The sequence below is a fragment of the Pseudomonas sp. G11-1 genome (assembly GCF_024031555.1).
Lineage (GTDB): Bacteria > Pseudomonadota > Gammaproteobacteria > Pseudomonadales > Pseudomonadaceae > Halopseudomonas > Halopseudomonas bauzanensis.
Window position 1 is genome coordinate 688,183 of the sequence record NZ_QEYQ01000002.1, and the last position, 57,671, is coordinate 745,853.

A 57,671-nucleotide genomic window follows, 5' to 3' on the forward strand; every position below is an offset into this window, starting at 1 on the left:
GCTGCTGGAAACCGGACAGGGCTGGTTGCCGGGGCGTTATCAGGAAGTCTGGCTACCCACACCCTACGCCGATACCCTGCCGCCGGACGGCAACCGCTGGTACAGCCTCAGCCCGCACCAGGGTGCAGCCCGGGCCGTGCTGTGCCGCGAGCTGAATCTACTGGAACGCCCCCATGCCTATGTCCATCTCCCCACCAATTCACTGCAACTGGTCTATCACATGCACCTCAGCGTGCCCCGCTGCCCGGACCTGAGCGCGTTGCACGCCGACGAGTCGCTGGATGCCCAGAGCGGCCAGCTGCAGGCACAGCTGGATCGACAGCGCCCCGATCTCTATCTCGCCGAACTGGTCGACAATCAGTTCAACGGACGCCTGTTTACCTTGGTCAAGGGTGAGCTGATCGAGCAACAGCATCCGCATCTGCTGCTCAGCGAAGCCTTCGCACCCCAGACCGGCTGGGTGGTGGCGGACGCCCACTGCCCCTGGGCATATGGCAGCGCACCGCCATGAGGTGTACCATGCGCGCCGAGGCGTGGCCTGCCGGTCATCCTCGATTCCGCCATTGGTTCCTCCTAGCAGGTCGTTGAAAGACGCACTCACGAGCAGTTTTTCCACGGATTGTTAAAGTGGCCCTTGGGCCTTCTTAGACCATGGTCGGATCGTCACGCCAATCAGCTCTTCCCTAGACTGCTGGCTGTTCGTAATCACCCACTGGTAACAAATCCATGTATGAAAGTCGTATTCGCATGCCTGCGTTGCATGACAAAGTCATGAGCGCAGCAGATGCTGCATTGCTGATTGAAGATGGTATGACCGTAGGCATGAGCGGCTTCACCCGTGCCGGGGAAGCCAAGGCAGTCCCGCTGGCGCTGGTCGAGCGCGCCCGGGAGCAACCGCTGAAGATCAGCCTGCTGACCGGTGCCAGTCTGGGCAACGATCTCGACAAACACCTGACCGAAGCCGGTGTACTGGCCCGTCGCATGCCCTTTCAGGTGGACGCCACCCTGCGCAAGGCGATCAACCAGGGCGAGGTCATGTTCATCGACCAGCATCTGTCCGACACCGTTGAACAGATGCGCAATCATCAGTTGAAGCTGCCCGATATCGCCGTCATCGAAGCGGTCGCCATCACTGAGGAAGGCCACATCGTACCGACCACCTCGGTGGGCAACTCCGCCAGCTTCGCGATCTTCGCCAAACAGGTCGTGGTTGAAATCAACCTGGCGCATAACCCCAACCTGGAAGGTTTGCACGATATCTACATCCCGACCTACCGGCCGACCCGCACGCCGATCCCCCTGGTCTCCCCCGGCCAGCGCATGGGCAGCACCGCGATTCCGATTGACCCGGCGAAGATCGCCGCCATCGTCATTACCAACCAGCCCGACTCCTACTCCACGGTTACTCCGCCGGATGCGGAAACCCAGGGCATCGCCGACCATCTGATCGCCTTCTTCGAGAAGGAAGTGGAAGCTGGCCGCCTGCCGAAGAACCTCGGCCCACTGCAGGCCGGCATCGGCAGCATTGCCAATGCGGTGATGTGCGGCTTTATCAATTCGTCCTTTGAAGACCTGGTGATGTATTCCGAAGTGCTGCAGGACTGCACCTTCGAGCTGATCGACGCAGGCAAGATGACACTTGCCTCCGGCTGCTCCATCACCCTGTCGGGCCGTTGCAACGAGCGCGTGTTCGGCAATCTGGAGAAGTACAAGGACAAGCTGGTGATGCGCACCCAGGAAATGTCCAACCACCCGGAAATCGTCCGGCGCCTGGGCATCATCGGCATCAATACCGCATTGGAGTTCGACATCTACGGCAACGTCAACTCGACCCACGTGGGCGGTACCAAAATGATGAATGGGATCGGCGGTTCCGGCGACTTCGCCCGCAACGCCAATCTGGCAATTTTCGTCACCAAGTCAATTGCCAAGGGCGGAGCCATCTCCAGCGTGGTGCCCATGGTCAGCCATGTAGACCATACCGAGCATGACGTGGATATCCTGGTCACCGAACAGGGCCTGGCGGACCTGCGCGGCCTGGCACCCCGCGAGCGCGCCCGTGTGGTCATCGACAACTGCGTGCACCCGGATTATCGCGATGCGCTGAATGACTACTTCGAGCGAGCCTGCGCCAAGGGTGGCCACACGCCGCACCTGCTGCGCGAAGCGGTCGAATGGCACCTGAACCTGGAAGAGTTCGGCCATATGCGCGCCGCTGGCTGATCTATCTGCAGTCCCTGCCCCACAGTTGCCGCAACGGCTGTGGGGCAGCATTTATCTGCCCGGCGTCACAAATCTCCCTTTCGTATTCCCCCTCCGCTCGATAATGTGAAGCACGGCACTTTGCCCGCCGGCCAACCTTGTTATCCTCCGCGCTGAATTCACTACCTCGCCAGGGCTCACCATGGATGCCAGCCAAACCCGAACCGGATTCAGCCGGGGCTTGCCAACGCTGCTCGTCAGTATTGCGCTTTCGATAGCGACCAGCTTGCCCGCCCAGGCCAGCGAACCCGGCACCGAACGGCAAACCAGTTTCAGCGACCGCAACTACGTTCCCGGCCGCCACATCAACACCATTAGCCCGGTAACCATCAAGGAAAGGAACAACGCACCTGCCAAGGCCCGCCGGATTGAAGAAGAAACAGAGAAAGTGATCTGGACCGATGCCCGGGGCACGGAAACCGAATACCGCATGTATTACGCACATGACGGCACGCTGCTGGATTTCGCCAGCGTATGCAGCAATTACCGCACCGGCTCAATTGATTATCGCAACTGTCGCAAGGCCGCCAGACAATGGTTCGGCAGCAAATGCAACGGCGGCAGCGCGGCGGGGAAGATGTATTGCCATGCACGCAATGCGTTCAGGCCTTGAGCGCCCCTGCAGCCCTGTGCAAGGCCGTCTAGCCACTAACTACTGTGGGAGCGGCCTTGGCCGCGAAGCTTTTCTTGCAAACCCGTTCGCGGGCAAGCCCGCTCCCACAAAAAACCAGCTCCAGCTGAGCTGATCTTACTCAAGCACGACATAACTCAAGAAACAGCGGTTCCCTCATTCTGCTCCCGAATCTTCTCGACAATTGCCGTGGTCGAGCAGCTATCGACGAACTTGAGCACCTTTACCTCACCGCCATAGGCCTGCACGATAGGCGCGCCCACTACCTGGTCGATGCCATAGTCGCCGCCCTTGACCAGCACATCCGGGCGCAACTGCTTCAGCAGCTCTTCCGGCGTATCCTCGGAGAAACTGACCACCCAGTCCACTGCGCCCAATCCGGCCAGCACGGTCATACGCCGCTCTACCGCATTGATCGGCCGTCCCGGCCCCTTCAGGCGGGTCACCGAGGCATCATCATTGATCGCCACGATCAGCCGGTCACCCTGGCTGCGGGCCTCTTCCAGATAGCCAACATGACCGGCGTGGATGATATCGAAGCAGCCGTTGGTGAAGACGATCCGCTCGCCATGGGCACGGGCATCCTCCACCGCCACCAGCAACTGGTCGGCCGACAATACACCCAGCCCTGCCCCCTGTTCATGCTGGAGCGCCCGGCGCAGTTCCGGGGCGCTGATGGCAGCGGTACCCACCTTACCGATAACGATGCCGGCAGCCAGATTGGCCAAGCCCACGGCGTTGGGTAGCGATTCTCCTGCGGCCAGCGCGGTTGCTACCGTTGAGATCACGGTGTCGCCGGCGCCGGTCACATCGAATACTTCCCGCGCCCGCGCTGGCAAATGGAGGGCCGCTTCGCCCTGGCGCAGCAGCGTCATCCCCTGCTCACTGCGGGTGACCAACAATGCCCCCAGGTTCAGCTCTTCGATCAGCGCCAGGCCCTTGTCGACCAGCTCCTGTTCGCTGGAGCAGATACCCACCACTGCCTCGAATTCGGACAGGTTGGGCGTGATCAAGGTGGCGCCGCGGTAGATGCTGAAATCTTTCCCCTTGGGGTCGGCCAACACCGGCAGGTTGCGCTCCCGAGCGGCCTTGATCAACGCCTGATGATTGACCAACGCACCCTTGCCATAATCCGAGAGGATCACCACCCGGACCTTGTCCAGCAGCCCGTTTACCGTATCCAGCAGAGCATCGCCATCGGTAGCAAAGGGCTCTTCGAAGTCCACCCGCAGCAGTTGCTGATGCCGACTCAACACCCTCAGCTTGGTGATGGTCGGCTGCTCGGGGTGCCCCTGGAAAGCGCAGTACACACCCGCAGCATTCAAGCGCCGCTGCAGTATCTCGGCGGCCTCATCCTCACCCGTGACGCCCACCAGCCAGGCGGGCGCACCCAGCGCAGCAATATTCAGTGCCACGTTACCGGCGCCGCCGGGGCGATCCTCGATCTGATCAACTCTGACCACCGGCACCGGTGCCTCCGGTGAAATACGGTGACTGGGGCCGTGCCAGTAGCGGTCCAGCATCACATCACCCACCACCAGAACCGGCGCGGAATCAAAACGGGGCATGGTCAATTTCATTGCGTCACTCACTTGTATTGGCTCCGACCTGTCAGGTTGGTAATAGCGTCTCAGACGGCGGGCTTCTCGTCCTGGAACTGCATGCTGTGCAGCCGTGCATAATAACCATCCTGCGCTATCAGCTCGGCATGACTGCCACGCTCGACGATGCGCCCCTGGTCCATCACCATGATGATGTCGGCCTTCTCGATGGTCGACAAGCGGTGGGCGATCACCAGTGCGGTGCGACCTTCCATCACGCGATCCAGCGCCGCCTGGATATGCCGTTCCGACTCGGTATCCAGCGCGGAAGTTGCCTCATCCAGAATCAGCACCGGCGCATCGCGCAACAGGGCACGGGCGATGGCCAGCCGCTGGCGTTGGCCGCCGGACAGCAACACGCCGTTTTCACCGACCAGCGTGTCGAAGCCCTGGGGCAGCTGCTCGATGAATTCCGCTGCGTAGGCGGCTTCCGCCGCAGCAATCACGGCCTCGCGCGGCGCCCCGGCCAGATCACCATAGGCAATATTGTTGGCGACCGTATCATTGAACAATGTCACATTCTGAGTCACCAGGGCGATCTGCCGGCGCAGGTTGCGCAAACGGTACTGCTCTACCTCGACGCCATCGAGCAGGATGTCCCCTTGGTCATGACTATAAAAACGGGGAATCAGATTGGCCAGGGTCGATTTACCACTGCCGGAACGGCCTACCAGCGCCACCATCTGCCCCGGCTCGATAGTGAAATCGATGTCCTGCAATACCACCTTGTCCGTCCCGGGATAGTGGAAAGAGAGGTTCTTGACCTCGATACGCCCGCTGATGCGCTCGCGCTCGACGGTACCGGTATCCTTCTCGGGCTCCTCATCCAACTGCTCGAAAATGCTCTCAGCCGCGGCGATACCTTTCTGGATATTGGCACTGACCTCGGACAACTGACGAATCGGCTTGGGCAGCAAGCCTGCCGCTGTGATGTAGGACACCAGATCACCAGCGGTCGCATCGCCACGCAGAAACAACACCAGGAACATCACCCCGGCCATCGCCCCGTAGGTTACCAACTGCAGCGTAGGCGTGAACACCGCACCCGTACGGACCATCTTCAGGCCACGCGAGCGATTGTTTTCGCTTGCTTTGTGAAAGCGATCACTCTCATATGTCTCGCCGCCGAAGCTACGTACCACGCGGTAGCCGGTAATGGTCTCGGAGGTGACATGGGTCACGTCACCCATGGCCGTCTGGATCTTCTTGCTCTGCTTGCGAAATTTCTTGCTGGTGCTGTTGACCATCAGGCCAATCAGCGGCAGTACCGCCATCAGCACCAGGGTCAGTTTCCAGTTCATCCACAGCAGATAGCCAAACAGGAAGATCACCGTCATGCCTTCACGGAACACCACCTTGATTGCATCGGTGGCGGCGCCGGTGACCATGGTCACGTTGAAGGTCACCCGGGACACCAGATGACCTGAATTGTTGTTGTCGAAGTAGCGGTTGGGCAATGTCAGCAGATTATCGAACAGCGCGGTGCGCAGGTCATGTACCACACCCAGCGATACCCTGGCGATGTAGTAGTTACCCAGGAAGGAGCCAATGCCCTGATACACCGCGACCAGGATGATGAACAGCGGAAAGCCCCAGATCAGCGGTACGCCGAGAAACTGGGCGCTGGCCCCCTCATTCAGCCCGTCCACAAAATACTTCAGCATCCAGGCCATAGCGGGCTGACTGGAAGCGAAGACCATGAACCCCAGGATACTGATGACAAACGACACCCAGTAGGGCTTCACATAACCAAGCAAGCGCAGATAGATACGTGCGCTTGAGCGGGCAAAGCTTTCTTTTGGAGAATCCGACATAAGCTCTTCGCGAAATGGAATCAGGCCGGGAGTTTATCACAGCATGTCGGGCCGCAAGCCCAATCGCATACAGCCTCACATGAAGGAATAGTCCAGTTACGGTAAACTACCGTTTTGTTTCAGGATCGTGTCAATGCAGCCACTCAACAGGGAACAGTACGACATCTGGCGTGCCGATGCGCAGATACTCGAGAAGGACGGCCACGGTGAAAAGGTCCTGCGCCTGGCCGACGGCACCTTTCTCAAACTGTTCCGGCGCAAAAGCTGGCTCTCCAAGACCGCTTTCTATTCACCGGCCAAACGCTTCGCGGACAACGCCGCAGAACTGCAACGCCTCGGCATCCCCTGCCCCCGGGTCATTCAGCTTTACCGGATGAGTGACCCATACCGTTCGGTGGTCCATTACGAACCATTGGCAGGCGAAACGCTGCGTCAATTACTGGAGGACGATACCAGTCTCGATCAACTGGAGCTGTTTGCTCGACTGGCGGAATTCATTACCCACCTGCATGATCTGGGCGTTTACTTTCGCTCGCTGCACATGGGCAACATTGTTCTGACGCCCGACAATAAACTCGGCTTGATCGATATCTCTGATATGCGCTGCCTGGGCCGGCCACTGCCCCGGCGGATGCGGGACAGGAATTATCAGCATCTGCTGCGTTATGAAAGTGATTGGGCGTTGGTGAATCCAAACGTGGGCAGTCTATTCAGATTCAACTCGCGATAAGGCATGCTACTGCAACGGTAAATGTGATTTTTATCGCATCGGAGCGCGAGCCAGAACACAATGAAATTCTGCTGAATGCCATTGACATCCCGGCTTATATTTTCCCGCCACATATCATCCGGTATGGCCTATTTTTTCACCCAGATAATAGCCGCCGGCATGATCTGCCATCTTTACTCATCAATTTCCTAACGGGTGATAGTGCGTTCTTCCGGGGTGGGGATACTGCCAAACGTGGCTGGCTGGTGGTTTTCAAGCAAGACGACTGGCGCCTCCCATTGCTCCACTCAGTGCGCATTAATGCCCCTGAAAGCACAAGCATAGGCGTCTACCGACAGCATTCCGTTGCATGCACTATTGCTGGAGCCGTTCCATTCACACATCCAGCTCCGCTCTGAGGATAAAGAGGTCTCACACTGCACAACTGCTGACCACTATCAAAAGCGCTGAGCGGTGACCACGCCCCTCGAAAGTGACTCACAAGTCACCCAGATATTCAGCGTTCGGCGTCTTGCAATGCATCTGAAATGCTGTTTGTATTAGGCGTTCCAGAGCTTATTGCATCCGGTTTGACGCTCTCTGGTGAATAAAAAAAGAAAAAGAAATGATCATAATCGTTAATTCAAAAGTGAACAGCGCAAGTATTCAGGGCTCGTTGGGCAAACCTGAATACAGCTATTACTTTCTTCTCAAACAATTCATGCCCGCCCTCGAGCAGGTTGCTCGGGTTATTTCTGTCGAATCAAGCGACGAGGTAGATCCGCTTTACCTGCAACTTTCCAAAACAGGCGAAGGCATTATTTTCCTCAGTGTCAGCCCGCCGCAGCAGACTCCGGTGGATCTGCAATGTCCGACCGTATGCCTGTTTGCCTGGGAGTTTCATGATGCACCGGATCAGCCATGGGGTAACGAACCGCGCAATGATTGGCGACACGCCCTGCAACGACTGGCTGGCGCGATAGCTTGCAGCCAGGAGTCCGCGCAAGCCATTCGCAACCTGATGGGCGAAGCCTACCCGGTCATAGCGGTGCCGGCTCCGGTCTGGGCTCACTTCGGCAGTATATTACCCGCAGATGGCTGGCGACCGCGCTCCGACTCAAGGAGTTTCGAGTTCTCCGGCTACGTGATAGACAGCGCCGGCCTGGGCCTTTCGGCCAATGGGCTGGTACAGCATCTACCCCGCCCACCCCGCCACCCGTACACCAGCAAATCTGCAGTCAAGAAATCCGGCGCGCTGAGGCTCAGTTTGAATTTGCTACGCGCTTGGCTGGCTACTTTGCTTCGAAGCTGGATCCCGCGTACTGAACCGCAACGTCAAGGAAAGCAACCTCCACCCAATCAGGCTGGTAAACAGCCAGTGGAGAATTGCCGCGTTGAACTGTCAGGTACCGTATTCTGCAGCATGCTCAGCCCCAGTGATGGTCGCAAGAATTGGGTAGATATCGTCACGGCCTTCTGCTGGGCCTTCCGCGACAACCCCAACACTACTTTACTCCTGAAAATGACTCATCATGATCTGGAGTTCTACCGCATCCCCCTGCTGACCCTATTATCCCGCCTGGCTCCATTCCAATGTCGGGTATTGACGCTGCACGGCTTTCTGGATGACCAACAATATCGTGAGTTGATCAGCATCACCGACTTCTACGTCAATGCGTCTACCGGCGAAGGCCTGTGCTTGCCCTTGATGGAATTTCTCTCCAGTGGCAAACCAGCACTCGCCCCTCGCCACACCGCGATGCTCGACTATCTGGACGACGAAATAGCACGTGTCGTATTGAGTTCCGAGGAATTGGCCTGCTGGTCTCATGACCCGGCCGGGACACTGCGTACCCGCCGTCACCGTCTCGACTGGGAATCGCTGATGCAAGGCTTTCGCGACTGCTACCAACTGACACTGGACGACCCGAACGGCTACCAGCGCATGTCCGTAAATGCCTGGCAACGCATGCGCGACTTCGCCGACACCTCCGTCGTCGCAACGCAACTGCAGCATTTTTTGACTCCCTTGTTGGCGACGCAGCTCAGTCGAGGTGAGAGATGAAGATTCTGGTGTATTCAGCAATGAATGCCGAAACCGTGGTGCAGAATTTTGGAGAACCAGAATACAGCTATTATTTCGTACTACGCGAATTCATGCCTTTGTTGCAGCAACTAGGGGAAGTGCAGGTAGTCGAAGCTCCTGCCACTGAAGTCGACCCTCTCTACCGGGAGGCCACAGAAAGCGGACAAGCCTGCGTATTTCTGAGTTTCTCTCCGCCTCATCTGACCTGCCTGGATCTCGCCTGCCCTACTATCCCCGTGTTTGCCTGGGAATTTAGTAGCATGCCGGACGAGACCTGGTGGGAGGATCGCCCGGAACTGGACTGGCGCCAGTCCCTGCAACACTGCGCCGGTGCCATAGTTCATTCACAACAAAGCGCCGATGCGGTACGTGAGCTAATGGGTGATAATTTTCCAGTAGTGGCTATTCCTGCCCCACTCTGGGATCGCATGGGCCCGGCCCGTGAACATCTGCGAGATGCCAACGATCCCGGTTCGGAGGTTATCGAGGTTGCGCGCGGCGCGCTATTTGATACCAATGACCCAGATCTTATTCACTGGTTGCCGACTGAACAGGACATCATCCGTGCCGTGGCCGAAGCCCGCGGCGAGATTCCAATTGATCATAATCAGGGTTTCCGCCGCGCCCCCAAAAGCGCCGCGCGAATCACTCTTGAGTACCTGGTGGCATGGTATCAACAGGTACTGTCGTGTCGCGTGCCTGATACATGGCGCCCCAGGCTGGATCGCTGGGCGGTCCAGAGCGATCCATGGCAACCTGGCCGACGCCGGTTACAACTGAGTGGCGTGGTCTTCACCAGCTTGTTCAACCCCCTTGATGGTCGCAAGAACTGGACCGATATGCTCACCGCCTTCTGCACCGAGTTCCGTGACGAGCCTGAAGCCACTCTGGTTTTCAAACTTGGTCATCGACGCCAGGAAGAAGCCATCCAACATATTCTGATGGTGTTGCCCAAGCTGGGCAGGTTTCGCTGCCGTGTCGTACTGGTGAGTGGCTTTCTGGAAAATGATGCCTATCTCGATCTGCTGAATGGCAGCCACTTCGCAGTTAACACCTCTCATGGCGAAGGACAATGCTTACCCCTGATGGAATACCTCTCCTGCGGCAAGCCAGCAGTAGCCCCTCAGCATTCCGCGCTGGCTGATTACATCAATGAGGATATTGCCTTCGTGGTCGATAGCTCAGCTGACGCAACTGCCTGGCCACATGACCCGCGGATCGCCTATCGCACTTTGCGCCAGCAGATCAACTGGTCGTCACTCTGTAAATCCTTCAGAGCCGCCTATGAATGTTATCGCGAAGATCCTGAGCGTTACCAAAGGATGTCCGGAGCTGCGGTCAAACGCATGCAGCAACACTGTTCAATAGTTATAGCCAAGGCTCGCCTGGAACCCCTGTTACAACAATTGCTGGAGAGAACCCCTGCATGATTCCTACCTGGATGCGCGTCCCCAGCCTCGAAGAGTGGCAACGCAAGGCAAATGATCCTGAGTTCCATGATGCACGTAACGTTGGGCTTACCGACGCGGTCCGGGCTGGCTGGTACCAGAACGATACCGGTGAGCTATTTCGCAACTTCCAGATATGTGCGGAGGATGTGGTTGTGGATGTGGGTTGCGGGGCTGGTGGCGCCAGCCTGTTCTGCGCACGCTCTGGCGCGCAGGTAGTGTATTGCGACCTTGATCCAGGCAATATCGAGAGTCTGAATGAGCGTATCCAGCACACGCCCGCACGCGAACCCCGTGGCATAGTCACCGACTGTAATCCTCTACCGCTGCCTGAAGGCTTCGCATCGCGGGTGATCGCGATGGAAATGCTCGAACATGTGGACGACCCGGAAACGATTCTGCGAGAACTCGTACGCATCGGCAAGCCCGGCGCCCTCTACCTGATTTCTGTTCCGGATGCGACGGCCGAGCGACTCCAACTCCCGATTGCGCCTCCAGAATATTTCAAGAAACCTAATCACATCCATATTTTCGAGCCGGATGAACTCGCCGGAAAAATCACCGACGCGGGGCTGGAGATTGTCGAACGTTCCAGTTATGGGTTCTTCTGGAACCTCTGGATGTCGATGTACTGGGTTCTGGACAAGGCGGCCCAGAATGACCCTGAAGCTATCAGCCATGACTGTACCAAGCCACCCTATTTCCCCCTGCTTGATAGCTGGACCGCAATCTGGGCACGCCTGATAAGCCTTCCTGAAGCCGAGCCGCTGCGCAAGGCGTTGGATGAAGCCCTACCCAAGAGTCAGATCTTCATAGCCCGCAAACCCCTCGGTTAAGCAGCCCCATGAGCAACGGGCGCATTCTCGATATTGAAGTCCTCCGCGGGCTCGCTGTCATCGGTGTGGTAATTCATCACGCCCGAGACAATCTATTTACCTGGAGCTCATCAGGGCTTGAGCGGCTGGCAGTATATTTCGGCGGATGGGTTGGGGTGGATCTGTTCTTCGTCATTTCGGGATTCGTCATAGCCCGCACGCTACTGCCGCAACTCCAGGCCAGAGGCAATGATCAGTCGGCCGTACGGATAACCCTGGCCTTCTGGATAAGGCGCGCCTGGCGCCTCCTGCCTTCCGCCTGGCTGTGGTTGCTGATAATGCTGCTGGGCGCAGTTGTATTTCGCGACACCGGCACCTTTGGCGATCTTCGCGCGAACCTTGAAGCCACCGTTGCGGGTTTCCTAAATGTTGCGAACCTGCGCTTTCTCGACACTTTTATGCAAAGTGAGTACGGGGCAAGCTTCGTTTATTGGAGCCTGTCACTGGAAGAGCAGTTCTACTTCCTGCTGCCGCTGGTAGTCCTGCTGTCGCGCCGCTGGTTGGTACCGGTATTGATACTGATAGTGCTCTATCAACTACTCCAGGAGCGAACCCTGGCCATGATGGTATTTCGCTGCGACGGTATGCTACTGGGGGTACTGCTGGCTATCTGGAGCCGACACCCCAGCTATCAGTTAGCCAAGCCAGAAATTCTGCAGACGCTTCCGCTCAAGGGAACCATTCCCTTATTGTTTCTGCTGGGATGTCTGGCCTTGCTTGGCTCCGATGAATTGCGTGTAACCACTCATCGAGTCAGCGTAATTACCCTGCTCTGTGTTCTGCTGGTATGGATCGCATCGTATAACGAAGATTTGTTGATGCCAGCACCACTACATGGAGTGTTTACCTGGCTGGGCGCCCGCTCCTTTGCCATCTACCTGATCCATATTCCGGCGTTCTTCCTGACCCGTGAAATCTGGAGTCGAATGAATCCCGGCAACGTGGCCAACTCCGACGATTTCCTTCTCTACCTGCTAACCGCTGGAGGGTTGATCATAGTCTGCAGCGAGCTCAACCATCGCTGGGTAGAACAACCTTTACGGCGCAAGGGTCGCGCCATAGCCCAACGCATGATGAACGAAACCACCTCCCCAGGCCGTGCGCCGCAACCTCAAAGCCATGCAGGAACCAGACATGATTACCCGCTTGAAGCGCATATTTTCGGTAAATCAGAGATCAGCCCTACAGCAGACGGTGCGGGCCGCTCAGACCAGCCTATCGGCTGAGCAGCCAGTCGTAGCAGCGGCCAGCGAAGATGTTGCGGCTATCAATGATGTCACCCTGCATGACGCGAACCTCAGCGGCTGGTTTCTAGAAAACGGGGAGCTGTTTACTGACTTTCAAATCCAGCCAGAAGACCATGTGCTTGATGTCGGCTGTGGCGATGGAGGGCTCATTGGCTTCTGCGCCGGACGCGGGGCTGAAGTCACTTTCGTCGATATCGACGAGCAGAAGGTAAAGGATACTGAGAGCCGGCTACAAGGCTCTGCGGCTAGGGGCATTCATGGTCTGGTCAGCGATGCCAACCCGCTCCCTCTGCCCGATAACCATGTCAACAAAGTAATCTGCACCGAGGTACTCGAACATGTGGACGACCCCGTTAATTTTCTCGCTGAACTGGTTCGCGTCGGTAAGCCTGGGGCACTTTATCTACTCAGCGTTCCAGATATTGCGAGCGAAACGGTGCAGCAAACGGTGGCACCACCACTCTACTTCGAAAAGCCCCACCATATTCGCATTCTCTCCCGGGAAGACTTCCCCAGGTTAGTCAGCGACGCCGGACTTATTATTGAGAAACAGACCTGCTATGGCTTCTTCTGGTCAATGTTCTGGGCCTTCTTTTGGACTTGTGACCAGGACCTATCTGACCCTTGGCATCCCCTGCTTCAGCAATGGGGACGCACTTGGGAAACCCTGCTATCAATGCGAGATGGACCACGTATCAAGCAAGCTCTTGACCAAGCATTGCCCAAGAGCCAGGTCATTATTGCGCGTAAACCCGAGCGCTGCCCACCGGAACCACCCAGCGAGTCATGACGTGAATAAATGATGTTAAATTCGCTTAAAATCTTAAAAAAAGCGAAAAATCTCAAACTTAGCAATTGGCTTGACAGCGCATTCAAACAAACGTTTAATCCTTATTCATACAGTGAATAAGGATTAAACAAGAAAACCTGACCGTCTCAATCCGATACATCTGAAACCCATATAGCACCACTCCAAGAATAAAGGGCTACGGGAATGCTTGCAGAGATATCACACCGGAGGGACCAATGTGTCCGCAGGGTTTGGCGGGTAAGGGCACGTTGCCTAGCCGACAGGGGGCCACGTGTCTAAGTTACTTGTCACGGGTCAAAGCGGCTTCGTTGGTCGGCACCTGCTGGCTCATTTGGCAAATCATCAATCCGAATGGCAGCCGGTAGCGGCGCCTTCTCATGATCTACTCGATACCAACTCGCTCGATGCCTGGGTGTCGGCGACCCGTCCTGATGCTGTCATCCATTTGGCCGGGCAAACTTTCGTTCCTGAGGCTTTCCGTAATCCGGCCCGCACTCTGCAGATCAACCTGCTCGGTACTCTGAATCTACTTCAGGCCCTCAAGCGCAATGATTTCCAGGGCACCTTTCTGTATGTGAGTTCCGGGGACGTCTACGGACAGGTCACCGCAGAGCAATTGCCCATCGACGAAACCCTGCTGCCTAAGCCTCGCAACCCTTACGCCGTGAGCAAACTGGCGGCGGAAAATCTTTGTCTGCAGTGGTCATTCAGCGAGCCAGATTGGCGCATTGTGATCGCCCGCCCATTCAATCATATCGGCCCGGGCCAAGCAGCCGATTTCCTGGTTCCCGATATGGCCCGCCAGTTGATACGTATTCGTAAAGGATTGCAGCTTCCACGACTGCAGGTCGGCGACGTAGATGTGAGTCGGGATTTTCTTGATGTACGTGACGTTGTACGCGCCTATTTTCACCTGCTGGAAAAAGGCCAGTCAGGTGAGATCTATAACGTCTGCTCAGGAGTAGAACGCGACATCCGCGAACTGATAATGCAGATGGCCAGTCTGGCGGAAGTAGAAATCACTCTGGAACAGCATCCAGATCGTCTACGCAGGGCAGAACAGCGGCGCGTAGCGGGTTCTGGCGAGAAGTTACGCGCGCAAACGAACTGGCAACCCATCATAACAACCACAACAACTCTGCACGATGTGCTCAGCGACTGGGACGAGAGGATTCATAATAACAATGAATAAGCATGCACTTATTACCGGTGTGACTGGCCAAGATGGCGCTTACCTGGCAAAGCTACTGCTCGACAAAGGTTACAACGTATATGGCTTGGTCGCACGGCGCAGCTCGGATACCAGTTGGCGCCTGCGTGAGCTAGGCATAGCCAGCGACATTGAGTTCCTAGAAGGTGATCTGGCCGATGCCTGCTCGATACAACGCGCGGTCATCAAGTCTCGCCCCACCGAAATATATAACCTGGGCGCGCAGAGCTTTGTCGGTAGCTCATGGGACCAACCCGTCACTACCGGGATTGTGGACGGGCTGGGCGTAACTCATGTACTCGAAGCCATCCGTCAGTTCTCCCCCGAGACCCGTTTTTATCAGGCGTCAACGAGTGAAATGTTCGGCCTCATTCAAGCGGAGCGGCAGGACGAATCCACGCCTTTCTACCCACGGAGTCCTTATGGTGTCGCCAAGCTCTATGGCCACTGGATCACCGTCAACTATCGGGAAAGTTTCAATCTGCATGCCTCCAGCGGGATTCTGTTCAACCATGAATCCCCTCTGCGCGGAATCGAGTTTGTCACCCGCAAAGTCACCGATGCCGTAGCCCGAATCAAGCTGGGCAAACAGAAGGAACTACGCCTCGGCAATATTGACGCCAAGCGTGACTGGGGCTTCGCCGGAGACTATGTGGAAGCCATGTGGCTGATGCTGCAACAGCACCAGCCGGATGACTATGTCGTAGCCACCGGGCAGACCGCCACCGTACGTGACATGTGCTCATTGGCATTTGAGCGGGTTGGCTTGAATTATCAGGATCATGTGGTCATTGATCCGCGTTTTTTCCGCCCCGCGGAGGTAGATGTACTGCTGGGTAATCCTTCCAAGGCAAAACGTCAGCTCGGCTGGTCCGCACGTACCAGTCTCGCCGACCTCATTGCCATGATGGTTGAAGCTGACCTGCGCCGGGTCAGCAAGGAGTAGACAGCATGTCGATAATACCCGTCATTCTTTCCGGAGGCGCTGGCACCCGTCTCTGGCCGGTATCGCGAGAGGGGCATCCAAAACCCTTCATGCGATTGCCCGACGGCCAGACCCTGTTAGCTAAAACCTACCGTCGCGCTGCAGCCCTGGTACCCGGCGGCGGTACCATAATGACCGTTACCAATCGCGAACATTATTTTGCCAGCAAGGATCAATTGGCAGAGGCCGGGATTGGTCGTCAGTACCAAGCCCACTATCTTCTCGAACCGGAAGGACGCAACACCGCCGCCGCGGTAGCCCATGCGGCGCTTGCCTTGGCAGCTTGTCACGGTGAGGATGCCGTATTGATAGTGATGGCAGCCGACCACCTGATTGAGAACGACACCGCTTTCTGCCGCACCCTGGAGCATGCCGTACGGCTGGCACATGAAGATTTCTTGGTGACCTGCGGTATACCTCCGACTCGAGCAGAGACCGGCTTCGGCTACGTTCAAAGTGGTGAGTCTCTGGATGACCAAGGCGGCTGCCGGGTACTGCGTTTCGTGGAAAAGCCCGATGAGGTGACCGCCCGGGAATATCTGCAGCACGGCGGCTTCCTGTGGAATGCCGGCATTTTCTGTTTCAGGATCAGCACTCTGCTGGATGAGCTGCGACAGCATGCTCCCGAAATTCTGGCTGCGGCAGACCACTGTCTGAGCTTGAGTCCGGTTCACGACAGCGCGGGCGTATTGTTACAGGAGTTACAAACAGACAGCTTCAGTCAGCTGCCAGATATTTCGATAGATTATGCATTGATGGAACGCTCCGACAGGGTGGCCATGGTGCCTGCAGGCTTCGACTGGAGCGATATTGGCTCGTGGACGGCACTCGCCGATCTGATCCCCGCCGACCAGCACAATAATCGGGTCGAGGGTGACACGCTGATGGAGGATACGCGCAATACCTTTATTCTCAGTGAGAAACGGTTGGTGGCCACGGTAGGCGTAGAGAACCTGATTATCGTTGATACCTGTGATGCTGTATTGATAGCCAATGCCAATCGGGCACAAGATATCGGGCGGATCGCCAAGCGTCTCAAACATGACAAGCATCCCGCTTATCAGCTACATCGTACGGTAGACCGTCCTTGGGGTACCTATACGGTTCTCGAAGAAGGACCGCGCTTCAAAATCAAACGTATCCTCGTCAAACCCGGTGCAGCATTGTCGCTGCAAATGCATCATCATCGCAGTGAACATTGGATCGTTGTTCAGGGGATGGCCGAGATTCTCAATGGTTCGGACACGCCACGCCTGATCAACATCAACGAATCCACCTTCATCCCTGCCGGACATCGACACCGTTTGAGCAACCCAGGCCTGGTCGATCTGGTTATCATCGAGGTACAGAGCGGTGAATACCTTGGCGAAGATGACATAGTCCGGTTGGATGACCAGTATGGCAGGGCGTGCTGATGCATACCGCCCTGCTCCATTCCCTCTGGCATTATCGCGGTTTCGTATTGGGTAGCGTCCAGCGGGAGTTCCAGACCCGTTATCGCAACTCACTGTTAGGTGCCCTATGGACCATCATCAATCCACTGGCGATGATTATTGTCTATACGGTGATCTTTTCCCGCCTGATGCAAGCACGCCTGCCTGGTGTGGACAATGATCTGGCCTATGGCATCTACTTATGTGCTGGCCTACTCACCTGGGGCTTGTTCGCCGAGATAATCGGACGCAGTCAATCCGTGTTCCTTGAACATGCCACCCTGCTGAAAAAGCTCAGCTTTCCGCGCATCTGCCTGCCTCTGGTGGTCGTGCTGAATGCGTTACTCAACTTCGCCATCATCTTCTGCTTGTTTCTGGGCTTCTTGCTGGTCACCGGCAACTTTCCCGGCTGGGTGGTCATCGCCATATTGCCGGTCCTGCTGATCCAGATCGTGTTTGCCGTAGGCCTGGGTATTATCCTCGGTGTACTCAACGTATTCTTCCGCGACGTTGGCCAGATGACGGGCATCGTGCTGCAGTTCTGGTTCTGGTTCACACCCATCATCTATCCACCCAGCATCCTGCCTGAGAGCGCAGCTGCTTTGCTGAAATGGAACCCCATGGTCCCTCTGATCCAGTCCTATCAGGGTATCTTCGTGCAGGGCGCATGGCCGCAATGGAGCGCACTCTGGCCAATGACCTTGATATCGGTGCTGCTGTGCCTGTTCGCACTATCGCTGTTCCGCAAACGATCTGGTGAAATGGTGGATGAACTCTGATGGGAAATATTCAGGTTACCGGCTTGGGCAAGGCCTACCGACAATATCCCACCCGCTGGGCACGTCTGGCGGAGTGGGTACTACCCTGGGCTAAACCGCGACACCAGTTACATTGGGTGCTCAGGGACGTCAGCTTTCAGGTCAAGCCCGGCGAAGCTGTCGGGATCGTCGGTATCAATGGCGCCGGCAAAAGCACGCTGTTGAAGATGATCACCGGCACTACCCAACCCACCGCAGGTCATATTCAGCTTGAGGGTCAGGTTGCGGCACTACTGGAACTGGGCATGGGTTTTCATCCCGAGTTCAGCGGGCGCCAGAACGTATTCATGGCTGGTCAGTTGTTAGGCATGAGCATCGAGGATCTCAACAGTTTGATGCCGGCGATCGAAGTCTTTGCCGAGATCGGTGAATACATGGATCAGCCGGTGCGCACCTACTCCAGTGGTATGCAAATGCGCTTGGCGTTCAGCGTAGCCACCGCCCGCCGACCGGATATCCTGATCGTCGACGAAGCGCTCTCCGTCGGCGACGCTTACTTCCAGCATAAGAGCTTCGACCGCATCCGCGAGTTTCGTAAAGCGGGCACCACGTTGCTGATCGTGTCCCATGACCGGCAGGCCATTCAAAGCATTTGTGATCGCGCTCTGCTGCTGGATCATGGGCGTCTGGCATTGGAAGGAGCACCAGAGGAAGTCATGGACTTTTTTAGCGCCATGATTGCCGAAAGAGAACAAAGTACCATCCGTCAGGAACGCCTCGCCGACAATCGCATACGTACCATCTCCGGTACCGGGGAGGCTAGCGTGGCCGAGGTCGTGCTGCTGAATCGGGATGGCAAAGCTATCGAGATTATCGAAACAGGAGTGCCGGTTACCTTACGGGTCACTGTAGATATCAATCGTGACATTGAGCGTCTGGTGCTGGGCTTCATGATCAAGGATCGAATGGGGCAGGCCATCTATGGCATCAATACTCACCGCATCCATCGCCCACTAAAGAATCTCAAAGCTGGCGAGCGCGCGGTTTTCAGCTACAGCTTTGATGCCAATATTGGCAAGGGTAACTACTCCGTAGCCCTGAGCCTGTCGCGCCTGGATTCACATCTCGACATGAACTATGAATGGCAGGATCTCGCGCTGATTTTCCATGTTATCAACACCAGAAAGCCGGACTTTGTCGGCTGCGCATCGCTGGACGCCAAGCTGGAGATAGAACATCACCCGCATGCAGAGGGAGTAGCAACCGATGCGATTTCTCATTGAGTGCACTTATGTGTATGAGCATCCGCAGGATAATTCCGGCATCCAGCGGGTGGTGCGCAACGTAGTCAACAACCTGGAGCGGTTGGAGATGGCGGTCGAATGCGTACCGGTAATGTTCAAGCACGGTGAAGTGTACCAGGTAGACCGACTCGGCCTCGCTGAGAAACAGAAAATCAGGCCCCGCTTGCAATCCTGGCTGAGCCGGCAGCATGACCGCTTGGGACGACTGGGCCAGCGGGTCAACCTGTACCAGGCCGCACGCGAACGCACCGACCTGTACCGAAACTCACCAATCCTGCGCGGCATGTTGGCACTGGTCTGCAAGGCGGCCCGGATGGCTTTTTTGCTACCTCAGAAATGCCTATCCCATATCTCGCTCAATTACGTCGATACGTCCCGTGTTCAAGAGCTTCAATGTGAAGCGGATGACGTCCTGATTCTGCTCGACTCCTCCTGGCACGCCGATTTTTTCCCTGTGGCCGAGCGGCTTCAATCCGAAGGCGTACGGATCGTATCGGTAATTTACGATCTGATTCCCCTGACCCACCCGCAGTTCTGCGATGAAGGTCTGGTAAGAGTGTTCGAGCACTGGTTCGACTGGGTAGCTCGGACCGCGGACGGATTCATTGCCATTTCCCAAACCATCATCGACCAGGTCCAGCATCAGGTGCAACGCAAGCTTGGCGAGGAGGCCGCCTCACAGCGCTGGTTCGATTATTTCCATCTGGGTAGTGATCTCGACCAGATCAACCCACGCACCGCAATACGTCCAGCCGTAAAGAAGATGCTCGAACAACGCCCCATCTACCTGATGGTCAGCACTATCGAACCACGCAAGAACCACAGCTATCTGCTGGACGCTTTCGAACAGCTCTGGGGGCAAGATCAGAATATTGGTGTTTGCTTTGTGGGCAAAATTGGTTGGAAAACCGAACAGCTTATTGATCGTGTGCGCCAGCATCCGCAGCTGAATACCCATCTGTTCATGTGGAATGATTTGACTGACCGGGAATTGGAATATTGCTATATGAATGCTCGATCCCTGGTCTTTCCTTCCTATGTTGAAGGATTCGGCTTGCCATTGGTCGAAGCCATGCAGCGTGGTCTGCCGGTAATGGCCAGTGACATACCGGTGTTTCGCGAAATTGGCGGCGACACCATAGCGTATTTCGACCTATCCGATCCCGTCACGCTGACCAATCTCGTCCGGCAGTTCGAAAGTAGTGATGTATTTCCAGCACAAGGTGACATGTCCACATGGAAGTGGCTGAGCTGGCAAGATTCCACTCGACAACTGATCACCCGGGTGCATGAGAACACCGAAATATCCAACACTGGAGGTCCTGGTGCGCGTCGCGCTTGATGTCAGCATTCTACATGCACCCCGGACGGGGATCGGCGAATACGCATTGCAACTGGGCCGGGCATTGCAAAAATCCCCGGAATTGGAACTCGCCCTGTTCGACGGTCTACGTTGGCGCGACGACTTTCCCGCAGCCCCACAGCCCGGCTATGGGAAGCTCAGCCAGGCCGTCAAGGCGATCCTGCCCAATGCCTATCGTGTACGCCGACAGCTCATGCAACGCCGTTTCGACAGCGGGGCAAAACGTCTGCGCCCCCAGGTTTATCATCAGCCCAGCCTCTGGCCGCTGCGTTTTGATGGCCCCACGGTGATGACTTTACATGACCTCACTCATGTACATTATCCCGAAACCCAACCCAGTGATCGTCTGCGGGCAATAGAACACTACCTACCGACTGCCTTGCAGCAAGCCAGCCGCATACTGGTTGATTCCCAATTCATCGCCGATGAGGTCACCCTTCATTATGGGGTGCCCCGGAGCAAGTTGCAGATAGCACCGCTGGGCGTCGCCCCGCGCTTTCATCCACGAAGTGAGGAGCAACTGCGGATCCGTCTGGCCGCTCATCAGCTGCAGATGCATAGCTACTATTTGTGCCTTGGCACACTGGAGCCCCGCAAGAATCTCGACCTGGCCATTGCCGCCTACCTGACACTACCCGATAGGATTCGCCACCGTATGCCGCTGTTGATCATTGGCGCAAGAGGCTGGCGGCAGGAACAACTGACAAAAATTCCGCACAGAGCCCAAGCTCACGGACAAATTCGTCTACTGGGCTACGAAGATGAAAACTGTGTAGCGGAACTGTTAGCCGGCGCTCATGCCCTTCTGTTCCCATCCCGCTACGAGGGGTTCGGCCTCCCTGTACTGGAAGCCATGGCCAGCGGTACTCCGGTTATTGCCAGCGATTGCGGGGCCATCCCTGAAGTAGCTGAGAAAGCAGCCCTTTACATGGATCCCGATGACATAGATGGTTGCCGCTCGCAGATGCTGGCTTTACTGAATGACGATTCGTTGCAAGCCACCCTACGCGAGCAAGGGCAGCAGCGGGCCCGACAGTTCAGTTGGGAACGCTGTGCTCAGATTACCGTTGATACCTACAGAACAGCAGGTCACTTTTGATGCGTGTATTGCATTTATTCAAGACTTACCACCCCGACTCCATGGGTGGCATTGAGCAAACCATCTTTCAATTGTGCGAAGCCTGTAAGCCCTGGGGTGTGGAAAGCAGCGTGCTGACTCTCAGCAAGCAACCCGCTGCACAACCATTGCGCATCGCCAATCATCAGGTGCATCAGGCCAAGCTGGATCTAAACCTGGCGTCTACCGGTCTATCCCGAGAGGTATTCCAGCGCTTCCGGCAACTGGCACAGGAAGCTGATGTAGTTCATTACCACTTTCCCTGGCCGCTGATGGATCTGCTGCACTTCAATGCGCAACATGGCAAGCCCAGCGTACTCAGCTACCACTCGGACATAGTTCGACAGAGGTTTCTGTTGCAGCTGTATCGTCCCCTGATGCATCGCTTTCTCGAAGCCATGGATCAGATCGTCACTGCCTCCCCCAATTATCTGGCTACGAGCGACGTACTAGCTCGCTATCAGCAGAAGACCCAGGTCATACCCTACGGGCTCGATAAAGGGGGCTACAACAATATCGATCCGGAGCGCCTTGCTCATTGGCAGGCGCAATTCCCCGAAGGGTTCTTCCTGTTTGTTGGCGTCATGCGCTATTACAAGGGTCTCCATATATTGCTGGATGCCTGTAAAGACACCAATTACCCGGTATTGATTGTCGGCGCCGGCCCAATGGAGAGAAAGCTCCGCAGCCAGGCCGAGCGACTACAACTACACAATGTCCACTTCGTGGGCCCCTTACCGGATGCTGAGAAAAACGCACTGTTACAGGCATGCCGGGTGCTGGTATTCCCTTCGCATCTGCGCTCGGAAGCCTTTGGCATATCGCTGCTGGAGGGCGCCATGTTCGGCAAGCCGATGATCTCCAGCGAAATTGGAACCGGCACCACCTATATCAATATCCATGGCGAAACCGGTTTGGTGGTTCCTCCAAGCGATGCAGCAGCATTGCGAGTAGCCATGCGGCGCCTCTGGAGTGACCACGCGTTGTCAATCCGAATGGGCCAGGCAGCGGCACAACGCTATCAAAGGCTTTTTACCGCTGGACGTATGGGGCAAAGCTTTAGCACTATTTACCAACGGTTAGTGAGCTCTCCCAAGCCTTCACAGCAAGCACAGCATCAAGCCGAATGCCCGCTCTCCGAAAGGGAGCTTTGAGCTACTCGTAGATAGCTATTTTGCGTTCCGGGGAAACGAGATTCATACCGGCGCCTTGAGTCGCCCACCTACCAGAACGCCCATTCATGAAATGCCTACGCTAGGCGACATCTGGTAAACTCGCCTTTTCGGAACGTCCCGATGTTAGCCGAGGCGTGGATAGTACAATCAAAGGTATACCGCGCCTCCAACGTCACGAGACCGGTGCATGACTTGGCGTTTAGCTTTCCGCCCATTTCAGCAGAAATGCTGACACGCTATCTTACCTTTCATTAGTACGATCCTGGGCTCGGAAATAACAGACCGGCGCAAGATGAAATTCCTTCAAAACAAGCCCGTATAGACCTTGTTACATGAATAATAGAAGTAAAGCACTTTACACCGCCTTGGCTATAAGCAGCCTTGTTTTCGCTTTTTCCTGGCTGCCTATACCACGACTTTTTGACGTCGCATGCATCCTGTTAATTCTGCTATTTGTGCCTGCCACTATGGCCCCAGGCAATCACGAACTGCGAAAGGACCCGCTTATCCTATTGGGCATGTGTTTTTTTCTGTATATCGTTATCTCTATCATCTGGCATAGATTAACTTTGCCCGATAATTTCCCGCCAACCACCAGTGACCGCCGATTCCTCAGGGTGCTCTACTTTATCGCTATCGCCTATGCCATATCGCGTAGCGGCTGGCTGAGAGCCTGGCATCTGCTGGCAGTAGCCTTCAGTGGCCTGGTGATATACCTGGTTATAAGTTTCGATCAAGCCGAGTGGGTTCGGGCCTGGCACGGAGAGCGTGTTGACTTTGGCATTCACAATGCACAGCACACTGGCATTGTTTTCTCCACATGTGCCCTAGCGCTGAGTGTTTTCACTCATCGTTTTTATTTATGGATAAAGCACGTTCCCCGGCTGACTGCTTCACTTTGCGTAGCATTCTGGGTCAGCGCCTGGCTTTTTTCCGTGTGGGGAGTATTTGTTTCCCAGACGCGTGCGGTCTGGCTGGGGCTGTGCGTCACTCTAGTCTTGCTTCCAGCCATCTTGGGGCTGGCCTATCTTCTTCGCGGAAGGCCTCAATTTTCGATGCGCAAACCTCTGCTCGTCAGCATGGTCAGCGTGGCGCTGCTGGTCTTGCTGGCGAGCAGCCTCAACTTACCGACACTGGTCAGCGAGCGGCTCGAATCAGAGAATGTTACCTGGGAGAGCTTGCGGCAGGCTGCCGCCCATGAAGAGCAAGATCTCAGCAGTATCGAAATTCGTGTGGCCAGTTGGGCTGCGGCGACAGGCTGGATTATGGAGAAGCCATTCATGGGTTGGGGTGGGCGTGGGTCCAGACCCTTGATTCGCAACTCTGATCTGTTCAGCGATGCCTTTAAAAAACAGTTCAATCACCTGCACAGCTCCTATTTTCAAACGCTAGTGGAAATAGGCATGATTGGCGCGATGTTCATCGCCGTGTTGATGATGCTGATTGGTCGCGCGACCATTAACGCCTACCAGCAACGCCGGATGCCGCTGGACGTATTTCTCTTTGCCTGGATATTTTTTGTATTCTGGCTGGTGGTCAGTTTTTTCGAGTCCTACGTCATTTATCCAAGCGGCACCTATCTTGTCGCTATCGTGACGAGCTTTTTCTACTCTTACTGCATCCGGCAAACGACATACCCGGCCTGATCCTTTAGGCCGGGTGGAAACCCCGGCTGTCCACTTTCCACTGTCCCGCTGCAGCTAGAGCATTGATGTATGAAGCCTCGGTTAGCTCAGGGTGCTCATTGAACCTGCGTTTCCAGCCAAGGAAATGAAAGTAGGGGAAGGTCATTCCGAGCATCCTACTATTGGTCAAACAACCTTTTTCCCATTGCCAATAATCAGGAAAATCATGGGTGCCATCAATCCATGACACCCTGCCGTTAGGCGTACTGAACGCCTCCCTGAACTCGGCTGAGCGCCGTAAAGGATTGAACAGACCTACCAGACGGAACAGCGGTTCGGGGAAATTTTTTCTCTTCAAGAACAGGCGGGAGAACCCACCTTCATCCAATGCATAGTGCTGCTGATCCTGGATGCGCTCGCGAAAAGCCGGGATCTGCCAGAACAGATTGCGCATACGTTCATTATTGCGCAGCAAGCATAGATGCCCTGACACGCGGCGCGCATGAGTGGAGAAGAAGTCGTATCTGTGCAGCTTTTCTTCTGTGAAGTAAGACCTCAGATCGCCATAGACCAAGTCCAGATCACCGAACCCCCAAAAGTCGTAAGTCTGCGCTTCCTGTTGGTGGATGAACCCAAGCACCGGTTTCAAATCGCACAGTTTGTAGGGGTGCTTCGGGTGGAATGCCAACCCAAGAAGTTCTGACACCTGGTCACAGTATTCAGTAAATACACAATCGCGATACTGCACGTTGTCAGGCAGGCCCACGGGCTCTCCACAATCACCAATTAACAGCCAGTTGATATCTGCATTGAACTCACAGCTTTTCAGAAAAAGCGGCATCCAGAAAGGCCACATTCCGAAATAAGGTATCAGGATCAATATACTGGGCGGCTTAGCTGATACGACCACTTTTCTGCAACCTCTGGAAAAAAAGCGGACGTACCGCATCATCGATATAGCGTTCGCTCAGGCGCTGCAACATGCGCTGCCTTGTGAGAGATACATCCTCGTCCGTCATGCCGGACAGCTCCAACAGAGCAGCTGCCAGTGCGTGAGTATCCCCCAAGGGAAACAGCGGCCCCAGGCCCGTGACGATCTCCTTGGCGCCACCGCAGTCAGTACTGAGCAAGGGCACCCCAGCCGCCATGGCTTCGAGCAGAACCATACCAAATGGCTCGTGATCCGAAGTCAGCGCAAATACATCAAAGGCTTTGAAGTAACGCCTTCCATCCTTGACTTGGCCAAGAAATACCACCTGCTCCGCTGCTCCCAGCTGTGCTGCCAGCTCCTTGAGCTCGCGCTCCAATCGGCCTCTACCCATGATAGCCAGCACGCTTCCTCGCGGGAGTCCCGGTAGCGCGGCAGCAAAGCCTCGGATCAGCGTTGCCTGATCCTTGTCCGGGTGCAACCTGCCAACGTTACCCACAATCCAGGCGTCATGGGGAAGGCCAAGGCGTTCTCGCGACTGCTGACGGGGTATCTGTTCAGCCTGTACTGCAGCGACATCAATACGGTTGTAGAGCGTTGCAATTCCGGTTTTATCCCAGCCGGGTAAGCAATGGCGGATATCTTCCCGCACGGAGTTGGAAACCCCGAGCAGTAGCAGGCGCGAACGAAAGCGCCGGATGAACAAGCGCCGCATCTGACGCTTGTAAACCCCGAAGGCGTGATGCACGCCAATTACCGGCAGGCGCGTTGCCAGCAGACTGATATAGATCGGCTTGAAACGATGGGCTATACAGAAACGAAAATCTCGCCCATGCACAAGATGGCGTATCCGGCACATAGCATCAAGCTTCAAGCCGCGGATGTCCTTGCTTTTATAGTCGAGGAACAGCACCTCGTCAGAAGCCGAGCCGAGAACAACCTCGTCGCTCGGCGCACCGGTCAGATATACCGTACAAACCTTATACCGCGACCCTACAAAAAGGGCGGAATACTGCCGAGCACAATCCAGAAACGGGCCATCATAACCGTGACAGAACTGCAGTACCCAGGGTTGTGCGTCAGCGCCTATTTCAGGCGATATCATAATCCTCTACCCCCTTCTTCACCACCAACACATCCTCCATGATCAGATACTCCAGATCCGACCCATAGAACATGTTCAGTGCATCCGTCGGCGAACACACCATCGGCTCACCCCGGCGGTTGAGGGAGGTATTCAGTGACACGCCGTTGCCGGTGAGTTTCTCCAGTTCCAGCATCAAGTCATACCAGCGCGGGTTGTGCCGGCGCTCCAGTACCTGGGCGCGGGAGGTGCCGTCTTCGTGGACGACTTCCGGTACGCGCTCGGCCCAGCCGTCCTTGACCTCGAAGGTAAAGGTCATGAAGGGGCTGGGGTGATCGACCTTGAGCATCTGCGGGGCGACGGTGTCGAGCATGGACGGGCAGAAAGGACGCCAGCGCTCGCGGAACTTGATCTGGGCGTTGATGCGATCGGCAACACCCGGCACGCTCGGGCAGCCGATAATGGAGCGTCCGCCCAAGGCGCGCGGGCCGAACTCCATGCGGCCCTGGAACCAGGCTACCGGGTTGCCTTCTACCATCAACTGGGCGATGTGCTCGGGCACGCTGTCGATCTTCTGCCACTGCGGCTGGCTTGGGTGACGCGCGCAGGCGGCGATAACATCTTCGTTGCTATAGCTTGGGCCAAGATAAACATGTTCCATCTTCTCTACCGGCACGCCATTTTTCACCGAGACGTAGGCGGCAGCACCCACAGCGGTGCCGGCATCGCTGGCGGCGGGCTGGACGAACAGCTCCTTCACCTCATCCCGAGCGATGATTTTCTGGTTGAGTTTGACGTTCAGCGCGCAGCCACCGGCGAAGGCAATCCGACCGGTTTCCTTGATGATGTCGCCCAGGTAGTAGTCCATCATCTCCAGAGCCAGCTTCTCGAATAGCGCCTGGATGCTGGCGGCGTAATGGATGTAGGGATCATCGGCTACGTCCCCTTCGCGCTTGGGTCCCAGCCATTCGATCAGCTTGGGCGAGAAATAGTAGCCCTTGCCCTTTTCCTTGTAACGACGGAAACCGATGACGTTGGCGTATTCGGTATTGATGGTCAGCTCGCCGTTCTCGAACTTGGCCAGTCGCGAAAAATCGTGTTTGCTGGCGTCCCCGTAGGGTGCCATGCCCATGACCTTGAACTCGCCATCGAGCATGTCGAAGCCGAGGTACTCGGTGATCGCGCCATACAGGCCGCCCAGGGAGTCGGGATCGTAGAATTCCTTGATCTTGTGAATTTTGCCGTTTTCGCCGTAGCCGAAGAAGGTGGTGGCGTACTCACCCTTGCCGTCGATGCCCAGAATCGCCGTCTTCTCTTTGAAACCGGAGCAGTGATAGGCACTGGAAGCGTGGGCCAGGTGATGCTCAACCGGCTCCAGCTTGACCTTCTTCAGATCGAAGCCCAGTTGCTGCAGGCACCACTGGATGCGTTTCTTGTAGCGGTAAAAGCGGCGATTGCCCATGAAGATGGCATCCAGCGAACGATCCGGTGCGTACCAATAACGCTTGGCGTAGTGCCAGCGGGCCTTTTCGAAGATACTGATGGGTGCAAACGGGATGGCAACGATATCCACGTCTTCCGGCTTGATGCCGGCCTGTTCGAGACAGAACTTTGCGGATTCATAGGGCATGCGGTTTTTCGCATGTTTGTCCCGCACAAAGCGTTCTTCCTCGACCGCAGCAATCAGCTTGCCGCCAATATACAGAGCAGCTGAGGGGTCGTGGCTCAAAGCGCCGGAAAGTCCAAGAATAGTCAATGCCACGGTTTCGCCTCTTAGAAACAAGGTAAAAATAAACCTTGATTCTACACCGATACGCCTGTTTCTGTCCGATGAAAGCAGCGCGCCAGTATCCGCGACCGGAAAGCGTCAGGATGCGCTTTCTGATCAGCGAGGAAGCGTTTTCTCCAGCCATTGCGCCAACGGGCTGTCGACAGGCCAATTGCGTATGAAACGCGCTCTGTCCTTGGCCCACCCCTTGCGCCAGCTTGCTTCATTTGCATGGCTCTGCATGGCGTCCAGATCAATCAACCACACCTGCCCTTCCTGCCATAGCAAGTTGCTCGCCTTGAAATCGCCATGACTGATCCAGGCATCATTCAATTGATTGAAGATACGCAATATGGCGTCGGCGGTGGCTTGATCAGGTAACGCTTCGCCTGTTTGTCCCAACCGCTCGAACAGACTCTCACCAGGACAGTAATCAGTGACCAGCCAGGCTTCGCGGCGCAGTGGTCCGATTCGCCGCTCGATCATGGCCAGCGGCTGCGGCGTGGCAATGCCGAGAAAGCTCAACCGCCAGGCGGCCAACCAGGAATGCCAGGCGCGGCTGGGGCGCCAGAAACGGGTGAGCCAATGCCCAGCCCCTTTGATGTTGTAGCGTTTGATAACCAGCTCGCGGCCGGCCACGTTGGCCCGCGTGACCGTACTGCTGCCACCATCCTTGAGCAATGGGGCGCTGCCGAACAGGCTGTCGGGGTCGGCCAACACAGATGCCAGCGCGTCCTGCTCCGAGCGCAGCACAGCGCAGAAACGGTCGCCCGATTTGGTCACCGCAAACTGGCTGCAGTCACGCAGCGTTTTGCCCAGGAAGTTATCCAGCCGCCGCTGTCGCTGCGACTTGATCTCCGCCGTCAGGGCCCTGGATTGCAAACCGGCAATGGCGTTGCAATCCAGGTAGACACGCAACAATGCCTCCAGTTGGGAATCCCATTGCGGCATCAACTGTGCGAAGAACAGGCCGAGGTTGCTCTGCACCGCCGCCAGCGGCAGCGGCTTGCCCGAATGCTGCGCATCGATCGCATCGCCATCGATGACATACAGCTGCTGTCCATCCTGCAAGAAGTTGCCCAAATGCAGGTCGGCTTGCAAGAGCCCCTTGGCATGCATGACCGCGATTATCTGCAGCGCGCCTTGTAGAACAGCGAAAGCCTGCGGATTGTGTGGCGACTGATCCGTCAACTGCTCCCAACATTGTTGAAGACTTTGCGCATCCGCCAGGTACTCTGTCAGCAGATAATATCCGCCGCCAGGCAAGTCACCACTATCCAACAGAGCCGGGGTGCTTATCCCCGCCTGTTGCAGCGCCTGAATTCCCACGCTTTCACGCTGCCAGTGCCGCTCGGCGCCGGTGGCGATGAACAGCTTGGCCAATACCTTTTTCCCATCCCATTCACCGTACCCCACGAGACGCTTCCCCGGCAGGACACGCAACCAGCGATGGACCTGCAGCGACTTGCCACCGGCAAGCACCAGCGTGATATCGGTTGGGGGTGTACGCCCAGCGTCGCGGAGTCTGGCCGTGGTAGAACTCATTTGCGCCTCTTGCTCTTCTTGGCAGTACGACGCGTTACACGGCGGGCCCAATAACGGACTTCCGCATCGACCCGCGATTTGCCGAGGTAGGTCAGCAGAAAGCGCAGGCGCTGAGTGCGGCTGGGTGCCCGGCTGCGACGGTTCAGCGCATCCAGATCACGCATGTTTCCCCAAGGAGAAAACAGATGCGCACGGGACTTTTCCAGGTCGATGAAGCGGGCACCAACTCCGTCTTCAGTGGGCCGCAGGAACAGGTGCTTGGGGTAGAGGCAGTTATGTACGACACCCTGCTCACGCAGCATCGCCACCAATGATGCTGCCGCGGTAATCAGGTCACGCTGCAATCGGAAGCTCAATTGATCCCAGCGGGAGAACCAGTCATCCAACGGCAGATAACCTTTTACCTCTCGGGTCAACAAGATGGCCTGCAGTTCGCCCTCCACCTTCCGCTGCCCATAAAAGGCCGCTTCCAATGCGGGTATGCCACGCTCGGCAAACCGGCCGATGTTGTAGAATTCGCGGCTCGCCGTGGGCTCCCCGAACGGCCTGCGCAGGTTGCGGATCTGGTAGTTGCTCTGACGCTTGAGATAGAAGACCTGCGGCCGGCCGTTGGCATCCTCCAGCGTCAGGCGGCTGACACTGCTGACACCTCCCCGGTCATGGTTGGGCTCGTCCACCAATTCCGCTGCAACGTGCCACAGGTCATTGAAGTTATCCAGCTGATGACGCCGCAAGGTAGCGCACGCACTCACCGCAATGAAAGGCGATGTGTTCATTCTCGTCCCTCGAAATACCGCTCAACTTTTCTGATGCGCGCACGATCGCTACGCTTGAGCTGCTGCTGACCGCAGTACACCAGATAGAAACGCAGCCTTTGCGTCCGACTCAAATGGTATTTGCCAAGCTTGTCCAGGCACGCCAAATCCTTGATCTTGCGTCGTTCGAGGAACGGGCCCCACCAGAAGGTCCCGCCAGGGCAATCGATCATATGGATATTACCCAGCGGCAGATCGTCTACCAGAATGTTTCGCCATTTGAGATCGTTGTGCGCAAAACGGTGCTCATGCATTATCCGCGTGGCATGGGCAATCTGCGGCAGGACATGCCCCAGCCAGCGCGGGTCCCGCAGCCGCGGATCATTATCGCGCGCCAGATGCGCCATATCCTGCGTGCCCGGCAACTCCTCGGTAATCAGCGCCCCACGCTGAAAGAAACCGTAGCGCCGCTCCATGCCATAGCCCACCACCGTGGCGACAGGTATCCCCCAGGCGCGGAAATACAGCAGGTTGCGCCACTCCGCCATGACCCGTGGGCGCCCGATGAAGCGCCGCAAATGCTTGCCGGCACCATGGTAGCGTTTGACGTAATAGAAGCGCGCGCCCACCTGCACCCGTAGGACTTCACTCAGCGGGTCAGTGGCGATCAGCTCTCCCTGCAATGCGAACACCGCATCCAGCGTGGCGAAAGCCGTCCCGGTCGGCCCAACGGCATATTCCGGGTTAAGGTTCCAACGACTCATTTTCCACCGCCATCCTTGACATATTTGCGCTCAAACCGGGTCTGCAACCGCGCAGCCTTGCGCTCCAGCATACTCAGCAGCACCGCCTCGTCGGCCAGAATCTGGCGCAGCGGGCGCTGGAAATAGGTGCGCAGAAAACGCAACTTGTCGCGCTCGGTCAGGCCGATATTCAGCGCAGAGAAATACAGCCCGCTCAGATCCTTGTCACGCCAGCGGCGCGGCACCTCAGCCCGCACCTGGGCCCGGTGCAGATCGATCAGGGACAAGCGCAAATTGTCCGGGGTCGGCGGCGCATCGGTGTGCAGCAGGAAGTGGCAGATATAGCAGTCACGATGATTGACTCCGGCGCGGTGCATCCGTCCGGTCATCTCCGCCACCCGGTGAATCAGTGCATGCTTCAGTGCTGCCGGCGGTGGGTCACTTGGCCAATGGAGGGTGAAATCCTCCAGACTGATGGTCGGTGCCAATTCTTCGGTGATGATGAAGGAATGCCGAGTGGCGGGATTGGCACCGCGCTCGCCAAAGGCCACCGCGGTCATGGTCGGCACGCCGGCATGGGTCAGCGCGTCGATTGCCTCCCATTCCTGATCGGCACCCAGCACCGGTTTCTTCAGCGTGGACCAGTTCTTGAATATTTCCCGCCAACCGACGCCCCGGTGAATCTTGACGAAATAGCCCCGCCCATCGACCTCGGTACGCAGGGTACGGCGCGCTTCCAGTTCGCGGAAGACCTCGCCCTGCAGGTTTTCCACCTCGGCGAAGGCATCGCGGCCGGCCCAGAGTGCCTTGAAAGGTTCTTTCAACACCAGTGTCACGCCAGCTCTCCCAGAATCACATCGGCTGCCCGCTCCGGCATGCTGTACAGGTCGGCATGCTCGGCATATTCCAGTGCATTCTGCTGCCATTCCTGCCGCGTTTCCGGATCATCAAGAATGCGCGCCAGCCAGCTGTTCAATGTGCTCTGCTCGAAGGGCTCGGGCACCACCAGGCCGCAATCGGCCTCCTCGATGTAGTGCGCATAACCGCATACCGCCGTGGTCAGGACCGGCAGCCCGGCGACCAGCGCCTCGAGCAGCACGGTGCCGGTATTTTCGTTGTAGGCCGGGTGAATCAGCAAATCGGCTCCCAGCAGAAAACGCGGCACATCATCCCGCCCCTGGAGGATCTGCACCTGCTCGGCTATGCCCAGCGCGCGAACCTGCCGCAGAAACGGCGCCTGATCATCGGCACCGATGACGATCAGGCGCGTGCGCTGGCGCAGCTCGGCTGGCAAGGCCGCCACGGCCTCGAGTGTCCGATCCAGGCCCTTGGTCTTGAAGCCCGAGCCGATCTGCACCAGCAACAGGTCATCTGCTCCCAGATTGAACTCCTGGCGAAAAGCGGCGCGGATCTCCGCCGCATTGTCAGGTGCGCGGCGGTCAGAGGAGATCCCCGGTGGCAGCAGATGGAAACGCTCTGGCGGGGTACGGTAATGCTGCATGAACAGCGGCAACTGCACCTCGGATATCATCAGAATCTCGGTGCGCCCCTGCGGAGCAAACACGGCACGCTCATAGGCAGAAAAATGTCGATAGCGCGGGCCGAACTGGTAGAACCAGCTGCGCTGGCTCTGCGCCTTGTCTTCATAACAACCGTCAGCGGCATAATAGACATCCAGACCGGGCATCTTGTTGAAACCGATCACCCGATCCACCGGCTCACGGCTGAGGTCGACCTGGACCTGGCTGAGGAACTTCTCGTTGCGGCGGTGGCTGGTCAGCGCGCTAGCCTTGATCAGGCGGATATCAAAGCCGGCCGGCCGCTCCCCCTCCCAGTCCATGGTATAGACACGGATCGCATGACCACGCTGCTGGCACACCCGAGCGATCCGCAGGAAGTCCCGCTGCAAACCACCGAAGGGGAAGTATTTGTAAAGCAGAAATGCCAGTTGCATCGGGGCTCTCGTTGTCTGGAATGCCAAGGTGTTCATCTGCTTGGCGAGGGCGACGGCTGTATATGCGCAAAAGCACAAAGTTCAAATGAATCGGCGAGTTTAGCATAGCTGGCTTGGACGCTGGGGCAGCGGGCGAACTCAAGCTGCCGCGGATTACGGCTCCTGGGACCGTCGAGGACCAGCCCGATGACGGGTGTAGTTGGCGGCTCCGCTGGTCGAGCTAATGCTCGACCCTCCCAGGCGCTGGTTCGCTGCGATAGATACTGGATTGGGTGCTGCACCGCCGCTGAGGGGAAGTCGACCGACCGGGTCGCCATAGACCTGCCAAAAACTGCGACGGCCTAACGCTCGGCCAGCCACAATCCTTCCAGTTGAGTCATAACCCGCTCGGGCGACAATCGGGTAAAGCACAGCGGCAATTCCCGGCGCAGGTCAAACTCGCGGGCGTCTTGGGGGGTGGGCTCGTACTTGCACTTCTTGCTCATGCAGGGCGCGCAGGGGAAGTCGCTGGCGAGATGGCTCTGGACCGCGCCGTAGGCGCCGGTGAAGCCGGGGTTGGTCGGGCCGAACAGGGAGATCGTGGGTACATCCAGTGCTGCGGCCAGATGGCCGAGCCCGGTATCCACCGCCACGCAGCCGCGGGCACCGGCAAGGATATTGGCCATACCCGCCAGCGGCAACCGGGGCAGCACCTGAACGCCTGGGAGGCCAGCGGCGATGCGCTCGGCACGAGCCTTTTCGGCGTCATTGCCCCAGGGCAACTTGACCTGCATGCCCCGCTCCACCGCCAGCTCCGCCAGCTGCTTCCAGTACAGCTCGGGCCAGTGTTTGGTGACCCAGGTAGTACCATGCAGAAAGACCACATAGTCTTCACCGGAATATTCGCCGGCCAGGTAGGAGCGGTTCAACCCGTACTGTCCGGTGCTATCCGGCACCTGATAACCCAGCGCCTGGGCAAATAGCTGACGCACCCGCTCAACGGCATGCTGGCCCCAAGCTACATTGACGGCCTGATCATACAGCCGACTGGCCAGTGGTTCGCGGGCCGATTCAGAATCCAGCCCAGCCACCTGCGCCTTGATACCTACCGTCAACAGCGCACTTTTCAGCAGTCCCTGGGCATCGATGACCAGATCATAGTGGCGGCTTTTCAGGCGTCGCCGGAAACGCTGCCATTCACCGGTGCGCAAGGTTTTCAGCGGGCTCTTGCGCCAGCGGCGGATGGCCACCGGAATCACCTCGGCCACCGCGGGGTGCCATAGCGGAATTTCGGCGAAGCTCTCTTCCACCACCCAATCGAAACTGATGCCCGGCAACGCGGCCTGAGCATCGGTCAGCGCCGGCAGGGTATGAATCACATCTCCCATGGAGGAGGTCTTGATCAGCAATACGCGCATATCGGTCACAGTTGCGGGTCAGGCAGAGGATCACCGACCAGGCGATCCAGCGCATCGATCACCCGCTGCGGCTCAAGGTCCCGCAGGCAGTTGTAATGACCGAAGCGACAGGTACGGTCAAAACACGGGCTGCAGTCCAACCCCAGCCGCACCACTTCAACCTGTTCGGCCAGCGGCGGGGTAAAGTCCGGCGAGGTGGATCCGTACACGGACACCAGCGGCCGGTTCAGCGCCGCCGCTACATGCATCAGGCCGGAATCGTTGCTGACCACCGCGGTGGCGCAAGACATGAGATCGATTGCCTCGGCCAGACTGGTTTCCCCGGCCAGGTTGCTGGACTCTTCACGCAGCCCGGGAATCAGCCGACCACGGATCTGCTCGCCCACCGGATGATCGTTCTTCGAGCCAAACAGCCAAACCTGCCAACCCTGACGGACCTTGCGGTCCGCCACGGCAGCATAGTGCTCGGCCGGCCAACGCTTGGCCTCGCCGAACTCGGCACCGGGACAGAGCGCCAGCACCGGCCGGTCCAGTTCCAGGCCGAAGCGCGCCAGCGCCGCCTCCCGGCTGGCCGGATCGATCTGCAGTGTTGGCCGTGGATAAGGGCGCGAGAGTTGATGATCAGGCTCCCAGGCCAGCGCCATGAAGCGCTCGATCATCAGCGGATAGGCTTCCTTGTCGAGTATCCGCAGGTCATTCAACAGACCGTAACGCATCTCGCCGCGCCAACCGGTGCGCTTGGGGATGCCGGCAAAGAACGGCACCAGCGCCGATTTCAGGGAATTGGGCAGCAAAATGGCCTGGTCGTATTGGCCAGCGAGGCTCTTGCCGATACGTCGGCGGCTGGCGATATCCAATACGCCGTGGCCCAGCGGGAAGCTCAGGGCCTGGTTGACCTCGGGCATGCGCTCGAGAATCGGCCGGCTCCACTCCGGCGCCAGCACATCAATGAGGCAGTCGGGGCCGTGACGCAGCTTCAGGCAGGCAAACAGCGTTTGCGCCATCACCATGTCACCAACCCAACTGGGACCAACTATCAGAATTCTCATAAGCTTGAAGCTCTAAGCCTGAGGCTGAAAGCGGAATGCCGCAACACCTGTGACATCCCGCTCCAGCCTGCCGCTTTCAGCTTACTTCACCAGCGTCAGCCATTCATGGCGCGCCGGAATCCGGCCATTGACCAGGTCGAAGTAGGCCTTCTGCAGCTTCTCGGTGACCGGGCCGCGACGGCCGATACCAATCTGGCGGTTGTCCACTTCGCGGATCGGGGTGACTTCAGCCGCGGTGCCGGTGAAGAAGGCCTCATCGGCGATGTAGACCTCGTCCCGGGTGATGCGCTTTTCGATCACCTTGATACCCATTTCTTCGGCCAGACTCAACACGGTGCCGCGGGTAATGCCGTTCAGGCAGGCGGTAACTTCCGGGGTATAGATCACACCGTCCTTGACGATGAAGACGTTCTCACCCGAACCTTCAGCCACGTAGCCTTCGGGGTCCAGCAACAGGGCCTCGTCAGCGCCAGCGGAAACGGCTTCCTGCAGGGCCAGCATGGAGTTCATGTAGGCACCGCTGGACTTGGCGCGGGTCATGGTGATGTTGACGTGATGACGGGTAAAGGAGCTGGTACGGATGCGGATGCCCTGCTCCAGCGCCTCGTCACCCATGTAGGCTCCCCAGTACCAGGCAGCGATGACCACATGCACCTTGAGGTTGTCGGCGCGGATGCCCATGCCTTCGGAACCGTAGAACACCAGCGGGCGAATGTAGGCGGTATCCAGGTTGTTCTCACGCACCGCAGCGCGGCACGCTTCGTTGATCTGTTCCTTGGTGAAGGGGATCTTCATGCCCATGATGTGGGCAGAGTCGAACAGGCGGTCGGTGTGCGCCTGCAGACGGAAAATCGCAGTGCCCTGATCGGTGTTGTAGGCACGCACACCCTCGAATACGCCCATGCCGTAGTGCAGCGAGTGGGTCAGGACGTGGACGTTGGCGTCGCGCCACGGAACCATTTGACCATCAAACCAGATAACACCATCACGATCAGCCATCGACATAACAGCCAGCTCCATTCATATATCTATCTAGGGTTCAGGATTGCGCATCCGCATCTGGCGGAGCTTTCCTATCGTTTTCTGGCCTGGTCATGCCCGCCGCATTGTTCGAATGTAATGTCATTCAGGCATCCGCAGCCTCTGGCAGCCATTGTCGCCAGAGTCGGATGATGTCATGTCGGTAGTCATGAAACTGGTCGCCAGGTGTTTTCCCCGGCTGCTTCTGCAAAGCCAGGCGATGGGCTGCTGCGCGGTAGGCCTTGTAAGCCTCCTGCAATCGCTGAACGTCCTCACCGGCGATCAATCCGGCGTCACGCAGCCCGTCCAATATTCTGATGTTATCCGTGAAACGCAGTAACTCGGGGTACCGGCACGACCAGGCCAGAACCGCATATTGCACCATAAATTCGATATCAACGATACCTCCAGCGTCCTGCTTCAGATCAAACAGCGTCTCGGCGCTGAAAGCCGTGGGGGCGAAACCGCCATGGGTGGCCTGCGTGGCGAGGTTGTCGCGCATCTTCTGACGCATGCTCAGCACGTCCTGGCGCAGCTTTGCTTCTTCTCGCTCCTGGCCCAGCACGTCAGCGCGCAGGCGAATGAACTTTTCACCCAGCCGCGGGCAGCCAGCCAGCGGTCGGGCGCGTACCAAAGCCTGATGTTCCCAGGTCCAGGCTTGCTCACGCTGATAACGGGCAAAGGCATCCAGCGAGGTGACCAAGAGCCCGGCATCACCCGAGGGACGCAACCGCATATCCACATCATAGAGCGCGCCGGAGGTGGTCTGGGCAGTGAGTATATGGATGATGCGCTGGCCCAGGCGGGTATAGAAACGGCCACCATCCAGGGGGCGCGCGCCATCGGTTTCCGCATCGGTATCGCCGTCGTGGATGAATACCAGATCGAGGTCGGACCCGTGGGATAGCTCAATCCCCCCCACCTTGCCGTAACCGACAATGGTGAAATCCAGTTCGCAGGGGCTGCCATCATGCCGCCGCGGCACGCCATGACGCCGAACCATATCGCTCCAGGCCAGCTCCAGCACCTGCTGCAAAATGGCCTCGGCAGTCCAGGTCAGGTAGTCACTGACCTTCATCAGCGGCAGACTCCCGGCGATCTCAGAGGCCACCACCCGCAATACATGGGCACGTTTGAAGTAGCGCAGCACTTCCATCTGCTGTTCCAGGTCGTCCTCGGGAATGCGCACCAGTTCCTGACGCAGCTCGTCCACCAGCTCCGCGATTTCCGGCGGACGATACAAGCGCCCTGAGTTCAACAGCTCATCCAGCACCACTGGATAGCGGGTAATCTGCTCGGCGATCAGCGGGCTGGCAGAGCAAAGCACCAGCAATTCGTGCAGCGCGCCGGGGTTTTCCGTGAGCAGCAGCAAATAGGCCGAGCGCCGCGCCACCGCCTCGACCAACGGCATGACTCGTTCCAGCGCCAGGTCCGGGTCTTCCTGCTCGCATGCCATCCCCAACAACCGCGGCATGAAGATATCGAGCCGCTCACGACTCATGCGCTGCATGGCTCGCACCCGCGCCGAGCCCATCAGATTACGCAACAGCTCCCAGGCACGCACGGGATCCTGGAAACCACCTTCGGCCAGTTGCTGCTGAGCCTGCTCCGCTTCGGGCAGGTCGTTCCAAAGCAGCATCCATTCCTCATAATCGAGCTGCGGCTGATCTTCGTCCTCGTCCGGATCGGCGATCACCCCGGCAAAATGCTGCGCCACCTTGCTGCGCTGCAGATCCAGCTGGGTGCGATAGTCTGCCCAGGAATCGAACCCCATTACCCACGCCACCCGGGCCTGCCCCAGCGCATCAATGGGCAGCATCTGGGTCTGGCGGTCGTCGATGGCCTGCAGCGCATGTTCGGTATCACGCAGGAACAGATAGGCGCCCTTCAGCTCATCCACCGCGGCGTCGGGCAGATAGACATTGGTGGCCAGCACATCGAGCACCGGCAGGATTGGCCGTTGCTGCAGGCTGCGGTCGCGGCCCCCGTGGATCAGCTGGAATGCCTGGCCGATAAATTCCACCTCGCGGATACCGCCAGCGCCCAGCTTGACGTTGTCTTCCAGACCCTTGCGTTGCACTTCACGCTGGATCATCTGTTTGAGGTTGCGCAGCGCCTCGATCGCGGCAAAATCCAGATAACGCCGATAGACGAAGGGTTTGAGCATGGACAGCAGCTCGGCGCCGGCCTGCTGATCGCCCGCCACCACCCGCGCCTTGATCATGGCGTAACGCTCCCAGTCACGACCCTGGCTCTGGTAATACTGTTCCAGGGCGTTAAAGCTGAACACCAACGCGCCGCTGTCACCATAGGGACGCAGCCGCATGTCCACGCGGAACACGAAGCCGTCGACCGTCACCTCATCCAGCAGCTTGATCAGGCGCTGTCCGACCCGGGTGAAGAACTCCTGATTGGACAGACTGCGCCGACCGCCCTGGGTTTCACCGGAACTGGGGTAGGCGAAGATCAGATCGATATCCGAGGACAGGTTCAGTTCATGGGCCCCCAGCTTGCCCATGCCCAGCACGACCAGATGCTGCGGTTCTCCAGCGTGATCGCAAGGTGTTCCCAGGCCCTCGCTCATGTGCCGATACAGCCAGCGGTACCCCTGCTCCAGACAAACATCAGCCATGTCGGACAGATCCTGGGTGGTCTCCATGGTTGCCGCATGGCGCAGCAGGTCACGCCAGATAATGCGCACCTGATGCTGTTGACGAAAACGTCGCAGCAGCCGGGCCAGTTCATCCTCGGTAGTCGCCGGCGCCAGCGCTTCCGCCAGTAGCTCGGCCATCTCGCCCGGTGCCAGCGAACGCCAGAGCCGCTCACCCTCGACCAGACGCCAGGCCATGTGCGGATCGCGGCGCAGCTGCTCGGCAACGAAGTCGCTGCCCACCAGCACCTGCTGCAGTTCGGACATGAAGGTGTCACCGAGTTGCGGCAGGCTGGAGGCCAACCCGGCTTGCTGGACGGCGAGCCGCCACTGTGCCAGATGATGATCCACCAGCCGCTGCAGGCTGGCAGGCAAGGTGAGCGGCAATGAAAGAGACATGGTCTATCCTGAATACATCCGAAGGATGCAGATTGCCACGCCCGGGGCGCATGGAAAAGAGCACAGCGAAAAAACCCGGGCCACCGATGTAGTTTCACTACAGAATCTCATGTGACCGGATGGTTTTCTTATTCGTTTTGTAGTAAAACTACACGCACCCTTGACCATTGCATTTTCGAGTCCTTCACCCCACTCCGACATGCAATCGTTTTTCCACCACGGGACCCACAAGGTCTGGAGAACAATATGAAGCACGATGATATCGATCCACTCGAAACCCAGGAATGGCTCGATGCCCTGGAATCCGTTCTCGATGCCGAGGGCGAGGATCGGGCGGAATATCTGATCAAACGCATGGGCGAATTGGCCAGCCGCACCGGCACCCGCCTGCCCTATGCGATCACTACCCCTTATCGCAACACCATTCCGGTGACCCACGAAGCGGTCATGCCCGGCGATCTGTTCATGGAGCGCCGTATCCGCTCCATGGTGCGCTGGAACGCATTGGCCATGGTGATGCGCGCCAACCTGCAGGATCCGGACCTGGGTGGCCACATCTCCACCTTTGCCTCCAGCGCCACCCTGTATGACATCGGCTTCAACTACTTTTTCAAGGCCCCCACCGAGGAACACGGCGGTGACCTGGTGTTCTACCAGGGTCACGCCTCACCGGGTATCTATGCCCGCGCGTTCCTGGAAGGCCGGATCAGCGAAGAGCAGATGACCAACTACCGCCAGGAAGTCGACGGCAACGGCCTGTCTTCCTATCCGCACCCCTGGCTGATGCCCGATTTCTGGCAGTTCCCCACCGTCTCCATGGGCCTGGGCCCGATCCAGGCGATCTACCAGGCACGCTTCATGAAGTACCTGGAAAGCCGCGGTTTCATTGAGCCCGGCAAGCAGAAGGTCTGGTGCTTCCTGGGTGACGGCGAGTGTGACGAGCCCGAGTCCCTGGGTGCTATTTCCCTGGCCGGTCGCGAGAAGCTCGACAACCTGATCTTCGTCATCAACTGCAACCTGCAGCGCCTCGACGGCCCGGTGCGTGGTAATGGCAAGATCATTCAGGAGCTGGAAGGCAACTTCCGTGGCGCCGACTGGAACGTGATCAAGGTCATCTGGGGCCGCCTGTGGGATCCGCTGCTGGCCCGCGATCATGACGGTCTGCTGCAGCAACGCATGGAAGAAGTCGTCGACGGCGACTACCAGAACTACAAGGCCAACGATGGCGCCTATGTACGCGAACACTTCTTCGGCGCCCGTCCGGAATTGAAGAAGATGGTCGAAGACATGTCCGACGAGGAAGTCTGGAAGCTCAACCGTGGCGGCCACGACCCGTACAAGGTATACGCGGCTTACCACGCGGCGACCAACCACAAAGGCCAGCCCAGCGTCATTCTGGCCAAGACCATCAAGGGCTACGGCACCGGCGCCAGCCAGGGCCAGAACATCGCGCATAACACCAAGAAGGTCGACACCGAGAGCCTGAAGACCTTCCGCGACCGCTTCGGTATTCCGCTCAACGACAGTGAGCTGGAGAAGCTGCCCTTCTACCGTCCGGAAGAAGGCTCGCCCGAGTACAAGTACCTGCACTCTCGCCGCGAAGCTCTGGGCGGTTACACGCCGCAGCGCCGCGTCAGCAGCACGCCGATCCCGGTTCCTCCGCTGGAAACGCTCAAGTCGATTCTCGATGGCACCGGCGAGCGCGAAATTTCCACTACCATGGCCTTCGTGCGCATCCTTGCGCAAATGCTGAAGGACAAGGAACTGGGTCAGCGCATCGTGCCGATCGTCCCTGACGAAGCCCGTACCTTCGGTATGGAAGGCATGTTCCGCCAGTTGGGCATCTACTCCTCCGTCGGCCAGCTGTATGAGCCGGTGGACAAGGATCAGGTGATGTTCTATCGCGAGGACAAGAAAGGCCAGATCCTCAACGAAGGCATCAACGAGGCCGGCGCCATGTCCAGCTGGATCGCCGCTGCCACGGCCTACAGCACCTACAACCAGCCGATGCTGCCGTTCTACATCTTCTATTCGATGTTCGGCTTCCAGCGTATCGGTGATCTGGCCTGGGCCGCTGGTGACAGCCGCGCCAAGGGCTTCCTGATCGGCGGCACCGCTGGTCGCACCACCCTGAACGGCGAAGGTCTGCAGCACGAAGATGGTCACAGCCATATCCTGGCATCGACCATCCCCAACTGCCGCACCTATGACCCCACCTACGGCTACGAGCTGGCGGTGATCATCCGCGAAGGCTCACGCCGGATGATGGAAGAGCAGGAAAACATCTTCTATTACCTGACCGTGATGAACGAAGCCTACGCCCAGCCGGCCATGCCCGAAGGCGTGGAAGAAGGCATCATCCGCGGCATGTATCTGCTCGATGAGGCCAAGGAGAAAGGCAAGCAGCATGTCCAGCTGATGGGCAGCGGTACCATTCTGCGCGAAGTCCGCGAAGCCGCGGAAATTCTGCAGAAGAATTACGGTATCAGCGCCGATATCTGGAGCGTCACCAGCTTCAACGAACTGCGTCGCGACGGCCTGGACGTGGAGCGCTGGAACCGCCTGCACCCGACCGACACACCGCGCCTGACCTACGTCGAGCAGAACCTGGCCGAGCGCAGCGGGCCGGTCATCGCCGCTACCGACTACATGAAGCTGTATGCCGAGCAGATCCGCCAGTGGATACCTGGCAATTTCAAGGCGCTGGGTACTGATGGCTTCGGCCGCAGTGATAGCCGCCGCAAGCTGCGCGACTTCTTCGAAGTCGACCGTCGCTGGATCGTCTACACCACCCTGTCGGCGCTGGTCGAGAACGGCGAGCTGCAGCCCGAGGTACTGATCGAGGCCCAGGCCACCTTCGGTCTGGACCCGAACAAAACCAACCCGCTGAACTGCTGAGGAGACGGCCATGAGTGAAGTGATCAAGGTACCCGACATCGGCGGCGAAGGCGAAGTCATTGAGATCCTGGTTCAGGTCGGCGATCGCGTCGAAGTGGAACAGAGTCTGGTAACACTGGAATCGGACAAGGCCAGCATGGAGCTGCCGAGCCCCAAGGCTGGCGTCATCAAGGCCATCAAGGTGAAGCTGGGCGACAGCCTGTCCGAAGGTGACGAGCTGATCGAGCTGGACATCGAGGGCGGCGAGCAGCCGGCCGACGAGAAGCCCGAGGAAGCAGCCAAAGCCGAGCAGCCGGCCAAGCAGGAAGCAGCAGCTCCTGCCCCGGCGGAAAAACCCGCGCCGAAGAAAGCCGGCAGCAGCGTTCAGTCGTTCACCATCCCCGATATAGGTGATGGCACCGCGCGCGTTATCGAGCTGATGGTGCAGGTAGGTGACAAGGTCGAGGCCGAGCAGAGCCTGCTGACCCTGGAATCCGACAAGGCCAGCATGGAGATCCCGGCACCGGCCAGCGGCGTCATCGAGTCCATCGAGGTCAAGATGGACCAGGAAGTGAAAACCGGCGACCTGATGATGCATATCCGCGTTGAAGGCGAAGGCGAAGCTGAAGAAGAAGCAGCGCAGGAGCCGGCCAAGCAGGAAACGGCAGCCCCTGCCCCAGCGCAGAAGCCAGCACCGAAGAAAGCCGAAAGCAGCGTGCAATCGTTCAATATCCCCGATATTGGCGATGGCAGTGCACGGGTCATCGAGCTGATGGTGCAGGTCGGCGACAAGGTCGAGGCTGAACAGAGCCTGCTGACCCTGGAATCCGACAAGGCCAGCATGGAGATTCCGGCACCAGCCGCCGGTGTGATCGAAGCCATCGAGGTAAAACTCGAGCAGGAAGTGAAAGCCGGCGATCTGATGCTGCGCATGCGCGTGGAAGGCGAGGCTGAAGAAGCCGAGCAGGCACCCGCCGCCGAGCAAACCAGGGAAGAAGTCGCAGCAGCACCAGCCAAGGAAGAACGCGCTCCAGCTCCGGCCGCCAAGCAAGCCGCACCGGCCCCGGTCGGCGCGCCCAGCCGTGGCAACAAGAAGGTCCATGCCGGCCCGGCCGTACGCAAGCTGGCCAGGGAATTTGGTGTAGAGCTGACCGAAGTATCGGGTAGCGGCCCGCGCAATCGCATCCTCAAGGAGGATGTGCAGAGCTTCGTCCAGAGCGTCATGCGCAAGAGCAAGGAAACCGGCGGCGCAGCCGCAACCGGTGGTGCCGGCATCCCGCAAGTACCGGAAGTCGACTTCAGCCGCTTCGGTGAAGTGGAACTGAAGGACATGACCCGTCTGCAGCAGATCGGTGCCAGCAACCTGCATCGCAGCTGGCTGAACGTACCCCATGTCACCCAGTTCGACCTGGCCGATATCAGCGAACTGGAAGACTTCCGCAAGGCCCAGAAAGCTGTGGCGGAAAAGGCCGGCGTCAAGCTGACCGTACTGCCGTTCCTGCTCAAGGCCTGTGCTCATCTGCTGCGCGAACAGCCGAACTTCAACGTCTCGCTGGCGCCCAACGGCAAGCAACTGATCCAGAAGAACTACGTGCACATCGGCTTTGCCGTGGACACACCGGACGGTCTGCTGGTTGCGGTGATCCGCGATGTAGACAAGAAGAGCCTGCTGGAGCTGGCTGCCGAAGCGGCGGAACTCGCCGACAAGGCCCGCAACAAGAAGCTCAGCGCCAACGACATGCAAGGCGCCTGCTTCACCATCTCCAGCCTGGGGCACATCGGGGGTACCTACTTCACCCCGATCGTCAACACCCCGGAAGTGGCGATCCTCGGCGTGAGCCGGGCAACCATGCAGCCAGTATGGGATGGTAAAGCCTTCCAGCCCAAGCTGATGCTGCCGCTGTCACTGTCCTACGACCACCGCGCCATCAACGGCGCCGCCGCAGCCCAGTTCACCAAGCGTCTGGGTGAACTGCTGGGTGATATCCGGTCGATGTTGCTGTAAGAAAAAAGCGGTCGGTAGTGCAGGCTACCGACCGCTTTTAAAAAGGTACGAGCTGGTGCTCGAACTTCCCAGGGGTACCAATCCGTCCGCACACACCAACCTCAGCGAGATTCCCTCCTGGGATTGTCGAGCACCAGCTCGACAGCGTTTCCATCAAGCAACGCGATGCCGCTGGTAAAAAGGCACGAGCTGGTGCTCGAACCTCCCAGGAATGCCAATCCGTCCGCACTCACCAACCTCAACGAGACTCCCTCCCGGGATTGTCGAGCACCAGCTCGACAGCTTTTCCATCAAGCAACGCGATGCCGCTGGTAGAAAGGTACGAGCTGGCGCTCGAACCTCCCAGGAATGCCAATCCGTCCGCACTCACCAACCTCAACGAGACTCCCTCCCGGGATTGTCGAGCACCAGCTCGACAGCTTTTCTCCCCCGTAAAATGTATGCCCGTTCTCAACTATGCGTTCCAACAGGCACACCTCCTTGTAACCAGAGCCTACCTTTGCAAGCATCCAATCATTCTGTTTGGATCGATAGTCATGGACGAACTCCTCTACCAAGGCTGGTATCACTCGCGGAAGCTGCCGCACTTCGATGGGCCCGATGCCACTCAGTTCATTTCCTTCCGCTTAGCTGACTCCCTACCCGCTGATCGGTTGAGACAGATCAAGTCGGAGCTACGGATTTTGCCGCTGGCACGTCAAAGCGTTGAACGCCGTAGAAAAATGGAATACTGGATCGACCGCGGCCTGGGCTGCTGCGCCTTGGCCCACCCTCAGATGGCTGAGGTATTCATTCAGGGGCTGCGGCTCCATGACGGGCGACGTTATCGCCTATTGGCGTGGTGCCTCATGCCCAACCATGTGCATATCCTTATTGAGGCTCACTACTCGCTACCAAGGATTGTACAAAGCTGGAAGTCCTACAGCGGTCGCTGGGCAGTAAACAATAACGAGCGCCTGGGTTTAGGGATACCGGTAGGCAGCATCTGGGCTAGAGGTTACTGGGACAGGTTCATACGTGACGAGAGACATTTCCATACCGCAGTGAACTACATCCATGAGAATCCGGTAAAGGCCGGGTTGTGTCACGCAGCAGAAGCGTGGCGGTGGTCCAGCGCCTATGTCGGTCCCGAGTAGAAGGGCGCATCAGCGCGGCCTGATAGGAGCTCTGTCGAGCTGATGCTCGACAATCCCGGGGCGGGCACTGGACCGGAGTGAGCTCCTGGGAGATTCGAGCACCAGCTCGTATCTTGCTGGCGGCGGCAACGGGTTTGCCTGATAGGAGAGCTGTCGAGCTGGTGCTCGACAATCCCAGGGCGGGCATCAGAAATTGATGCCCGCCTGGTGGTCCATTCAGCTTATCGGGTGAACACAAACTCCTCCCCTTCCACGCCTGCCTTGATCACCGCACCGGGTTCGAAGTCGCCGGCCAGTATGCGTTGGGCCAGCGGGTTTTCGATCCAGCGTTGGATGGCGCGCTTGAGTGGGCGGGCGCCGTAGACGGGGTCGTAGCCGACGGCGACGAGTTTTTCCAGCGCCTCGTCGCTCAGCTCCAGATTCAGCTCCCGCTCGGCCAGGCGCTGGCGCAGACGGCTCAGCTGGATCTCGGCGATACCGCCGATCTGTTCCTTGCCCAGCGGCTCGAACACTACCACCTCATCGATCCGGTTGACGAACTCGGGACGGAAGTGTTGGCCGACAGCATCCATGACTGCCGCCCGCTGAGCTTCCGGATCACCGACCAACTCCTGGATCTGCGCTGAACCCAGGTTCGAGGTCATGACGATCACCGTGTTGCGGAAGTCCACGGTGCGGCCCTGGCTGTCGGTCAGGCGGCCGTCTTCCAGTACCTGCAGCAGGATATTGAACACATCCGGATGCGCCTTTTCCACTTCGTCCATAAGGATCACCGAGTACGGCTTGCGGCGTACCGCTTCGGTCAGGTAACCACCTTCCTCGTAGCCGACATAACCCGGAGGCGCGCCGATCAGGCGGGCCACGGAGTGTTTCTCCATGAATTCGGACATATCGATGCGCACCATGGCCTCTTCGGTGTCGAACAGGAATTCGGCCAGCGCCTTGCACAGCTCGGTCTTGCCCACCCCGGTCGGACCGAGGAACAGGAAAGAGCCACTGGGGCGGTTGGGGTCCGACAAGCCGGCGCGGGAGCGGCGCACGGCGTTGGACACGGCCACCACGGCCTCATGCTGGCCAATCACCCGCTGGTGCAGCTCCTGCTCCATGCGCAGCAGCTTGTCACGTTCGCCTTCAAGCATCTTGGACACCGGAATGCCGGTCCATTTGGAGACCACCTCGGCGATTTCCTCATCGGTGACCTTGTTGCGCAGCAGCTGATTCTCGGTCTTGCCATGCTGCTCAGCCATCTGCTGGCTGCGCTCCAGGTCAGGTATGATGCCGTACTGCAGTTCAGCCATGCGGTTCAGATCACCCTTGCGCCGGGCATTCTCCAATTCCTGCTTGGCCTGTTCGATCTTCTCCTGCAACTGGGCCGTGCCCTGCACTTCCGCCTTTTCGGATTTCCAGATTTCCTCCAGATCGGCGTATTCGCGCTCCAGCCGGGCAATATCCTCTTCAAGCTTTTCCAGCCGCTTGATGGTGGCCTCGTCATCTTCCTTCTTCAGCGCCTCGCGCTCGACCTTGAGCTGGATCAGCCGTCGATCCAGCCGGTCCAGTTCCTCCGGTTTGGAGTCGATCTCCATGCGGATGCGGCTGGCAGCTTCATCGATCAGGTCGATGGCCTTGTCCGGCAGCTGGCGATCGGTGATGTAACGATGCGACAGCTTGGCCGCAGCGATGATCGCGCCATCGGTGATCGCCACCTTGTGATGCACCTCGTAGCGCTCCTTCAGGCCGCGCAGGATGGCGATGGTGTCTTCTTCACTGGGCTCATCCACCTGTACCTTCTGGAAGCGCCGCTCCAGCGCTGCGTCCTTCTCGATATATTGCCGGTACTCGTCCAGGGTGGTGGCACCCACGCAGTGCAGCTCGCCACGCGCCAGGGCCGGCTTGAGCATATTGCCCGCGTCCATGGAACCTTCGGCCTTGCCGGCGCCGACCATGGTATGCAACTCATCAATGAACAGGATGATCTGGCCTTCCTGCTTGCCCAGCTCGTTGAGCACCGCCTTCAACCGCTCCTCGAACTCGCCGCGGAACTTGGCGCCGGCGATCAGCGACCCCATATCCAGCGACAGCAGGCGCTTGCCCTTCAGCCCATCGGGTACTTCACCATTGATGATGCGCTGGGCCAGCCCTTCGACAATGGCGGTCTTGCCCACGCCGGGCTCACCGATCAGTACCGGATTGTTCTTGGTCCGACGTTGCAGGACCTGGACGGTGCGGCGGATCTCGTCGTCACGGCCGATCACCGGATCGAGCTTACCCTCCTCGGCCTTGCGGGTCAGATCGACGGTGTACTTGTCCAGCGCCTGGCGGGACTCCTCGGCGTTGGCGTCGGTCACGCTCTCGCCGCCACGCAGGTTGTCGATGGCGGTTTCCAGCCCCTTCTTCGATACGCCCTGGGCCAACAGGATCTTGCCCAGACGGGTGTCCTGGTCCATCGCTGCAAGCAGCACCAGCTCGCTGGAAATGAACTGATCGCCGCGCTTCTGAGCCAAGCCGTCAGCCCTGTTGAGCAGGCGGGCAAGATCGGTGGACAGGTTCACATCGCCAGTGGGGTTGGCGATGGTCGGCAGTTGATCGACGGCATCGCTGAGCTGCTGGCGCAGACTGCCGAGGTCGAAGCCGACCTGCAGCAGCAACGGTTTGATCGAGCCCTGCTGCTGTTCGATCAGCGCGAGCATCAGATGCACCGGCTCGATCTGGTTGTGGTCACGGCCTACCGCCAACGACTGCGCGTCGGACAGAGCCATTTGCAACTTGCTGGTTAAGCGGTCAATACGCATGAGTAGCAATCCTTATCGGCAGGCCGGAAGTCGGGGTCTGTCCCGGTCCGGCGAGATTCACTTAGATGAATGATAGATGAGGATTATTACTGCGCTTTCAAGGGGGTCGTACTGATCGGCGTCAATTTTTTGTCGCGGAGTCCAGCCAAACCAGTGAAGCGAAGCGCCCGGTTTGCCCGTCGCGCCGATAGGAGAAGAACCGGGTGGGGTCACTGACCGTACACAAACCACCGCCATAGACAGCATTCACGCCGGCATTGGTGAGGCGCAGCCGGGCCAGTTGATAGATATCCGCCAGGTAATGCCCCGGACGCTCGGAGGGCACAAAACAGGCCGCCGCAGCCGTGCTGCCGAAAATCTCCCGTACTTCCGGACCCACTTCAAAGGCCTCGGGGCCGATGGCCGGGCCCAGCCAGACCAGCAGTTCTTCCGGCGGCACCCCCAGCGCGCTGATGGTGTTCTCCAGAATCCCGGCAGCCAGCCCGCGCCAGCCGGCATGGGCTGCGGCCACGCGGGTGCCGGCACGGTCGCAGAACAATACCGGCAGACAGTCGGCGGTCATGATCACGCAGGCGACGTCCGGCTCAAGGGTCCAGCTGGCATCCGCTTCCTCCACCAGGCCCGGCGCGGCCTCGACCACATCGGTACTGTGCGTCTGCTCCAGCCAGGCCATGCGACAGCCCAGCATGCGCCCCAGCTCCGCCCGGTTGGCCAGAACGTTATTCAGATCATCGCCAACGTGGGTACCCAGATTGAATCCCTTGTACACGCCCTGACTGCAGCCATCCTGCCGCGTGGTGACGCAGGTCTTGACCCACTCGGGGGCCGGCCAGTCGGCCTGCAGCCAGTGCTCTTTCATTCTTCCAACTCGCCGTCCTGGCGCAGCAGCGCCAGCAACGCCTGCATATCGGCGGGCAGCGGCGCTTCCCAGCGCATCGGCCGATTGTCATCCGGATGCTCCAGTTCCAGCCGCCGGGCATGCAGTGCCTGGCGTGGGAATTCTCGCAGCATGGCAATCAGCTCCTGCGTCGCGCCCGGCGGAATACGCAGCCGGCCGCCATAGGTCGGATCGCCCACCAGCGGATAATTGATATGACTCATATGCACACGGATCTGATGCGTGCGGCCGGTTTCCAGCTTGACCTTGACGTGGGTGTGGGCACGAAAACGGCTGATGACGCGGTAATGACTCACCGCCTCCTTGCCGCCGGCAACCACCGCCATCTTCTGCCGATTATTGCCGTGGCGAGCGATGGGCTGGTCGACCTTGCCACCGGCTGTCATTACGCCCACCACCACGCATTCGTATTCACGAGTGACCGTCCGGTTCTGCAGCTGGATGACCAGATCGGTCTGTGCTTCCAGGGTTTTGGCCACGACCATGAGACCGGTGGTGTCCTTGTCCAGGCGGTGCACGATGCCCGCGCGCGGCACTTTGGCCAACTCGGGAGCGTGGTGCAGCAGCGCATTGAGCAGGGTGCCGTCATGATGACCGGCGGCGGGATGCACCACCAGCCCCGCCGGCTTGTTGATCACCAGCAGCGCGTGATCTTCATAGACGATATCCAGGTCGATGGCTTGCGGCAGCCAATCACCCTGAACTTCAAGTTCGGCATCCAGTTCCAGCAGTTCGTCGGTATAGACGGTATCGCGCGGGCGGACCTGTCTGCCGTCCACCGTCAGACTGCCGTCCTTGATCCAACCCTGCAACCGCGATCGGGAGTGGCTGGGGAACAATCGGGCAGCGACCTGGTCAAGGCGTTGACCACCGCACTCCGGGGTAACCTGTGCAGACAAGCGAATTCGTTCGGACATCAATGGCTCACTGGAACGCACCGGTACGCGCAATCCCTTTTGGTTTCGGCCCGGCGCTGTGGTTAAATACGGCTTCTTTGCCTGGCGCATGCTGTGCCTGGCAACTGAGCTCAACTATAACAGGACGGCTGTCAGGGCAACAGCGCGGGGTCGTCCATCCGGATGTCAAACATGTCGATTAAACATCTATTGCTGGTCGGTCTGCTGAGTCTGCTGGCGGCCTGTTCATCAAACAAGGCGACGGTTCTGGATGAATCGCTCAGCGAGTCCGAGCTCTATGTCCTGGCCCAGAAGAACCTGGACGCCAACAACTACGGCCAGGCTATCGAATCGCTGCGGGCCCTGGAGTCGCGCTATCCGTTCGGACGCTTCGCCGAACAGGCGCAGCTGGAACTGATCTATGCCTACTACCAGAACCTGGAACTGGATGCTGCCAAATCAGCTGCCGACCGTTTCATCCGCCTGCACCCGCAGCATCCCGATGTGGATTACGCCTACTACCTGCGCGGCATGACTTCCTTCACCCGCGACCGGGGGCTCTTCGAGCGCTTCCTGCCGCTGGACATGACCCGTCGCGATCCGGGTGCGGCCCGGGACTCATTCAACGAGTTCGCCCAACTGGTCAGCCGTTACCCCAACAGCCGTTACGCGCCCGATGCGCGCCAGCGCATGGTGTACCTGCGCAACCTGTTGGCCGCCTACGACACTCACGTCGGCCATTATTATCTCAAGCGCGGCGCGTACGTTGCCGCCGTCAACCGCGGTCGCTACATTGTCGAGAATTTCCAGCAGACCCCGTCTGTCGGTGACGGCCTGGCGCTGATGGTCGAAGGCTACCGTCGTCTGGCCATGGATGATCTGGCCAACAACGCCCTGCTGACGCTGCAGACCAACTATCCCGAGCACCCGAGCCTTCAGGACGGCGAGTTCCGCCATCATGTGGAGCCTGCCCAGCGCGAATCCGGTTGGGTCGAATCGATGACCACCGGCCTGCTGGACAAGGTCATGACCCCGCCGTCCATGAACCGGGAAACCCAGATGGAACGGGAAATGGAACAGCAGTATCAAGCAGCGCTGAATGCTCTGCCCCGGGATATCAAGACCCCACGGCAGGAACAGGAACCAGAGCCCAAGCGCTCCATCTGGAGCCGGCTGACTTTCGGTCTGTTTGATTGATTGAAGATGTGACGCCGTTCCCTCGGCGTCACATCGCACCGGCAGGCGTGCTCTGATCGCACGCTATTGCCAGCCCCGGATTACCTGAATCCACCGGCACCCTCCAACACCTGAGCTTTCGCAGCCCAACCCCCACTGCTCCCATAGAAAATCATTCGATCAAGCCAGTTTGACCACCCGAGCCACGGACTTGTTTGGCGCATCGCCCGGGTGGGATACACTAAGGGCCATTCGCTTACCTACATGGAATCACCACGATCATGGGCTTGATCAAACTGTTCATTCTGCTGGTGCTGGCTTATATCGCCTTTGTCTTCTGGCGCCAGTTCAAGGCCGCCCAGGCAGAGAAACACCGAACGCCGCCGCAACAACCGCCCAGGATGGTTCGCTGCGCTCAATGCCAGCTGCATCTGCCGGAAGATATGGCCCTGCGTCAGGACGACAAATGGTATTGCTGCAGTGAGCATCGCGATGTGGACCAGCAGTACTGATACGGTTGACTCCCAACGCCCGAAAATATTGCGCATCTACAATATCTATCGGGTGGTGCTTGGACTTTTCCTGACGCTGCTGACCAGCTCTGCCCTGCGCGACGGGCTGATCGACCTGCAGAACCCCGATCTTTACGAAAGCGCCAGCTGGATCTATCTGATCATCAACGTGCTGATAGCCCTGCTGCTGCATCAGGGCAAGCGCGACCTGCATCTGTTCGTGCTGGCGTTCATCGATATCTTCCTGCTGGCGGTGTTGTTCTACGCGGCCGGTGGCGCCAGCAGCGGGCTGGGCAACCTGCTGATCATTCCGGTGGCTACCGGCAATATTCTGCTGCACGGGCGCATTGGCCTGCTGCTGGCGGCGCTGGCCAGTCTGGCGTTGATCTATCTGACATTCTTCCTGAGCCTCGCGCACCCGTCGATCAGTCAAAGCTACCTGCAGGTGGGTGTGCTGGGCTGCATCTATTTTGCGGTAGCGCTATTTGTGCAGCGCCTCAGCCGCCGCCTGCGGCTGTCGGAAAACCTGGCCCAGCAGCAGGCAGCCAGCCTGGCCAGCCTGGAAAAGCTCAACCAGTTGATCATCCAGCGCATGCGCACCGGCATCATGGTGATCGATGAATCGCTGCAGGTACTGCTGGCCAATGAAGCCGCCGCCCAAATGCTGGGCAAGCCGATCATCCGCGGTATGGCCCTCGATAGCCTCGCCCCGGAGCTGGGCCAGCGCCAGCGCCAATGGCAAGTCAATCCATCGATCCGTGCTCTGCCCTTTCGCAACCATCCCGGCGGCGCGGAATTGATGGCCAACTTCAAGCGCCTGCCCGCCGATGAGCGGGAGTCGATCCTGGTCTTCCTCGACGATAATGCGCTGATGGCACAGCAGGTCCAACAACTCAAACTGGCCTCCCTGGGCCGACTTACCGCGAGCATCGCCCATGAGATCCGCAACCCGCTGGGCGCCCTCAGCCACGCTGCGCAGTTGCTGATCGAGTCGGAGCACATCCACGACCAGGACCGACGCCTGACCGAGATCATCCAGCAGCACTCCAAGCGCATGAACAAGGTCATCGAAACCGTGCTGGAATTGTCCCGGCGGAGGCAGAGCGAACCACAACTGGTCGATCTGACACTCTGGGTAGCGCAGTTCATCCGAGACTACAAGCAGACCAGCCCGGCCACTGATACCATCGAATGCGAACTGGAGAAGGAAGGCATCCTGACCCGCATGGACCCCAATCAGCTGCGCCAGGTGCTGAGCAATCTGTGCCAGAATGCCTTCCGTTACAGTGGCGAGCCGGGCAGCGAGCGAACCATCTGGCTAAAGCTGTATGAAGATGCCGGGACCGGCCTGCCGACCCTGGAGATCATCGACCACGGACCGGGCATCGATGATCGCCATCTGAGTCAGGTATTCGAACCGTTCTACACTACCGAGTCCGCCGGTACCGGTCTGGGCCTGTATATCTCCCGCGAGCTATGCGAGAGCAACCAGGCAACCCTGGAGTATGAACGGCTGGAGCCGCGCGGCAGCTGCATGCGCATCGTCTTCGCCCACCCCAGACGGCTGGTATGATGCCCTTTTCGAACCGCACGAACGCATGGAGCACAACGTGAACAATCCGCTGGCACTGATCATTGATGACGAGCCCGATATCCTGGAGCTGCTCGACATGACTCTGGGGCGGATGAACATCAGTACCCGCAGCGCGACCAGCCTCGGCCAGGCGCTGGAGCTGCTCAATCAGCAGCACTTCGACTTGTGCCTGACCGACATGCGTCTGCCTGACGGCGATGGCTTGAGCGTGGTGCGACATATTCAGCAGCATTGCCCAAACACCCCGGTGGCGATGATTACCGCCTATGGCAGCCTGGATACCGCCATCACTGCGCTCAAATCCGGCGCCTTCGATTTCGTTACCAAGCCCGTCGACTTGCAGCGGCTGCGCGAACTGGTCAATGGTGCCCTACGGCTGAACCAGCGCCAGGAAGCCCCACTGATTGAAGAGAGCGACGATCCGATTCAGGGCAGCTCACCGCCAATCCAGCAATTGCGTCGACAGATCGCCAAGCTCGCACGCAGCGAGGCACCGCTCTATATCAGTGGTGAATCCGGCAGCGGCAAGGAACTGGTCGCCCGGCGCATCCACGCGCTGGGGCCGCGGGCCTGTCATCCCTTCGTACCGGTGAACTGCGGGGCGATACCTTCGGAGCTGATGGAAAGCGAATTCTTCGGCCACCGCAAAGGCAGCTTCACCGGCGCCGTGGCTGACAAGCCCGGCCTGTTCCAGGCGGCCAGTGGCGGCACCCTGTTTCTCGATGAGGTGGCCGATCTGCCGTTGGCGATGCAGGTCAAGCTGCTGCGGGCGATTCAGGAAAAGGCGGTGCGTCCGGTCGGCACCCAGCAGGAGCAGCCGGTGAATGTGCGGCTGCTATGCGCGACCCACAAGGACCTGGCGGTGGAAGTGGCCGAAGGGCGATTCCGCCAGGACCTGTTCTATCGGATCAATGTGATCGAGCTCTGCGTACCACCGCTGCGCGAGCGCCGTGAGGATATCGCACCGATGGCCCGGCGCATTCTCACCCAACTGGCCCAGCGCGCGGGCGTCGAGGTGCCCCATATAGACCCGGCGTGCATGGAGCGGTTGAGCAACTACCGCTTCCCCGGCAACGTGCGCGAGCTGGAGAATATTCTGGAGCGGGCCTTCACCCTGTGTGAAGGCGATACCATCATGGCCAGCGATATCCAGCTTAACGCCAGCCCGCTTCCCGGCGAGGACTCCGCGCTGCGCCAGATCGATTCGCTGGAAGACTTTCTCGATGATATCGAACGCAAGGCATTGACCCAGGCGCTGGAGGAAACCCGCTGGAACAAGACCGCAGCCGCCCGCCGCCTGGGCCTGACGTTTCGGTCAATGCGCTATCGATTGAAGAAACTGGGACTGGAAGACTAGCCTGCCGCCAGCGCCAGTTCCGCCCCGCGGTGTGCCCGAGTGGGAGCGCCTTGGCCGGCAAGCCCGCTTCCACTGAACAAAGGTTCCCGACTAACCCGCCAGCAGCTCCCTGCCCGCCGTCACCGCATAGGGCGCCGGGTCGATGATCGGCTGCCGTCCCAGCATCACATCTGCCAGGAACTGACAGGAAGCCGGTGCCAGTACCAGCCCGTTGCGGTAATGCCCGGTATTCAGCCAGAGCCCGGGGTAATCCGGCACTTCGCCAATATAGGGCACACCATCCGGCGAACCGGGACGCAACCCGGCCCACTGGCGAACCGGCTGCTGCGTCGCCAACGCCGGCAATAGCTGCGCCGCGGAGGCGCGCAGGGAGTTCAGCGCAGCCTCGGTGGAGGTCTTGTCGAAACCTTCATGCTCCAGAGTGCTGCCGATCAGGATATGCCCATCCTGCCGCGGAATCGCATAGCGGCCGCCGCACAGCACCATGCTCGACAACCAACCCGGCTCCGCCTTGTACAGCAACATCTGCCCCTTCACCGGCACTACCGGCAGTGCCATGCCCAGCTCAGCGAGAAACTCACCGCTCCAGGCTCCGGCCGCCAATACCACGGCATCGGCCTGCATATTTTCGCCAGCACAGCGCACCCCAGCCACCCGCCCCTGCTCGATCAGCAGGCGGGCGTCGGCGCAGCCTTCCAGCAAACGACAATGGGGGTTGGCAGCCAGAGCAACGCGCAGGGCGGCCATCAGACGAGGATTGCGTACATTGGCCAGATCAGCCTGCCACAATGCATTTTCATATCCGGCCGCCAATACGGGGACCTGACGGTAGATGAACTCGGCATCGACACTGAGCAGCGGTTTTCCGCGCCCTGCTGCCCAGCTCAGAGCGACATCCTGTTCCTCCGAATCCAGCCAGAGCAGGCCGCAGGGCGTCACCTGCGGATCAATACCGGTATCTTCCGCCAACCGCGCGGCCAGTTGCGGATAGAAACCCTGCGACCAGTCGGCCAGGGCGCTGATCGGTCGGGAGTAACGCCAGGGGTACAGCGGGGAGACGATCCCGCCACCTGCCCAGGAGGCCTCGCGGCCAACCACCCCCCGCTCGATCAGGGTTACGCGTACTCCAGCATCCAGCAAGTTGAGGGCAGACAGGCAACCAATGACACCCCCACCGATGATGACCACCTCGTGCATGTCTGCTGCCGCCTCCCCGTGTTATCCATCCGATCATTCCGGCACAGGTAGTCCATCAACCACGTCTACTACAAAAGGGTAATGGTTATGACACTCAACCGGATAAACGAGTATCATACGCGCAGTTTTTAGTAAGAGGCGACATGTAAATGACAGCAAAAGATGTAGACGTATTGCTGGTCGGTGGTGGCGTCATGAGCGCCACGCTCGGAATGTTGCTCAAACAGCTCGATCCAAATATGACCATTACCCTGGTCGAACGTCTGGATCACGTTGCTCATGAGAGCACGGATGGCTGGAACAATGCCGGCACGGGGCACGCCGGTTACTGTGAGCTGAACTACACTCCCCAAGCCGATGATGGCAACATCACGATCAACCGCGCACTGTCGATCAACGCGAACTTCGAGGTGACCCTGCAATTCTGGTCCTACCTGGTCGAACAGCAGATCCTCCCAGCGCCCGGCAAATTCATCAACCCCACCGCACACCAGAGCTTTGTCTGGGGTGAGAAAGACGTGGCTTTTCTGCGCAAGCGTCACGAATTGCTCAGCGCCCATCACCTGTTCGCGGATATGCAGTACAGCGAATCGCGGGAGCAACTGGCTGAGTGGATGCCGCTGGTCATGCGTGACCGCGCAGCGGAGGGTCCGGTCGCCGCTACCCGCGTCGACCACGGTTCGGATGTCGATTTCGGCTCACTGACTCGCAGCATGATCAAGCATCTGGTAACTCAGGACGGTTTCGATCTGTGCCTCAGTCACTCGGTCAAGAGCCTGCGCAAAAGCAAGCGTGGCCATTGGCGTGTCGCCGTGAAGGATGAACAAAGCGGCGAGGACAAACAGTTCAATGCCCGCTTCGTCTTCCTTGGCGCCGGCGGTGGCTCTCTGCCCCTGCTGCAGAAATCCCATATTGATGAAAGCCAGGGTTATGGTGGCTTCCCGGTCAGCGGTCAGTGGCTGGTGTGCAAGAAGCCGGAAATTGTCCAGCAGCACCATTCCAAGGTCTATGGCAAGGCTCCAGTCGGCGCGCCGCCCATGTCCGTTCCGCACCTGGATACGCGCATCATCAATGGCCAACCAGCCCTGCTGTTCGGTCCCTTTGCCGGCTTCACCACCAAGTTCCTGAAGAAGGGCTCGGTATTCGACCTGTTCTCCTCGGTTCGCCCGTACAACGTGGCACCGATGATGGCCGTGGGTCGCGACAATATGGACCTGACCAAGTACCTGATCGCCGAGTCCTTCCAGTCGCACAAGGACCGTGTCGCGTCCCTGCGCAACTTCTTCCCCGATGCCAAAGAGGAAGACTGGACGCTGCAGAATGCAGGCATGCGCGTGCAGATCATCAAGAAAGATGCCGAGGGACACGGCAAGTTGGAATTCGGTACCGAAATTGTCGCCGCGAAGGATGGCACCCTGGCAGCATTGCTGGGCGCTTCCCCGGGAGCCTCCACCGCGGTGCAGGCGATGATCGACGTACTACATCGCT

44 protein-coding genes (2 of these 44 only partly in view) are annotated in these 57,671 nt (G+C 58.6%); 26 read left to right on the top strand and 18 right to left on the bottom strand.

Annotation, left to right across the window (positions count from 1 at the left end; all coding sequences use genetic code 11):
* The 3 genes from DHB74_RS09340 to DHB74_RS09350 form a co-directional block, all read left to right on the top strand.
* A protein-coding gene (locus DHB74_RS09340; RefSeq protein WP_051611022.1) for a hypothetical protein crosses the window boundary here: on the top strand, positions 1-511 show its 3' portion. Its footprint begins 362 nt before the window's first position; 511 of the gene's 873 nt are visible here — the last part of the coding sequence; its start codon lies off the left edge, out of view; it ends in the stop codon at positions 509-511.
* Between the two features lie 215 nt (positions 512-726).
* Positions 727-2,223, top strand: a complete 1,497-nt coding sequence (scpC, locus tag DHB74_RS09345) for a succinyl-CoA:acetate CoA-transferase ScpC (RefSeq protein ID WP_074780164.1) — start codon at positions 727-729, stop codon at positions 2,221-2,223.
* Between the two features lie 181 nt (positions 2,224-2,404).
* Complete coding sequence (locus DHB74_RS09350; protein WP_036990682.1) at positions 2,405-2,875, top strand: hypothetical protein; 471 nt, start codon at positions 2,405-2,407, stop codon at positions 2,873-2,875.
* A gap of 155 nt (positions 2,876-3,030) precedes the next feature.
* Here DHB74_RS09350 and hldE read toward each other — a convergent pair whose 3' ends face one another.
* The gene (hldE, locus tag DHB74_RS09355) at positions 3,031-4,473 is read right to left on the bottom strand and encodes a bifunctional D-glycero-beta-D-manno-heptose-7-phosphate kinase/D-glycero-beta-D-manno-heptose 1-phosphate adenylyltransferase HldE (RefSeq protein WP_036990686.1); all 1,443 of its coding nucleotides are present in this window, start codon (positions 4,471-4,473) and stop codon (positions 3,031-3,033) included.
* 50 nt (positions 4,474-4,523) lie between these two features.
* On the bottom strand, positions 4,524-6,308 hold the full coding sequence (gene msbA / locus DHB74_RS09360; RefSeq protein WP_036990687.1) for a lipid A export permease/ATP-binding protein MsbA: 1,785 nt from the start codon (positions 6,306-6,308) through the stop codon (positions 4,524-4,526).
* A 133-nt stretch (positions 6,309-6,441) separates the two neighbouring features.
* Here msbA and DHB74_RS09365 point away from each other — a divergent pair, with 133 nt between their 5' ends.
* The 15 genes from DHB74_RS09365 to DHB74_RS09435 all read left to right on the top strand — a co-directional run bounded on the left by DHB74_RS09365 (position 6,442) and on the right by DHB74_RS09435 (position 24,475).
* Positions 6,442-7,038 carry a lipopolysaccharide kinase InaA family protein gene (locus DHB74_RS09365; protein ID WP_051611024.1) on the top strand — a complete coding sequence of 199 codons (597 nt, stop codon included), beginning with the start codon at positions 6,442-6,444 and terminating at the stop codon, positions 7,036-7,038.
* A gap of 604 nt (positions 7,039-7,642) precedes the next feature.
* The gene (locus DHB74_RS09370) at positions 7,643-9,082 is read left to right on the top strand and encodes a glycosyltransferase family protein (RefSeq protein ID WP_499161270.1); all 1,440 of its coding nucleotides are present in this window, start codon (positions 7,643-7,645) and stop codon (positions 9,080-9,082) included.
* Positions 9,079-10,533: a glycosyltransferase gene (locus tag DHB74_RS09375; RefSeq protein WP_499161271.1), complete on the top strand. Its 1,455-nt coding sequence runs from the start codon at positions 9,079-9,081 to the stop codon at positions 10,531-10,533. The genes DHB74_RS09370 and DHB74_RS09375 overlap by 4 nt, the downstream gene beginning before the upstream one ends.
* Positions 10,530-11,387, top strand: coding sequence for a class I SAM-dependent methyltransferase (locus DHB74_RS09380; protein ID WP_499161272.1), 858 nt, complete (start codon positions 10,530-10,532; stop codon positions 11,385-11,387). The genes DHB74_RS09375 and DHB74_RS09380 overlap by 4 nt, the downstream gene beginning before the upstream one ends.
* Before the next feature lie 8 nt (positions 11,388-11,395).
* The gene (locus tag DHB74_RS09385) at positions 11,396-12,652 is read left to right on the top strand and encodes an acyltransferase family protein (protein WP_499161273.1); all 1,257 of its coding nucleotides are present in this window, start codon (positions 11,396-11,398) and stop codon (positions 12,650-12,652) included.
* Positions 12,561-13,463, top strand: coding sequence for a class I SAM-dependent methyltransferase (locus DHB74_RS09390; RefSeq protein WP_499161274.1), 903 nt, complete (start codon positions 12,561-12,563; stop codon positions 13,461-13,463). Before DHB74_RS09385 ends, DHB74_RS09390 begins: the two co-directional genes overlap by 92 nt.
* A gap of 292 nt (positions 13,464-13,755) precedes the next feature.
* Positions 13,756-14,676, top strand: coding sequence for an NAD-dependent epimerase/dehydratase family protein (locus DHB74_RS09395; protein WP_136869250.1), 921 nt, complete (start codon positions 13,756-13,758; stop codon positions 14,674-14,676).
* The gene (gene gmd / locus DHB74_RS09400) at positions 14,669-15,640 is read left to right on the top strand and encodes a GDP-mannose 4,6-dehydratase (protein WP_036990697.1); all 972 of its coding nucleotides are present in this window, start codon (positions 14,669-14,671) and stop codon (positions 15,638-15,640) included. Before DHB74_RS09395 ends, gmd begins: the two co-directional genes overlap by 8 nt.
* Before the next feature lie 5 nt (positions 15,641-15,645).
* A complete protein-coding gene (locus tag DHB74_RS09405) occupies positions 15,646-17,094 on the top strand; it encodes a mannose-1-phosphate guanylyltransferase/mannose-6-phosphate isomerase (protein WP_036990699.1) in 1,449 nt (482 codons plus the stop codon).
* On the top strand, positions 17,094-17,891 hold the full coding sequence (locus tag DHB74_RS09410; protein WP_136869249.1) for an ABC transporter permease: 798 nt from the start codon (positions 17,094-17,096) through the stop codon (positions 17,889-17,891). The genes DHB74_RS09405 and DHB74_RS09410 overlap by 1 nt, the downstream gene beginning before the upstream one ends.
* Positions 17,891-19,153: an ABC transporter ATP-binding protein gene (locus DHB74_RS09415; RefSeq protein ID WP_499161275.1), complete on the top strand. Its 1,263-nt coding sequence runs from the start codon at positions 17,891-17,893 to the stop codon at positions 19,151-19,153. The genes DHB74_RS09410 and DHB74_RS09415 overlap by 1 nt, the downstream gene beginning before the upstream one ends.
* The gene (locus DHB74_RS09420) at positions 19,137-20,516 is read left to right on the top strand and encodes a glycosyltransferase family 4 protein (protein WP_136869248.1); all 1,380 of its coding nucleotides are present in this window, start codon (positions 19,137-19,139) and stop codon (positions 20,514-20,516) included. The genes DHB74_RS09415 and DHB74_RS09420 overlap by 17 nt, the downstream gene beginning before the upstream one ends.
* Positions 20,500-21,636, top strand: a complete 1,137-nt coding sequence (locus DHB74_RS09425; RefSeq protein ID WP_136869247.1) for a glycosyltransferase family 4 protein — start codon at positions 20,500-20,502, stop codon at positions 21,634-21,636. Before DHB74_RS09420 ends, DHB74_RS09425 begins: the two co-directional genes overlap by 17 nt.
* Entirely contained in the window at positions 21,636-22,808 is a 1,173-nt protein-coding gene (locus DHB74_RS09430) for a glycosyltransferase family 4 protein (protein WP_499161276.1), read from the top strand. Before DHB74_RS09425 ends, DHB74_RS09430 begins: the two co-directional genes overlap by 1 nt.
* Positions 22,809-23,161: 353 nt before the next feature.
* Positions 23,162-24,475 (top strand): O-antigen ligase family protein, encoded by a 1,314-nt coding sequence (locus tag DHB74_RS09435; protein WP_499161277.1) that lies wholly within the window; start codon positions 23,162-23,164, stop codon positions 24,473-24,475.
* 4 nt (positions 24,476-24,479) lie between these two features.
* On the opposite strand, the gene DHB74_RS09440 is transcribed toward DHB74_RS09435, so the two are convergent.
* The 12 genes from DHB74_RS09440 to glnE all read right to left on the bottom strand — a co-directional run bounded on the left by DHB74_RS09440 (position 24,480) and on the right by glnE (position 39,746).
* Entirely contained in the window at positions 24,480-25,403 is a 924-nt protein-coding gene (locus DHB74_RS09440) for a DUF6625 family protein (protein WP_280165657.1), read from the bottom strand.
* Complete coding sequence (locus DHB74_RS09445; RefSeq protein WP_280165390.1) at positions 25,348-26,487, bottom strand: glycosyltransferase; 1,140 nt, start codon at positions 26,485-26,487, stop codon at positions 25,348-25,350. The genes DHB74_RS09440 and DHB74_RS09445 overlap by 56 nt, the downstream gene beginning before the upstream one ends.
* A complete protein-coding gene (locus DHB74_RS09450; protein ID WP_499161278.1) occupies positions 26,474-28,228 on the bottom strand; it encodes a carbamoyltransferase family protein in 1,755 nt (584 codons plus the stop codon). Before DHB74_RS09450 ends, DHB74_RS09445 begins: the two co-directional genes overlap by 14 nt.
* A 123-nt stretch (positions 28,229-28,351) precedes the next feature.
* The gene (locus tag DHB74_RS09455) at positions 28,352-29,779 is read right to left on the bottom strand and encodes a lipopolysaccharide kinase InaA family protein (protein WP_499161279.1); all 1,428 of its coding nucleotides are present in this window, start codon (positions 29,777-29,779) and stop codon (positions 28,352-28,354) included.
* Complete coding sequence (locus DHB74_RS09460; RefSeq protein WP_136869239.1) at positions 29,776-30,555, bottom strand: lipopolysaccharide kinase InaA family protein; 780 nt, start codon at positions 30,553-30,555, stop codon at positions 29,776-29,778. Before DHB74_RS09460 ends, DHB74_RS09455 begins: the two co-directional genes overlap by 4 nt.
* Positions 30,552-31,298: a lipopolysaccharide kinase InaA family protein gene (locus DHB74_RS09465; RefSeq protein WP_136869238.1), complete on the bottom strand. Its 747-nt coding sequence runs from the start codon at positions 31,296-31,298 to the stop codon at positions 30,552-30,554. Before DHB74_RS09465 ends, DHB74_RS09460 begins: the two co-directional genes overlap by 4 nt.
* Positions 31,295-32,113: a lipopolysaccharide core heptose(I) kinase RfaP gene (gene rfaP / locus DHB74_RS09470; protein WP_136869237.1), complete on the bottom strand. Its 819-nt coding sequence runs from the start codon at positions 32,111-32,113 to the stop codon at positions 31,295-31,297. The genes DHB74_RS09465 and rfaP overlap by 4 nt, the downstream gene beginning before the upstream one ends.
* Positions 32,110-33,231, bottom strand: a complete 1,122-nt coding sequence (locus tag DHB74_RS09475) for a glycosyltransferase family 4 protein (RefSeq protein WP_136869236.1) — start codon at positions 33,229-33,231, stop codon at positions 32,110-32,112. The genes rfaP and DHB74_RS09475 overlap by 4 nt, the downstream gene beginning before the upstream one ends.
* A 341-nt stretch (positions 33,232-33,572) precedes the next feature.
* A complete protein-coding gene (waaC, locus tag DHB74_RS09480; RefSeq protein WP_136869235.1) occupies positions 33,573-34,628 on the bottom strand; it encodes a lipopolysaccharide heptosyltransferase I in 1,056 nt (351 codons plus the stop codon).
* Between the two features lie 5 nt (positions 34,629-34,633).
* On the bottom strand, positions 34,634-35,677 hold the full coding sequence (waaF, locus tag DHB74_RS09485) for a lipopolysaccharide heptosyltransferase II (protein ID WP_499161280.1): 1,044 nt from the start codon (positions 35,675-35,677) through the stop codon (positions 34,634-34,636).
* An 81-nt stretch (positions 35,678-35,758) separates the two neighbouring features.
* The gene (locus DHB74_RS09490; RefSeq protein ID WP_036991180.1) at positions 35,759-36,682 is read right to left on the bottom strand and encodes a branched-chain amino acid transaminase; all 924 of its coding nucleotides are present in this window, start codon (positions 36,680-36,682) and stop codon (positions 35,759-35,761) included.
* Between the two features lie 121 nt (positions 36,683-36,803).
* Positions 36,804-39,746: a bifunctional [glutamate--ammonia ligase]-adenylyl-L-tyrosine phosphorylase/[glutamate--ammonia-ligase] adenylyltransferase gene (gene glnE / locus DHB74_RS09495; RefSeq protein WP_499161281.1), complete on the bottom strand. Its 2,943-nt coding sequence runs from the start codon at positions 39,744-39,746 to the stop codon at positions 36,804-36,806.
* A gap of 246 nt (positions 39,747-39,992) precedes the next feature.
* On the opposite strand from glnE, the gene aceE reads away from it, so the two are divergent.
* The 3 genes from aceE (at position 39,993) to DHB74_RS09510 (ending at position 45,764) form a co-directional block, all read left to right on the top strand.
* Positions 39,993-42,644, top strand: coding sequence for a pyruvate dehydrogenase (acetyl-transferring), homodimeric type (gene aceE / locus DHB74_RS09500; RefSeq protein WP_036990721.1), 2,652 nt, complete (start codon positions 39,993-39,995; stop codon positions 42,642-42,644).
* A 10-nt stretch (positions 42,645-42,654) separates the two neighbouring features.
* Positions 42,655-44,628: a dihydrolipoyllysine-residue acetyltransferase gene (gene aceF / locus DHB74_RS09505; RefSeq protein ID WP_499161282.1), complete on the top strand. Its 1,974-nt coding sequence runs from the start codon at positions 42,655-42,657 to the stop codon at positions 44,626-44,628.
* Positions 44,629-45,164: 536 nt separating this feature from the next.
* Positions 45,165-45,764 carry an REP-associated tyrosine transposase gene (locus DHB74_RS09510; RefSeq protein WP_499161283.1) on the top strand — a complete coding sequence of 200 codons (600 nt, stop codon included), beginning with the start codon at positions 45,165-45,167 and terminating at the stop codon, positions 45,762-45,764.
* Between the two features lie 221 nt (positions 45,765-45,985).
* Here the strand turns inward: DHB74_RS09510 and clpB are convergent, their stop codons facing one another.
* The 3 genes from clpB to rluD form a co-directional block, all read right to left on the bottom strand.
* Positions 45,986-48,553: an ATP-dependent chaperone ClpB gene (clpB, locus tag DHB74_RS09515; protein WP_499161284.1), complete on the bottom strand. Its 2,568-nt coding sequence runs from the start codon at positions 48,551-48,553 to the stop codon at positions 45,986-45,988.
* 121 nt (positions 48,554-48,674) lie between these two features.
* Entirely contained in the window at positions 48,675-49,412 is a 738-nt protein-coding gene (gene pgeF / locus DHB74_RS09520) for a peptidoglycan editing factor PgeF (protein ID WP_136869230.1), read from the bottom strand.
* Complete coding sequence (gene rluD / locus DHB74_RS09525) at positions 49,409-50,368, bottom strand: 23S rRNA pseudouridine(1911/1915/1917) synthase RluD (protein ID WP_136869229.1); 960 nt, start codon at positions 50,366-50,368, stop codon at positions 49,409-49,411. The genes pgeF and rluD overlap by 4 nt, the downstream gene beginning before the upstream one ends.
* Positions 50,369-50,539: 171 nt before the next feature.
* Between rluD and DHB74_RS09530 the strand changes: the two genes are divergently transcribed.
* From DHB74_RS09530 to DHB74_RS09545, 4 genes are all read left to right on the top strand, one after another.
* Complete coding sequence (locus DHB74_RS09530) at positions 50,540-51,544, top strand: outer membrane protein assembly factor BamD (RefSeq protein ID WP_036991184.1); 1,005 nt, start codon at positions 50,540-50,542, stop codon at positions 51,542-51,544.
* A gap of 260 nt (positions 51,545-51,804) precedes the next feature.
* Positions 51,805-52,035: a PP0621 family protein gene (locus DHB74_RS09535; protein WP_051611040.1), complete on the top strand. Its 231-nt coding sequence runs from the start codon at positions 51,805-51,807 to the stop codon at positions 52,033-52,035.
* Positions 52,016-53,608, top strand: coding sequence for a sensor histidine kinase (locus DHB74_RS09540; protein WP_036990733.1), 1,593 nt, complete (start codon positions 52,016-52,018; stop codon positions 53,606-53,608). Before DHB74_RS09535 ends, DHB74_RS09540 begins: the two co-directional genes overlap by 20 nt.
* Positions 53,609-53,705: 97 nt before the next feature.
* Positions 53,706-54,986, top strand: a complete 1,281-nt coding sequence (locus DHB74_RS09545) for a sigma-54-dependent transcriptional regulator (RefSeq protein ID WP_407920283.1) — start codon at positions 53,706-53,708, stop codon at positions 54,984-54,986.
* A gap of 90 nt (positions 54,987-55,076) precedes the next feature.
* Here the strand turns inward: DHB74_RS09545 and thiO are convergent, their stop codons facing one another.
* Positions 55,077-56,183: a glycine oxidase ThiO gene (gene thiO / locus DHB74_RS09550; protein ID WP_499161285.1), complete on the bottom strand. Its 1,107-nt coding sequence runs from the start codon at positions 56,181-56,183 to the stop codon at positions 55,077-55,079.
* A 149-nt stretch (positions 56,184-56,332) separates the two neighbouring features.
* On the opposite strand from thiO, the gene mqo reads away from it, so the two are divergent.
* A protein-coding gene (gene mqo / locus DHB74_RS09555; RefSeq protein WP_036990735.1) for a malate dehydrogenase (quinone) crosses the window boundary here: on the top strand, positions 56,333-57,671 show its 5' portion. It continues 149 nt past the right edge of the window; only the first 1,339 of its 1,488 coding nucleotides appear in the window; its start codon is at positions 56,333-56,335; the stop codon falls past the right edge of the window.

Excerpts from the sequence above, each read along its gene's own strand:
- scpC (WP_074780164.1), top strand. The coding sequence starts at position 727 with ATGTATGAAAGTCGTATTCGCATGCCTGCGTTGCATGACAAAGTCATG.
- DHB74_RS09350 (WP_036990682.1), top strand. The coding sequence starts at position 2,405 with ATGGATGCCAGCCAAACCCGAACCGGATTCAGCCGGGGCTTGCCAACG.
- hldE (WP_036990686.1), bottom strand. The coding sequence starts at position 4,473 with ATGAAATTGACCATGCCCCGTTTTGATTCCGCGCCGGTTCTGGTGGTG.
- msbA (WP_036990687.1), bottom strand. The coding sequence starts at position 6,308 with ATGTCGGATTCTCCAAAAGAAAGCTTTGCCCGCTCAAGCGCACGTATC.
- DHB74_RS09365 (WP_051611024.1), top strand. The coding sequence starts at position 6,442 with ATGCAGCCACTCAACAGGGAACAGTACGACATCTGGCGTGCCGATGCG.
- DHB74_RS09370 (WP_499161270.1), top strand. The coding sequence starts at position 7,643 with ATGATCATAATCGTTAATTCAAAAGTGAACAGCGCAAGTATTCAGGGC.
- DHB74_RS09375 (WP_499161271.1), top strand. The coding sequence starts at position 9,079 with ATGAAGATTCTGGTGTATTCAGCAATGAATGCCGAAACCGTGGTGCAG.
- DHB74_RS09380 (WP_499161272.1), top strand. The coding sequence starts at position 10,530 with ATGATTCCTACCTGGATGCGCGTCCCCAGCCTCGAAGAGTGGCAACGC.
- DHB74_RS09385 (WP_499161273.1), top strand. The coding sequence starts at position 11,396 with ATGAGCAACGGGCGCATTCTCGATATTGAAGTCCTCCGCGGGCTCGCT.
- DHB74_RS09390 (WP_499161274.1), top strand. The coding sequence starts at position 12,561 with ATGATTACCCGCTTGAAGCGCATATTTTCGGTAAATCAGAGATCAGCC.
- gmd (WP_036990697.1), top strand. The coding sequence starts at position 14,669 with ATGAATAAGCATGCACTTATTACCGGTGTGACTGGCCAAGATGGCGCT.
- DHB74_RS09405 (WP_036990699.1), top strand. The coding sequence starts at position 15,646 with ATGTCGATAATACCCGTCATTCTTTCCGGAGGCGCTGGCACCCGTCTC.
- DHB74_RS09410 (WP_136869249.1), top strand. The coding sequence starts at position 17,094 with ATGCATACCGCCCTGCTCCATTCCCTCTGGCATTATCGCGGTTTCGTA.
- DHB74_RS09415 (WP_499161275.1), top strand. The coding sequence starts at position 17,891 with ATGGGAAATATTCAGGTTACCGGCTTGGGCAAGGCCTACCGACAATAT.
- DHB74_RS09420 (WP_136869248.1), top strand. The coding sequence starts at position 19,137 with ATGCGATTTCTCATTGAGTGCACTTATGTGTATGAGCATCCGCAGGAT.
- DHB74_RS09430 (WP_499161276.1), top strand. The coding sequence starts at position 21,636 with ATGCGTGTATTGCATTTATTCAAGACTTACCACCCCGACTCCATGGGT.
- DHB74_RS09435 (WP_499161277.1), top strand. The coding sequence starts at position 23,162 with ATGAATAATAGAAGTAAAGCACTTTACACCGCCTTGGCTATAAGCAGC.
- DHB74_RS09440 (WP_280165657.1), bottom strand. The coding sequence starts at position 25,403 with ATGCGGTACGTCCGCTTTTTTTCCAGAGGTTGCAGAAAAGTGGTCGTA.
- DHB74_RS09445 (WP_280165390.1), bottom strand. The coding sequence starts at position 26,487 with ATGATATCGCCTGAAATAGGCGCTGACGCACAACCCTGGGTACTGCAG.
- DHB74_RS09455 (WP_499161279.1), bottom strand. The coding sequence starts at position 29,779 with ATGAGTTCTACCACGGCCAGACTCCGCGACGCTGGGCGTACACCCCCA.
- DHB74_RS09460 (WP_136869239.1), bottom strand. The coding sequence starts at position 30,555 with ATGAACACATCGCCTTTCATTGCGGTGAGTGCGTGCGCTACCTTGCGG.
- DHB74_RS09465 (WP_136869238.1), bottom strand. The coding sequence starts at position 31,298 with ATGAGTCGTTGGAACCTTAACCCGGAATATGCCGTTGGGCCGACCGGG.
- DHB74_RS09475 (WP_136869236.1), bottom strand. The coding sequence starts at position 33,231 with ATGCAACTGGCATTTCTGCTTTACAAATACTTCCCCTTCGGTGGTTTG.
- waaC (WP_136869235.1), bottom strand. The coding sequence starts at position 34,628 with ATGCGCGTATTGCTGATCAAGACCTCCTCCATGGGAGATGTGATTCAT.
- waaF (WP_499161280.1), bottom strand. The coding sequence starts at position 35,677 with ATGAGAATTCTGATAGTTGGTCCCAGTTGGGTTGGTGACATGGTGATG.
- DHB74_RS09490 (WP_036991180.1), bottom strand. The coding sequence starts at position 36,682 with ATGTCGATGGCTGATCGTGATGGTGTTATCTGGTTTGATGGTCAAATG.
- glnE (WP_499161281.1), bottom strand. The coding sequence starts at position 39,746 with ATGTCTCTTTCATTGCCGCTCACCTTGCCTGCCAGCCTGCAGCGGCTG.
- aceE (WP_036990721.1), top strand. The coding sequence starts at position 39,993 with ATGAAGCACGATGATATCGATCCACTCGAAACCCAGGAATGGCTCGAT.
- aceF (WP_499161282.1), top strand. The coding sequence starts at position 42,655 with ATGAGTGAAGTGATCAAGGTACCCGACATCGGCGGCGAAGGCGAAGTC.
- DHB74_RS09510 (WP_499161283.1), top strand. The coding sequence starts at position 45,165 with ATGGACGAACTCCTCTACCAAGGCTGGTATCACTCGCGGAAGCTGCCG.
- clpB (WP_499161284.1), bottom strand. The coding sequence starts at position 48,553 with ATGCGTATTGACCGCTTAACCAGCAAGTTGCAAATGGCTCTGTCCGAC.
- pgeF (WP_136869230.1), bottom strand. The coding sequence starts at position 49,412 with ATGAAAGAGCACTGGCTGCAGGCCGACTGGCCGGCCCCCGAGTGGGTC.
- rluD (WP_136869229.1), bottom strand. The coding sequence starts at position 50,368 with ATGTCCGAACGAATTCGCTTGTCTGCACAGGTTACCCCGGAGTGCGGT.
- DHB74_RS09530 (WP_036991184.1), top strand. The coding sequence starts at position 50,540 with ATGTCGATTAAACATCTATTGCTGGTCGGTCTGCTGAGTCTGCTGGCG.
- DHB74_RS09535 (WP_051611040.1), top strand. The coding sequence starts at position 51,805 with ATGGGCTTGATCAAACTGTTCATTCTGCTGGTGCTGGCTTATATCGCC.
- DHB74_RS09540 (WP_036990733.1), top strand. The coding sequence starts at position 52,016 with ATGTGGACCAGCAGTACTGATACGGTTGACTCCCAACGCCCGAAAATA.
- DHB74_RS09545 (WP_407920283.1), top strand. The coding sequence starts at position 53,706 with ATGACTCTGGGGCGGATGAACATCAGTACCCGCAGCGCGACCAGCCTC.
- thiO (WP_499161285.1), bottom strand. The coding sequence starts at position 56,183 with ATGCACGAGGTGGTCATCATCGGTGGGGGTGTCATTGGTTGCCTGTCT.